This window comes from Flavobacterium paronense, assembly GCF_030409795.1.
Classification (GTDB): domain Bacteria; phylum Bacteroidota; class Bacteroidia; order Flavobacteriales; family Flavobacteriaceae; genus Flavobacterium; species Flavobacterium paronense.
In genome coordinates, this window is the sequence record NZ_JAUFQN010000019.1 from 1095757 (window position 1) to 1153427 (window position 57671).

The window sequence follows — 57671 nt, forward strand, 5'->3', positions numbered from 1 at the left end:
CTGTATTTTGTAAAACGACGTAATCCCATTAGCATCATGCGTTGTTCATCGCCTTCGGCAAAAGAAATAATGCTTTCTTTTCCTTTTTGAGTAACAACATCCACTGCTTTGTATAAGTACAATTTCGCCATTGCAATTTGTTCTTTCACATTGGCTTCTCCTTGTTTTTTAGCTAACTTCTCGGTACGTAACACGGTACTTTCTGCCATGTAGATTTCAATTAAAATATCGGCTGCAGCTGTTAATAATTGTTGGTGTGCATCTAAATCGGGTCCGTATTTTTGAACCGCCCCACCAGCGACCATCAGGAATGCTTTTTTCAATTTTCCGATTAGTTCTTTTTCTTCTGAGAATAATTCAGAATAATCAGGCGTATCAAATGATGGAATTCCCATTAATTCTTCTTGTACTTTAGATGCTGGACCAAGCAAATCGATATGACCTTTCATTGCTTTTTTGATTAGCATTCCCACCGATAACATTCGGTTGATTTCATTTGTTCCTTCATAAATACGAGCGATACGAGCATCGCGCCAAGCACTTTCCATTGGAGTATCTTCAGAAAATCCCATTCCGCCATAGATTTGGATTCCTTCATCGGCAGCATTTTGAACATCTTCCGAAACGGCTACTTTTAGAATCGAACATTCGATAGCGAATTCTTCTACGCCTTTTAGTTCTGCTTCCTGATGAGATGTTCCTTCCGCTTCACGCAATTTAATTCGGGTTTCGATATCTTTGGCAGCTCTATAAGTTGCACTTTCTCCGGCATAGGCAGAAGTTGCCATTTCGGCTAATTTATATCGGATAGCACCAAAACTAGAAATCGGTGTATTGAATTGAATTCTTTCATTAGCATAATTTACAGCATTGGAAGTCACACGGCGTTGTGCATCCAAACAAGCCGCAGCCAATTTGATACGACCAACATTCAAAGCATTCATAGCAATTTTAAAACCTTCACCACGACCAGCAAGCATATTTTCAACGGGAACTTTTGTATCCGCAAAGAAAACCTGACGGGTAGAGGAAGCGCGAATACCCAATTTATGCTCCTCTTCATTCATTGTAATTCCGTTACCAGGATCATTTTCTATAATGAAACCTGTAATGTTTTTATCATTTTCAATTCGGGCAAACACTATAAATAGCGAGCAGAAACCGGCATTCGAAATCCACATTTTTCCTCCGGTAATGCTGTAAGTTTTTCCATCGGCAGAAAGTACGGCTTTGGTCTTTCCGGAGTTGGCATCCGAACCTGCTCCTGGTTCCGTCAAGCAATAAGCGCCAAACCATTCGCCTGAAGCTAACTTAGGTACGTATTTTTGTTTTTGTTCTTCGGTTCCATATAATGTGATTGGCATGGTTCCGATTCCGGTATGCGCTCCAAAAGCTGTCGAAAACGAACCTGTAGCACCCGAAATATAATCGCAAACCAGACACGTATCTACGAATCCCATTCCCATGCCACCATAAGCTTCAGGAACGGCAACGCTTAGGAATCCCATGTCACCGGCTTTCTTCATCACTTCTTCGGTGAAAGCGTAATCTTTTGCTTCAAAGCGATTTTTGAAAGGCCATATTTCTTTGTCAACGAATTCTTTAACAGAATCGCGCATCATGATTTGTTCCTCGCTAAAGTCCTCAGGTGTAAAGACATTTTCGCATTTGGTTTCCTTTACCAAAAACTGTCCACCTCTTGTTATATATTCCATTTCTTTATTATTTTAAATTTATTTTTTTTGGTTTACCATTAAGAAGTTAAGATTTACATTAAGAAAAGTTAAGCTTAATGAAACCCTTAACTTTTCTTAACTTCTTAATGTTTAAAAATTATAATAACTCATAAACACCTGCAGCACCCTGCCCAGTTCCAACACACATACTCACAATTCCATATTTATCACCTCTTCGTTTCATTTCATCAAATAACTGAACCGATAATTTCGCTCCAGTGCAACCTAATGGATGACCTAATGCAATTGCACCACCGTTGACATTGATTATATCTGGATTGATACCTAATTCACGAGTTACGGCTAATGCTTGTGAAGCAAACGCTTCATTTAACTCGATTAAGTTGATATCGTTTAATGTTAATCCGGCTTGTTTTAGTGCTTTTGGAATAGCTTTTACCGGACCGATACCCATAATTCTTGGCTCAACACCTGCTGCTGCATAGCTTACCATTCGGGCAATAGGTGTGAGGTTTAATTCTTTAACCATTGCTTCGCTCATGATTAACACAAAGGCAGCTCCGTCACTCATTTGAGAGGAGTTACCAGCCGTTACACTTCCGCCAGCCGCAAAGACAGGTTTTAATCCGGATAAAGCTTCTGTTGAAGTTCCGGCTCTTGGACCTTCATCTTTAGTAACAGTATATGATTTGGTTTCCTTTTTACCATTTTCATTGATGAACGTTTGGTTGATAGTAATCGGAACAATTTGTTTGTCGAATTTACCTCCAGCTTGTGCTTCTAATGCTTTTCTATGTGAATTGAATGCAAAATTATCCTGATCTTCACGAGAGATGTTAAATTGTTTGGCGACAGCTTCTGCCGTTAATCCCATTCCCCAGTAATAATCTTCGTGACCTTCGGCTGCTACTGCATAATCCGGAGTTGGTTTGTAACCGCCCATCGGAATAAAACTCATGCTTTCGGCACCACCGGCAATGATGCAATCGGCCATGCCGCTTTGTATTTTAGCGGTTGCCATCGCAATAGTTTCCAATCCAGAAGCGCAATATCTATTAACCGTTACACCCGGAACATCAGTTACTTTTAATCCCATTAAAGAAATCAAACGCGCTACGTTTAATCCTTGTTCGGCTTCGGGCATGGCGTTTCCAACCATGACATCGTCGATTCTTGTTTTGTCGAAATCGGGCAATTCATTCATCATGAACTGTATGGTTTCTGCGGCTAATTCATCCGGTCGTTTGAAACGGAATACTCCTTTTGGAGCTTTTCCTACCGCGGTGCGATAGGCGGAAACAATGTATGCTGTTTTCATGTTTTGTATTTTATATCGTTCCTACGGAACTTTATTATCTTGATTAATTAGCTACCCAAATATCATCCCTACGGGATTTAGTTGCGTAATGGCTTTCCTTTGGTTAACATAAATTGGATTCTTTCCAATGTTTTTCTTTCGGTGCAAAGCGATAAAAACGCTTCTCTCTCGATATCCAATAAATATTGTTCAGATACTAATGTTGGTTCCGATAAATCGCCGCCAGCCATAACGTAAGCCAGTTTGTTGGCAATCTTTTGATCGTGTTCGGATATGTATTTTCCGGCTACCATTTGGTCGGTTCCGACTAAGAACATACCCAAAGCTTGTTTACCTAATACTTTTACATCGGTTCTGCGGATAGGTTGGGTGTAACCGGCTTCTGCCATTAGCAAAGCGTGCTTCTTGGCTTCTGCAATTTGACGTTCTTTATTTACTACAACAATATCTTTTCCTTTTTGGAGTATACCTAAATCATAAGCTTCATAAGCTGAGGTTGATACTTTTGCCATAGCGACAGTTAAGAAATATTCCTGAAGCACATTCAATTCGACATCATTCTTACGGAATAAATCAGAAGCACGTAATGCCATTTCTTTAGAACCACCACCACCTGGAATTACTCCGACTCCGAATTCTACTAAACCAATATAACTTTCGGCCGCAGCCACTACTTTATCAGCGTGTAAGGTCATTTCGCAACCGCCACCTAAGGTCATTCCGTGAGGTGCCACAATTACAGGAATAGAAGAATAACGCACGCGCATCATAGTGTCTTGAAACATTTTGATAGCCATGTTTAGTTCGTCATATTCTTGTTCAACTGCCATCATAAAGATCATTCCGATATTAGCTCCCACAGAGAAATTAGCTCCCTGATTTCCGATAACCAATCCGTTGTATTCTTTTTCGGCTAAGTCGATTGCTTTGTTGATTCCGACTAAAACATCACCACCAATCGTATTCATTTTAGATTGGAATTCTAAATTTAAAATTCCATCACCTAAGTCGTGAAGTACAGCACCACTATTACTCCAAACTTTTTTGCTCTCACGTATATTGTTTAATATGATGAAACTGTCTTGTCCCGGAACTTTGGTTTGTGATTTTGCAGTGATGTTATAGTAATATGTATTTCCTTCTTTTACAGTATAAAAGTTAGTATTACCTGAAGCTATCATTTCGTTTACCCAGGCTGCCGGTTTTAACCCTTCGGCTTCCATTAGCTCAATTCCTTTTTGAACTCCGATGGCATCCCAAATTTCAAATGGTCCGTTTTCCCAACCAAAACCTGCTTTCATGGCATCGTCAATTTTATAGAAATTATCTGTGATTTCAGGGACACGGTTGGAGCAATAAGCAAACATGGCAGTGAAATTTTTTCTATAGAAATCACCTGCTTTGTCTTTTCCTTTAACTAAAACGCTGAATCTATCAATAGGTTTATCTATGGTTTTGGTCAATTCTAATGTCGTAAATGAAGCTTTTTTAGTAGGGCGATATTCTAATGTATCTAAATCCAAAGACAAAATATCTTTGTCTACTTTTTTATAGAACCCTTGTCCGGTTTTGCTTCCTAACCATTTGTTTTCCATCATGGTATTGATGAAATCAGGAAGTTTAAATAACTCGTGTGCTTCATCATTTGGACAACCTTCATACAAACCGTTTGCTACATGAACCAATGTATCCAAACCAACTACATCAACTGTTCTGAAGGTAGCTGATTTTGGACGGCCAATAACCGGTCCGGTTAACTTATCCACTTCTTCAACAGTCAATCCCATTTCTTTTACCAAATGAAATAAACTCTGAATTCCGAAGATACCAATTCGGTTTCCTATAAAAGCGGGAGTATCTTTGGCTACGACCGAAGTCTTACCCAAATATCTGGAGCCGTAATCAAATAAGAAATCTAATACTTCTGATGAAGTTTGTGGTCCCGGAATGATTTCGAATAACTTTAAATAACGCGCCGGATTGAAAAAGTGCGTGCCACAGAAATGCTTCTGAAAATCTTCGCTGCGACCTTCACTCATAAACTTAATTGGAATACCGGAGGTGTTTGAAGTCACCAATGTTCCCTGTTTTCTGAATTTGTCTATTTGTTCAAAGACCAATTTCTTGATATCTAAACGTTCCACCACCACTTCGATAATCCAATCGTAGTTGGCTATTTTTGCCATGTCATCAGTAGTATTACCAGTGGTAATTCTGCTTGCAAATTTCTGACTGTAAATAGGTGATGGGTTTGATTTTAAAGCATTGGCTAAATGGTCGTTTACCATTCGGTTACGAACGACTTTACTCTCGAGCGTTAATCCTTTTTTTTCTTCGGCTTCAGTTAAAGCATTTGGAATGATATCCAAAAGCAATACTTCCAAACCGATGTTAGCAAAATGGCAAGCAATTCCTGAACCCATGATTCCGGAGCCTACTACCGCCACTTTTTTGATTGTACGTTTCATTTATTTTTTATTAGATGAAAGAAGCAAGAAGCAAGAAAAAAGACTAATCCAATTTACTGATAAAACCAGTAGTCATTTTTTGGAATTCAATTATCTTATTTTCTATTTCTGCTTTTCTTTCTTCGGTTATATAACTATTTTGACCTGCTATTAATAATTGTGTTTGTAGTTCAAAAGAGGAACCCAAACTTATATTTAAAAAATGTTTAAAATGAATATCACTTCTGTTAGATCCTTCAGCAATATTTGATGGCATTGAAACTGCCGCCCTGTTCATTTGACTTATTAATCCATAAACTCATTCTTAGGAAAATTAAGAGTAATTTTATGTATGTCCGATGCAATTTCCATTGACAGTATCCAGATTTTAAGATTTTTAAAATTATGTTTCATAAGTCTTTCTTCTTGTCTCTTGCTTCTTTCTTCTATTTAAAAAATCTTCTTCTCCGCTATCAACTCATTAATACTATCAGCAACTTCTATAAAGTGCTGTAATTTTTCTTCTGAGATGTTTTGTTTTACTACTTCATTAAATTTTAGCACAGTAATTTTAGACTGTTCTCTCATTTGTTTGCCTAAATCGGTTAGGGATATTAAAACGCCCCGCCCATCATCCGGATTTTTCCTTCTGATGATTAAGCCCTTTTCTTCAAGTGTTTTTAAGGTTCTTGTGAGGCTGGTAGCTTCCATTCCCATTCGGTTACTTATGTAAGTTGATGGTGTACCGTCTTCTTTATCAATACTTAAAAGTGCAAAACCAATGGCCATGGACCCTTCAAACTTCGATGCTTCCTCATTATACATTCTGGCAACCGCTTGCCAAGTTGCACGAAGGATATAGTCTATGGTTTTGTCTTTCATTTTTACTACAACGATTTCTTTAGTAGCACAAAGATATTAAAAATTTATTATGCACGCATAGTATATATGTTAAATTTTTTTATGTGAAGAAGAAAGAAGCAAATCATTAAATATAAAAGTTTATATTCTTTTCTCTTTACTCTTGGTTCTTTTTTCTATTTTCTTAAGATTAAATTAAAAATTAAAATCTACAGAAAACAAAAACCTAAAGGCACAGCTTTTGTTATTTGGTTTTCATGAACTTCAGGACTGCAGCCCCGGTAGTCTGATTAATGCTATATTTTATGCAACAGAAGTACTATTTCAAGATTATGGGGAAGTTAGAAGAGTTGGAAAACCGAATAGAATCCCTTATTAACCCAAGAAAAGAAGAAGTTTTATTAGACAGTCTCGAAATGCAGCAACTCCTCAAATGTACTGCCTCTAAGTTGCAACGCCTACGAGACAAAGGAATCATACCCTGCAACAAAGTAGGCAGAGGGTATTATTACCCAAAGGAGTATTTTACTCTGGAATTTTTAAACAGTATTATTAAAGTCGAGGATTCGTCTAAGCGGTTTGATGATTAGACCAACCCTTACGCAAACGGTTCATAAATAGACTTACTGGGTTGTGAAAACCACTTCGGACCGTCCTCAGTCATGTAGACACAATCTTCTAAGCGAACACCGAATTCTCCAATGATAGAAATATTGGGTTCAATACTAAAACACATACCTGGTTGCAGCAATTCCTTATTGCCTTTGACCATATTACCCCATTCATGTCCGTCCATGCCAATACCATGACCAGTGCGGTGTGGGAGTCCAGGTAGTTTATAACCTGGTCCAAAACCGGCAGCTGTAATTACTTTACGGGCAGCAGCATCTACCGCTTCACATGACGAACCTAATTTAGCGGCTGCAAAACCGGCTGCCTGTGCTTCTTTTTCGAGATTCCATATCGCTAGCTGTCTTTTGGTTGGTTCGTTTCCAAATACGATTGTGCGGGTTATGTCGGAATTGTAGCCCTCTATTGTGCAGCCACAATCCATTAATACAATATCGCCTTTTTTGAGTACTTGCGGTTGGCTGTAGCCATGCGGAAAAGCAGATGATGTCCCAAACAGACATAAAGCAAAATCGGCTGATCCTCCTAATTGTGTTTGTGCTTCCATTATTATAGAAGAAAGTGCTTCCTGCGACATGCCTTCTTTTAACTGACCGGCACCATGCTTTATCGCTGCCAGCGTTATATCGTTTGCCTTTTGCATTAGCTTGAGTTCGGTGGGTGATTTAATAATACGGCACGGAATAGTAACCACATCACCACTAACAAACTTTAGTTGTGGTGCCTCTTTTTGAAGACCGTTGCAAATAAAGAAACGGGTTTTTTCTTCTATGGCAATGGTGCCAAAAGGGGTGCCAGACTCTTTAAGTGCGGTCGCAATCAGTTGGTACGGACTTTCATCTTCCTGCCAGGCATAAACCTCTTTGCCGATGCTTAGTTGTTCCCGTAATCGTGCTTCTTCAAAAGCGGGGCAGATGTAATTTACTACTCCATTGGCAAAAATTAGCGCTACCATCGTTCTTTCGCTTGGCCACCAACTGATGCCAGTAAAGTAATACAATGCAGTGCCGGCATCAAGGAGTAAGGCGTCTATTTTATTCTCAGTAAGTAAGCGTTGGGCTTTCGCAATGCGGGCTTCGCGTTCGGCTACCGTAATGGGCACAACATCAGCGGTAATTGGCTTTAAGCTATTGGTTGTAGTAGTATCTTTTTGATTGTTTGAATTACAGGAACTGAATCCCGCTACTAAACCTGTTGCCGCTGCCATGCTGCTTAGGCTTATAAAATCCCTTCTTTTCATATCAATTTATTTTATACCATACTCTTTTCGCAATACTTTGAGTAATTCCGTATTAACCTCTATATATTTTTGAATGTGTATGATACGGGTAGAACTAACAACATTTCCTCTGAAAAAGTTTAAGATATTAACAATATGCTGTCGGTCTAATTTATCCATACTGTTTAAATGGAAGGGGATTACCTGATTGCTTTTTTCATAATTTTGAACCCCTTCAAAAACGTTGGGCCCAAGTTGTTTAACAGCAGTATCGAAATCATAATCATAGTGATTGAAAATTATTGGGTTTATATGTTCCATTCTCACTCTTCCTTCAAGGTCTTGTCTGTCAGCAATATTTCTGATGGCAACGGTTAAATCGCCTGTCAACTTTTGAAAGTCATCGTTTTTGAAATACCGTAACGAACCTGAATTTCTTAATTGGTCCAGAATAATGGTTCTAGGTTCAAACTGTGAAGGAGAACGAAAGCTGATACCGTATTCAAAAGCAAGGGCAAACTTTTTCGGAACATTAGTCAGCGTACTGTCTTTAAAGTATAGTGCTGCATATTTTAATGCTTCTTCCTGTTTGCTTCTGTTTTTTATTTTTATTTGTGCGGTAATGGAGTCGTTTAGCAGCTCTTCATAAAAGTTTTTTGCCAGTTCGTTGGCTCTTTCTTTTTCAATTTTATGCTCTAACTGATACTCTGCCAAAAAGCCGCAGAATACCGCTAAGAATAACATTAAAAACTCCCAGAAATAGGCTTTCCAGTCTTTCTTATGATGAGGTGCTGCTGGGTCGTGGGCATGATGATGTACTTCCATTGTTTCTTTCTCTTGATTGAGATTATCTGTTTCATTAATAGGTTCTGAAGTGATTTCAGAGGTTGTATTGTCTGGTGTAGCCGATTGGGTTTTGCGGGTTAGATCTATTTCTTCTTCTTCTTCTTCTTCCATATCCTATTTTTATAGCTTTATTGCATGACAAGTATGTAGCCATTCATCACAAATAACTCAACCACCATTTGTCTTTATTGTTTTGTTTATAGGTATCAAATTTTTTACACAGTGGGTAGAGCGCTATAATTACTACTATCCAAACCAAATATACTGTAATCAGATTAAAACCATAGCCTTGCAAAGCTTCTACTCTTGTAATAAACCTCGGTAGAACCAATGCATTCCAACCAAATCCTGTAAAATAAGCTGCAAAAGCGGCTAATAAATGAATCAGATAAATGTGCAGCACATAATAGAAAAACGGAACGCGCCCAAACACCGTAAAGAAGTCGACCACTTTGCCTTTAAGCTTTTCGGAATGGGCCAAAAAGAGCAAGGCTCCACCCAGTGTAATCAATAAATACTGTAACGAAGGCGGGTATTTATTCACATTTAAAATAGCCATTACTGTTTTGATACTGTACCCATAATTTGTCCACGGAAACGGGTCACCGTATTTATTGATGGCGGCCAGTATAAAGAATAGTATGAAGCTTCCAACACCCAAACGGTTCAATAGTCGCTTTCTTCTTGCAGCGTCAAAAGTACTGTCGTAAAGCGAACCAAAACAATAGCCCAACGACATTACCGCAACCCAAGGCAGTAACGAATAGGCAAACACCACAGTATACCCTTCGGCAAATTCAAACTTTTGAGGTTCATGTAACATTGACCATACAAAGTTCCCGTCGAAATGGATGTTGTCTAATAAGTTATGTCCGAAGATAATCACGAGGCTAAAGGCCCAAATAAACTTTTTGGGTAAGTAGATTAATCCAGCCAACACCATCATACTCACGCCCAAAGACCAGATGGTCTGCAAACCGATATGCCGAAACTGAAAATCAAACTTCCAGGCCAGTGAAATGATAATGACTTCTACAAACACCAGCCAAATTCCTCGCTTAAAGAGAAATCGCGACAGTTCATTAAGTGGTTTTCGTTTGCCAATCATGTACGCAGAAAGTCCGGCCAAAAAACTAAAAGCCGGCGCACAAAAATGCGTCATAAACCTTGTAAAGAAAATAGGCACACTGGTTACCGTAGGGTCGGTGGGGTTAAAAAAGAAAGCCGAGTAATGAAAATAATCCCGCACATGATCGAGTGCCATAATCACCATAACTAAGCCTTTTAAAAAGTCGATAGATTCGATTCTATTTTTTGTTGTAGTTGTCATAGTTTGGTTTTTATGGTTCTATTAATGGCAAGGTTTAAATCCACGCTATCTGTATTTTCAAAAGTCACACTGACGCTGTTTTACTCTTACTTTTTGTCACAAAATAGATAAGCAGAATAGCAAAAACCTGCAATTCATTAAAAATATGTCTATACAAATGGTAACCAAGCCATTCCTCTCTTAAGCTCGACCAGTTGCTTGGTATCGTTGTTGGTGTCCAGGTAAGGAATAAATCGTTTAAAGGTCGGTTGCCTTTAAGCGCCACAAAAGTGTTGCCTAAGAGGAGAAGGATTCCAACTAAAATAAGCAAACTTTTGATTTTGCTCTTTTCCATATAAAATAGAATGGCCAGTAGTACGAATAGCGAAAGCATAATACTAAATATTATGGGTCCTATGCTTCTCATGGCTAAATCTACCGGGCGATGCATTTCAATAAAGGTTACTCCTGAAATTTTATACAAGGTGGGAAAAAATGTAAGATCATAAATACCTGACACATTCATTAGTGAAAGAAAGGTCAGGATAAAAAGTAGTGCGTTTTTTAAGCCATTTAAAAAAGGGTGTATTGGTTTTAGTGCAGTATTCTTATTTGCCGGCACAAAGAAGGTTATCAGAAATAATAGCAATCCTAAAATACCTAATAAAGCATAAAAACCGATATACTGTATCCAATCATCTTTTAAGCTGATCCAATTGGAAGGTAAAGTATCAGGTGTCCAATCGGCCATTTGAGCAGCAATGGGGTAAGCATATTGCACTAGTATAACTACGCCAATACCATTGGCCAACAAGGACAGCAAAGCAAACCATCCTTTCAGTTTCTGTTTATCTTTAAAAAATAAGACTGTCTGAACGATAAGAAAAACCGCCGGAATAAGGTCTAAAATAATAAGCCCTTTTAGGTGTACATAATGATCAGCATTTTTGAACCAATCTAAAAATCTTGTAATAGGGACATCCCCTTTAAACAAATCTTGTCCATTATATCCTGTGGATGCAGAGGTCGCTACGAGTAGGGTAGTTATGAAAAGGAAGGTTTTTTTGAACATACTATTTCATTTTAAAATTGAAAACTATTGAATTCTTGACGCCAAATCATTACTAGTCAAAATACTACAGCACTTTTTAGCTCTCTCAAATCTAATCAAACCGATTAACCCTTACAACTAAATGTTAATAACTTCCTACTAAAGTCAACTATTTTAATAGCTGTAAATAGCTTTAACGATTATACTTGTCGTTCGTCTAATTTATTTTTTTAACAATAGCAACTGCTATATATTTGACCTCACCATAGCATTAGTAGGTTAAGTTTATGGTAGATTTGGGGCAAAAAGGGTGAAAAGAAATTTTCACCTTTTTTATTTATATACGTAGTCGTGGGATAATGGCAGTTTGAATTTTCTTATTAAGTATTTACAGGTTTCCAATTCTAAGGTTGGATTAAAAAAATTACTTAAGCAAACCGGAAAGGATTGTCATTTTTGGTAAGGTCAAAAACAGCACATTTTACTTGGATAGTTACTTGCAGAAAAAAGCTTAAAAAATTTGTTTTTTTACACAGTTTATGTTGTGCGTTCGAGCTTTATCATTTCAGCTTTTTTGAAATATATTCTGTTGTTGTAAGTGCACCTTCTTGTGAAACATGGTCACCATCAGGAATAAATAAGTACTCTTTTGACAATAGATCACTAAGGTCTAAAATTTTAATTTTCATACCCTCGGATAGTTGTTTATACTTAACTTTAAATTTCTCAGGTATTTTGTTTTTATAAAGTTTATAAATAGGTGTATTAACTAGAATAAGATTCACATTTGATTTCTTACATAATTCTTCAATTTTATTAAGATATTCAATGTTTAATAAAGAATAATCACTTAAAGAACCTTCATTATAATATTGCGTCAACACCCTTTTTTTTATAGACCATTCAATTGCTTTTGTATTTGAAAATGAATTTGCAAAACCACCATGATATGTTTTTCTACCTCTCAAAATATTAAGAATGTCATTTTTAACAACAACTTTTAAATAAGAAAAAAAGTCATTTCTATTTGCATTCAGTATTCTTAGTTTCTCATTAAATGGTAATAATGAGAAGTATCTACTGGAAATTGCATTTGAGAACTCCCCCAAAATAAATTTGTCGTAGTAGGAAGTTACACTATGGTAGCCAAATCCTAAATAAACATCTTTAATAGAGGGGTTATTCTTCAATAAAATTTTCAATTTATAATATGAAAAATATAGTGACTCTGAAGTTTGTGCATCATTAACACAGTTTTCAAGCCTACTATCATTTATAGCTTGAGCAATATGTGAATCGCCTATGAATACTGTGGTGATTGAACTGTCAAGACGTTCAGAAGTTGCTATTTCATAATTTATGAATTCCAATATCACAATAAAAAGAGTAAAACATACTATTGGTATACTAACAAACAATACTGTTTTTTTAATAAAAATTCTCATACTTTAAAATTGAAAATAAATGAACTGTTGTTCTTTGCCACTAAACCAAAATATAGCAATTATCATTGCATAATACATTGCATATCTAATTGGTCTTTTCCATTTTAAACCCAGATTCGCAATAGCATATTTTTCTTCTCTGCCAAGCCATTCAATAATCATGAAGATAACAATAAGAAAAAGAAGATGATACGGTCTAATGGTTGGGATTGAAAAAAGAGATTTTGAAAAAATGCCTGATAGGTAAGTTAGTGCATGAGCTAAATTTTGAGCTCTAAAAAATATCCATGCAAAGACAGTCAAACCAAAGGTAATTGTAATGGAAAAAACATCTTTAAAACTTGGTAAGTATTTTCCTTTTGCAACAATATCCAGGTTCGTTCTATTAGTGTTAAATATTATTGAAGGCATGATATATAAAGCATTAAGGAATCCCCAAACAATAAAAGTCCAGTTTGCCCCATGCCAAAACCCACTAACAATAAAAATAATAAAAGTGTTTCTAATTTTTATCCAAATACCCCCTTTACTGCCACCAAGCGGAATATAAAGATAATCACGAAACCAACTTGAAAGTGATATATGCCATCGTCTCCAAAATTCAGCAATGTCTCTTGAAAAATACGGGAAAGAAAAGTTTCTTAAAAGGTCTATACCAAAAAGTCGGGCTGTCCCTAAAGCAATATCTGAATACCCTGAAAAATCACCATAAATTTGAAAAGCGAAAAATAGTGCACCCAAAACAAGGGTGCTTCCTGAATAGTCAGCCGAATTATTAAAAATTTGATTTGCATATTCAGCACATTGGTCAGCAATTACAATTTTTTTAAATAACCCCCATAATATTTGTCTCAATCCATCAACCGCATTCAAATAATCAAAAGTTCTCTTTTTTTGAATTTGAGGTAAAAGATGAGTTGCACGTTCTATTGGACCAGCAACTAATAATGGAAAGAAACTAACAAAGACGGAATAATCTATGAAATTCTTTTCTGCTTTAATTCGGTCTTTGTAAATGTCAATTACATACGATAATCCATGAAACGTATAAAATGAAATTCCAACAGGTAAAATAACTTTTAATGTCCATGGATTAACATGTAACCCCATTTTAGCTATTGCACCTGCAAAAGATTCAGCAAAAAAATTGTAATATTTAAAAACACCAAGAAAGCCAAGGTTAACCGATATGCTTAACCAAAACCAAAACTTTTTGGAGTTTTTATTTTTTGCGTCCGACATTTTTATTCCTGTAAAATAATCAAGCAAAGTAGAAAAGATTAAAAGGAAAAGAAACCGCCAGTCCCAGCAAGCATAAAAAAAGTAACTTGAAATAAGGAGTAAAATATTTTGAAGTTTTAAATTTCCTCTTGTTGCAAACCAATAAAGGAAAAATACAATAGGTAAAAAAATAGCAAAGTTTACTGAGTTAAAAAGCATATTATATGTCTATTTCTGTAATGTTTGTTTGAGGCATTGTCTTTTTTAGCATAACATACAACGTTTCGCGTCTTTTAGAAGTTGGGGATTTGGTTTGCCTTAACTTTCCATTTAATACCGAAAACCAAAAGTACAAAACTAACTTTAAATTAAGCTTTAAAACCCCAATTTCTTAAAACTACTCCTATGTTTGTAAAATTATTATCTTTAATAGTAAATCAAAGATAACCGAAAGAACAGAAAGACCAGAATAAGATCCTCAAACCGCTTAAGCCATAGAGCTTCTCTAACTTGATTATTCCTGCTCTTTTCTTGCTTCAAATCTTACCGTTTATTTGAACATAGGGTTAGTGTTAGGATCGTTGTTATAGTGCAAGACTTATTCTTTCCGGTCTTTAATAAATCAATAAAAAAGGGATAACAAAATCAATTATTGTGGAGTTGCTATAGCAGCAGAAGTAGTAGCTGCTTATTTTGAAACCCCAGCGGATTATGATTGCGCGGATTTATAATCCGTGTAAACCATATTACATAAATCCTTTTTTGGCTTCCTTCCAACCTATCAAATCCTCTTTTTGTATTCGGATAGCTTGAATCTTAGACGAAAATGATTGAGCTTGTTTCATCGCTTCAAGATGGGTACCGTTGCGATAAAATGCGTTAATGTCATTTTCCTCTTCCCATAAAGTCATAGTGTACCATACTTTCAAATTCCAACTGCCTCCAATTTTATATTTTATACACTTTGATTGTTTTAACTCCGCTATAATTTGGCTGTTAAACTTAAAAAAAGGAATAAGCTTTGTATAGGAGTTTAGTTCAATTTTAGTTATAGATAAAATCATTGATTGTAGTTGTTTTTAGTTGTGTGGTTTTGTGAGGTTATATTAGGGCACGGAATGCAATTCCGCCAACGCCTTGTCCTGAGCCTTGCTTAGAAAAACCAGCATACAAATAGCACCGATAGTAGCAAACAACATATCCGACTGGGTATCCCAAACATCCCCCTGAGTACCCAAAAAGGCATCGCCGCCACTTCCGCTGCTGATAGAAACGCCCCATTCAATCCATTCATAGGCGGCACTGATGGCGAGGCATAGCGCTACAATGATAAAATTAAAAAAGGCCTTGTTGGCAATGACGTGTTTTCGGATAAATACTTCTCGGATAATCATAGCCGGTACAAAACCCTGGGTAAAATGCCCCACTTTATCATAGTTGTTCCGCGATTGGTGGAATACCTCCTTGACCCAATCAAACAATGGCACTTCGGCATAGGTATAATGACCGCCCACAAACAAAATGATGCAGTGCAGCAGGATAAAGCCATAGGTAAGGTGGGTAAAGGCAAACCGTTTATAGGTTACCGCTAACACTAAAAAACCAAGCAGAGCCGGACTTACTTCCAAAAACCAGGTAAAGTAATCTTTAGGATACAGCCCTGATAGGAACAGACTGATAAAGAACAAAGCTATAAGAACAGGCAGTTTAAGCATAGCAATAGGGGTACGTTTCGAAAGTAAAGATATAAAAAAGCCGCTATTGGCAAAGCCGCTGATTTGGAAAGGAGGGGTAATACCTCAAAGTCTGGAGACTTTGCGGAGCGGGGGGGAAAGAACAAAGCAATAAGAACAGGCAGTTTAGGCATAGCAATAGGGGTACGTTTCGAAAGTAAAGATATAAAAAAGCCGCTATTGGCAAAGCCGCTGATTTGGAAAGGAGCGGTAATACCTCAAAGTCTGGAGACTTTTCGGAGCGGGTTTTTATCATAGAATGCGGAGCGGCGGTGTTAGCAGCTATAACTATAACTTGAGTTTAATTTGTGGTTCTGAAATTTCCACTAGTTCGTGTGCTATACGCTCTTTTCCAGAAATAAAATGAGTGTCTGATTTTTTAAGATGAATTGTACACTGCTTATTGAGAAAATTTAAATTGTAGTCAATAACGGTTTCTTCTGATAAATCTGGACTTATAAATCCTGATATTTTATATCCATTTTCATCGGTAATTTCAAACTTTCCGGAATCTAGTAAAATACCCCTCAACACACCATTAATAAAAACTTCAGAATCTTCATTTGATGCAGCATTAACTCTCTCAAATCCTTGGTGAATCTTTTCTTCACTAATTTCAATACTGGTTGATCCAGTTTCAATTTTTAGCATCGAATGCTCTTCATCAATCTCTTTAAGAAAAGCTTTTAAATTATTTAAATTTCTTACTGGAGTTTTTTCTATAATTTCCTCAAAGGCATCATTACTAATTGTCGCTGCATTTATTAACTCTACCACGTTTCCAATTGCCTCAGCTACATCTTGCTCTGCAAACATATCGCTAGTTTCAATTTGAGATAACTCAACACCAAAAGATCCAGTAGGTAAAGCTGTTAAATAAAGTTCAGAATTAACAGAATGCTTTGTTTTTCCTCTTTTACCGACATGTCCAAATCTCACAAGTGCAGTTTGAGTTTTGACTAATTCTTGAAAAGGGCGTAAAGCATTACTTAAAAATTTAGCTTTAATTCCTTTCGAACCTTTTACTGCTTGTCCACTAAATAAGAGTATAATTTTTGCTTCTGAATAATTATCGGGTATTTTCGATAATTCTTCTTTCAAACTATTTAATTTCTTTTTTAAACTGATTGACATAATAGCGTGGTCACTGACGAGGTTTAATAACCGTTCAGTGTCAAGTATTTGTGCTTTTATTTGATTTACCCTATTTATCATAACACTAAATTACTTAAAAAATTCCATGCATTTGCATCTATTTGGGGAGTATTTAACTCAATTCTAATTATACCTTTCCAAATGTTTAAACGATTATGGGAAAATAATTGCAACCAATATCTTGTTGATTCTACAGTAAATTCTGGACGATATCCATAATCAACAGGATAATGATCTAATTTAAAATTTTGTTTAGAAATGTTAAAATCAATGAAATCTGGAAATGACTGTTGAATTGTTATATTTTGTTGTTGACTTAAATTTTTATAAAATGTAACAGTATCTAAATCGCGAGGTGCACGACCTTCTGTAACTTCAATATTTTCTGTAAAACTTCCATCGAGCCATTGAAAACCTTCGACCACACCGAAATTTTGTAACTGCTCTCGAAATTTAATAAGACCTTTTAAAATTTCCACTCGTTCTTTTGATGTTGCAAAGTGCATACAAAATTCTAATGTATCAGAGATATAAGGGCTTAATTGCGTCAAGTCAGTCGGATTACCAATATGAGGTGGAGTGACATGATTATGATCAAAGTTTGGTATCATTTAGATTTTGTAAAGTAAGCAAATATATCGAAAATATCTTATTATAACTGAAACGTTTAAAATGCTTGCAACTATCGTTCCTCTACTTCATGCAGTTACTTCAGAACTGATTATCTTCAGTTAAAGTTAAAAATTCTTGCTGAACGAAAACATGAACTTACCATAAAACTCGAAATCTTGCCAAACGGATGTTTTGTGCTGTTATACTACTTTCGTTTCATCTATTGTTTTAACTACCTCGTCAATTTTTTCTATTGCAAGTTGACAATTGTAAATAAATGTTGCATGGCGTATAATGCTTTCTCCAACATTAACTAAGTCTTCTTTTAGGTAGTTATATGAGGTTATATTATTTGAAGGAAAAGGTGGGCACCAAACATCTATCCTCTTTGCGCATAATAACCACATATTAGTAGGATAAAGGCTCAATTTTGCTTCGTAACTTTCTAAATGTATAGGTATTTCTAGTTTGTCGGGCTCAGCAAAATAAAAACCAACATCTCCAGGACGATTAGAACCAGTACTACCAGTTTTTGCTTTTTGAGAAAATGTAACTTTTTCAACAAGTATTTCATTTATAAGCATTGGCAGATCTACTTCTGAAATAATTCCCCTGCTTATCAAAAACTCTAAACTGTCAATTTTCGTTTTATCAAGTAGTTTAACTAAGGAATAATCAAATTTTTGTATTTCACCCTTTATGTTCCAAAAATCAGTATAAATATCACCTATATATTCACGCTCTTGTTGTAAACTATTAAATTTGAACTGGATAGTATACAAAGGAGGGATTGACATCTTATTCGAATTTTGTTTTTCTTTTAATTTTGAAAGTATTTTAGATATTGACGTATCACTATCGTCATTAAGAATTTTAGTAAACCAAGGCTTATACTGTAACTCTAAAATAGATTTAATGATTGAAGGGTCTTCTCCTGCCAATGCAAGGCAACTCAAATGAACATTCATACAGCTAATAACAAATGAAGCGAAAGGATAAGTGTTATTTATTGATGAAAAATTTATAATATCATCAAGAAATTTATCTGATAATTTTTCAAACTTCTCTTTATATCTGTCAGCAGTGGTATGATAATCGTTGGTAGACAACATATCACAATAAGGTTTATAATAAATTTCAAATTGTTTTAAAGTAGTGTTAAGCGAAATAGTTGCGTCATAGGCAGCCACTTTTTCAGGAATTGCGTACACGTCTGCTACTAATTCATTAACTAACTTTGTTAGGTTTACGATCTCTTTTTGTATTTCATTAAGACGATAATAAACTTCTGATAAATCAGTTCCATTATATAAATTATTTAATATTTTGGCTATAGGATTAGTTGGCATAAAAGGAATATTTAATATTGATATAGGATTTTTTAATGTATTATTGATATAGGATTCAATTTCTTTTGCAATTTTTTGCAAATCTGAAGATAGTGCTTTTATAAAGCGTTGTGTAAAATCTTCGAGTAATGAAATATTTCCTTGAAAAAATATTTGAAAATAATCGGAACTTAAAAGTACTTTTAAAGTTTCAATTGGTATGCCAAGGGTTGAAGTTTGAAGTTGTCCAGAATATCTCCTTAATTCACATTCTACTACTTTAATTAGAGCTTCTCCTATTTGTGCCTGATCCCGAGAATATCCTTCATCATTTTTTCCAACCCAATATTGCATTATGTTTTCTCTGAAATTGTCATGAACATGCACATACAAGTCAAGACGACCGCATATAATCGCTTGGAGCAACAACTGATTTTTTTCTACTTTAATATCTCTATCAGTCACTTCTATTGCTATTTGCAAAGACAATTGGGCTATCGGGTCTTTGTACGCATCAAAATCACCTGAACAAATTCTTAAAAACATTACATCGTGAGGAGCTAAAACATCAGTTGCATAAAACTGTTTTGTTGAACCAGGACAGTTTTCTTCTGAATTTTGGCATAAAGGCATTCCAATTGCATTTGTTCTTTTGTTATGCTCGTCTAAAAGGCGTTTAACAATGTCATGTTTTCCAGATCTCCAACATCCAGCGGAATAAGCTAACAACTGGTCTCTTGTACAGTTTTTCCAATTATTAGCAGGTGGTATACTAGGATGCCTTACCATAAAACCAGGCATATCCGGTTTTTCATATAGTGGTAAATTTAATTTATCCTTTTCACTATTACAGAATGCTAATATTCCTGTTTTATGTGCTGAATCACCAAAATCAACGGTCATTGTTAATCCTTTTGTACATGGTAAGTCAGCCATTGGAATTTCAACATCAGACTGCCATAAGCCAATTAAGCCAGTATTTTTATCTCTGTGTTTTTTCAATCCTGAAAAATCATATTCTTCATAGAATAAAAAATTTCTGTCTGGAGGCATAATACACATACCATTTCCAACAAGTTCGGCAAATAAATTATAGGCTTGCTTTAATAAATCTTCCATTTTTATCTGTTTTAATTAGTTCGTTTAATAATAGAACACAAATCTTTTATATAGTCGCAATTAAATTGAACTATTATCTCTCTCAAATCTACTCAAACCTTTTTACCCTTACAATCAATTGTTAATAACTAACTTACATTTTAACCTAATTTCTTCTACCTTTCTTCGCAGCTTTTTCGCAAAAACCACCCTTTTTGCAAGCCGCTACTTGGTTACACCTGACAGGTTTTAAAAACCTGTCAGGTGTCTAAATGCTATTTCAAAACATCAACTAAGGTTATTTTCTTCACAAAAACCACCATTTTCCAAAACCACAGCAGCTTTCAAATCAAAGCTCCGCATCTTTCAAGTTAAAGCTCCGCATCTTTGAAGCGGAAGCTCCGCATGTTTTTGTTCGAGTTTGAAGTAATGCCAAAAAAAAGCTCCAGGCAGGAACCTGGAGCTTGAAATAAGGTGGCCTAGCCGAAAGAAATCTACGTTTACGATACTTTCTGGTACGTAACGGTTTTCAAGAAAGTGCGAAGACGTTTGCCCGGGCGAAAACGGATGCGGTTGTTGGTAATCGCATTGCTGGTTACTTCGTCCGCCGTTGCCTTGCCTTCAGAACTAAGCCCCACCTGAAAGTTTCCTAACCTGCCAAGCTTAACAATTCGGCCTTCTTCCAATTCAGTAATGATATTGGATTCGAGCGAAACCAAAACGGCATAACAGTCGGCTTCGGTCACTGTACACTGAATGGAAATCGCTTTTGCCAATTTGTCCAAATCAGTTTCTCCATCGCCAACCGCGTTGGCATAGAATTTTGCGGGTGCCAAAAGATCCTGAGGATTCTTTTTCGGCACTACTGTAAATTTTACAGGCATAATTAAAAATTTTAAATTAATAGTACCAGTCCACCAACAAGAAGCGTGCAAAGAAGCGTGCCAAAGGTTGAGATTGTAGTTTTTTGCAGGTTTTTGTCACTTTTTGCAGGTTTCTGCAGGTTTTTGTCACTTTTTGTTACTTTTTGTATGTTTTTGCAGGTTTCTGCAGGTTTTTGTCACTTTTTGTTACTTTTTGTATGTTTTTGCAGGTTTCTGCAGGTTTTTGCAGGAAAAGGGAAAATAGAGAACGGAAAATAGAAAATAGACAGTTGTCTTTAAAGTTTAGCTCCTAAATTCTATTCTCTTTATAAAAAAAAACGCTCTGGAATTTCTTCCAGAGCGTTTTACATTATGAAAATTCTAAAACTTATTTCATTTTTCCGTTAACAACTGCAACGGCAGCTCCTACAATAGATGCTACGAATATTGAAGCTACAATGCCAATTCCCATTAACTTAAAATCAATAGTTTCTTTATACATATTCATAAAGAAATTGTCGCTTAAGCTCATGAACAAAGCAATTCCGACAGCCATTTTAATTCCAGACATGCAAGTAGAAATGCCTTCTCCTTGTGAAAAGATATAAGAAATTAAAAACCCAAAAAATAAGCAACCTAAGAAAATGAACATCATATTCTCTGGTCCTGAACCTTCTGGTTTTGGAAAAGTGTCTTTAAGTAAGATGCCCCAAACGAGCCATCCCATTAAAAAGTCAACAATTCCTCCAACAATTCCTCCGATAAAAAAGTTTTTTACATTCATAATTAATAGTTTATTGGTTAATGAAATAAAAATACCACTTAATGAACAATTGTTAAATTTTAACATAAATAATTATTAACTATTTAAAAATCAAGAATGTTAATAACCTAATTGGTAAAATATTGTGATTTATTACTGTAAACCGGACATAAAAAAAGCTTCTTAAATTTAATAAGAAGCTTTACTATGAATAGGGTTTGTGATGGTTATGACTTTTTAAAATTCCCGCTGTCTACATCTTTCAAAAAGGAAATTACACCCGGAAAATAATGTTCCTGGTCATCATACTGTGAGCAATGACTTCCGTTTGGACAGTATAAAAATCGTCCGTTTTGGACTTCTTTGGATATCCATTCCATGTGTTTTGGGTCCATGGTATCATATTGTGCTCCAATAACTAAAGTTGGAATGGTTAGTGTTTTTAGTTTTGAGGTAACATCCCAGTCTTTTAAAGTAGCATCACCTGTAATTCCGAATTCACTCGGACCTTGCATAAACACATACACATTCGGATTTAAATGTTTGAATGCTCTGTTTATTGATTCGGGCCATTTGTCAATAGGCATTCTCAAAATGTGTTCGGTGTAGTAATATTTGAATAGCAATTCTGCGTATTTTGGATTTTTATAGTCTTTGTTTTTTTCAAACGCTTTGATTTGAGTAAAGACTTCTTTGGGTAATTTTGGACCAAGAACATCCTCAGCATATTTATTATAAGCTGGTGCACTTGCCATCATATTAGCAATAATTAACCCTTTTAGATTCTTCTGGTATTTCAAAGCGTATTCCATAGCAAGGATTCCGCCCCAGGATTGTCCCATTAAATAAAAGTTAGAATTGTCTAATTTCAGGGCTTTACGCACTTGTTCTACTTCGTCTACAAAGCGGTCAATTGTCCATAAGCTATTGTCATTTGGTTGGTCGCTGTAGTAGGAACCCAATTGGTCGTAGTAGATATACTCAATACTTTCATTAGGGAAATAGCCATCAAAGCTTTCAAAAAATTCATGAGTGCCACCCGGACCGCCATGTAATAAAAGGACTTTTATCTTAGGATTGTTCCCAACACGCTTTGTCCATACATTGAATTTACCTATTGGAGTAGTAATCGGAATCATTTTAATTCCGCCGGTTGACTGGTCATCACTTTTAGAGTAATCTAAATAGTTGGCTTTTGTAGTGTCTTCCGGTTTACTTTCTTTACAACCCGAAAATGAAATTACCGTTACCAGTGCGATTAAAAGTTGTTTTATCTTCATAAGTTGAAAAGATTAAGGTGTTAGTTATATATTTTTTGGTACAAATCTTTGTATTTCTCCATTACAATTTTACGTCTGAGTTTCATGGTAGGCGTAAGGTGTCCGGCATCAATAGACCAAACATCGGGAGTGAGTTCAAAACGTTTTATTTGTTCCCAGCTTCCAAATTTTTTGTTTAATTCATTTACCTCTTCTTGAATACGTTCAATTAGTTTAGGGTTTGAAATGATTTCTTCGTTTGTATTTCCAACAGCAATTCCGTGTATTCTTTCCCATTCTTTAACAAAGGTAAAGTTAGGTTGAATAAAAGCAGCAGGCATTTTTTGGCCATCACCAATCACCATAATTTGTTCAATAAAACGAGATTGTTTCATGGCATTTTCTAATAATTGTGGTGAAACATATTTGCCGCCTGACGTTTTAAACATTTCCTTCTTGCGGTCCGTAATTTTCAGGAAACCTTCGCTATCTATTTCGCCAATATCACCTGTGTGAAAATAACCATCCGTCATTACTTCTTTGGTTTGGGCTTCATCTTTATAATAACCCAACATTATGTTTGGTCCTTTGCATAAAATCTCACCGTCTTCGGCTATTTTTACTTCTACTTTATCAATAACTTTCCCAACAGTTCCTATTTTAAATCCTTTGTTACGCATATCGTTTATAGCAACTAATGGGGAAGTTTCTGTTAATCCGTAGCCTTCCATTATTGTGATTTCGGCAGCAGCAAAAATCCTGGCTAATCGGGGTTGTAATGCGGCACTTCCGCAGGCAATAAGTTGTAAATTTCCGCCAACAGCTTCTTTCCATTTGCTAAAGATGAGTTTTCTGGCTATTTTTAATTGAAATTCATACCACCAACCATTGGCCTCATAAGGTTCAAATTGCATCCCTAATTTAATGGCCCAAAAGAAAAGGACTCTTTTTATTCCCTTAAGTTCTAATCCCCTGGAGTAGATTTTATCATATATTTTTTCAAGCACTCGCGGAACTCCCGTTATCAAATCAGGTTTTACTTCTTTTAGGTTTTCACCAATTTTATCTAATGATTCACCAAAATAAATAGCGATGCTATAATATTGACATAAATACAGATAAAAACGCTCTAAAATATGGCAAACGGGTAAATAACTCATTGTTTTGTATTTGCCTTCTGTGTATGGAATTCTCAATGCGCCAGCAAACACATTAGAAACAATATTATCATGCGATAGCATTACACCTTTAGGTTTTCCGGTAGTTCCCGAAGTGTAAATTATTGTTGCTAAATCAGTAGGCTTGACATTATTTTTCCTGTCTTCAACTACATCTTGATTGCTTTCGTCTTTTCCAAGTTCTAATAATGAGGTCCAATTTTTACATCCTTTGATTTCGTTGAAAGCGTATATTTCTTTTAAGGAAGCAACGGAGTCTTTTACAGCCATGATTTTTTCATAAACTACTAAATCAGAAACAAAACAATATTTTGATTCGGAGTGATTTAAAATATATTCATAATCTTCTGCAGCAATGGTTGGATAGATAGGCACATTTTGAGCACCAACCTGAAGTATTCCAATATCCATTATGTTCCATTCGGTTCTGTTTGAAGATGAAATTATGGCTATTTTGTCATTTTCTAATACGCCTAATCGAAGTAAGGCTCTCGAAATAGCATTGGCTTTATTTATGTATTCTTGTGTTGAGGTCTTTATCCATTGCCCATCATATTTAGTAACAAGACAATCAGAGAGATTATTTTTTGAAAGTTGATAATAAGGGAAGTCAAAAAGTCTTGAGATTTGAGTCATTATGCTACTAATTTTATTGCAAATTAAATAATATTAGCGTGATGCACAATATTAATTTAAAATATAAAGAATTTGCCACTGAAATATGTAGTTTTGTAGCGCTTACTTTTTATACTTTCTATGAAAAAATTTCCAAGAATTGGAGAATATAAAGTTTTAGCTTTCAGAATAGTGTTAGCTTATCTTTTTTATTTTGTTGCCAGAGTTTTATTTTTTATTTACAACAGAAATTTAATTACTGTCGATAGTTTTTTTGATTTTATAAAATTGTGTTATCATGGTTTAGTATTTGACACGACATCGATTTTATATGTTAATGCTTTATTCATTATTATCTCCATTTTTCCGGCACTAATAAATTCAAAAAAAAGTTATCAGAAAGTACTATTCTACATTTATTTCTGCACTAATTTAGTTGCGTATGCTACAAACTTTATAGATTTTATTTACTACAGGTATACGTTTAGCAGAAGTACAAGAGCCTCATTGGATACCCTTGAAAACGAGAGTAATAAGACCGCTTTGTTTTTTAATTTCCTGCTTAATTATTGGCATGTATTTTTATTATTTTTCACTTTGTCTTTTGTATGGATTTTGCTTTATAAAAAGATAAAAATTCACCATAAAGTTGAAAAAGCAAGTATAAAATACTTTTTTGTTTCAATTGTAAGTTTCCTAGCCATTACAACACTTTGCATAGGTGGTATTCGAGGTGATTTTAAGAAAAGCACCCGACCCATAAATATTTTAGATGGGAGCCGTTATGTTCAAAATTCGGGTCAGGCCGATGTGGTTTTGAACACACCATTTGCTATTATCAGAACGTGGACTACTAATACGTTTAAGAAAGTAAATTTAGTTTCAAAAGCGGAAGTAGCTAGTTTGTTGGTTCCGATTAAACACTATCAAAACAATCCTCCAACCAAGCCTAATATTGTTATTTTTATTTTAGAAAGCTTTGCCAGGGAATATAATGGAGCTTTCAATAAAGGCACAAAAATTAAGGGTTATGAAGGCTATACTCCGTTTGTAGATTCGTTAGCACAGCACAGTTTGATATTTACGAATGCTTATGCCAATGGTTGGAAATCCATTCATGGTATGTCATCTGTTATTGCCGGAATTCCTTCGTTTCAAAATGCTTTTACTTCCTCTCCATATCCGAAACAGAAAATAGAATCACTAGTTTCTACTCTGGAAAGTCAAGGCTATGACACTTCTTTTTTTCATGGAGCTCCTAATGGTTCGATGGGATTTTTAGGTTTCGGAAATATCTTGGGTTATGATCATTATTATGGAAAAACGGAGTTTAATAATGATGCAGAGTTTGATGGTGTTTGGGGAATTTGGGACGAACCTTTCTTTCAATTTTTTAATAACAAATTAACGCAGAAAAAGCAACCTTTTATGGCAACCTTGTTTTCGGTTTCGTCACATGAACCTTATAAAGTTCCTGAAAAATATGAAGGTAAATTTCCAAAAGGAAAAGTAAATATCAACGAATGTATAGGTTATACGGATTACTCATTGAAACAATTCTTTGCTTCCGCCAAAAAGCAATCGTGGTATAAAAACACCATTTTTGTTCTAGTTGCCGATCACGGAAATACCATTGCCTACGACGAATACAAGAAAGAATTCAATAAAAATACGGTTCCAATTTTGTTCTTTTCACCAAATGAAAAGTACGTGGGTGTGAATACCGATTGGGCACAGCAAATTGATATTTACCCTACACTTTTGGATATGATTGGCTATCAAAAACCTTTTAGAAGTTGGGGTAGAAGCTTAATTAACGAAAAGCAAGTAGCACCTTTTGTCATAAAATACGGTTCCAATATGTACCAGTTTATGAGTGGCGATTATATCTGTACTTTTGATGGCAAAAAAGCCATAGGATTTTACGATAAAAACGACAAAGCTATGGAGCATAACTTAATCTCAAAACGAAATGCAGCTATGGATTTACTGGAATTAAGATGTAAAGCTTTTGTCCAGGATTACATGGAAAGAGTTGTTGATAAGCGATTGACTACTGTTAAATAGATGAAAGAAGCAAGAAGCAAGAGAAAAGAATTCCTGTTTCTTGACTTATTTGATTAATACTTTATTAAAAAAAGCCACTTTTCAGCAGCTTTTGTCTATTCTCTATATTCTTGTTTCTTTCTTCTTGCTTCTTTACTCTTAAAGCTTATGCATATTCTCCGCCAAAGTCTCAATAAACTTTGAAATTGGTCCTTTAATCATCATTGCCATCATAGGATTAAAATCGCCTTCAAAGTGCAATTGCACCGCACTTGATGCATCAGAAACAGAATCAATATTAGCAGTTAATGTAAAGGGTAACTTATCACTAGCAGCAGCTAAAACTACTTTTGAAGTTGGCGTTTTATCCTTCATCTTCAATTTAATTTCAGGCATACCTTTTAAGCCAAAGTTGAAAATGTCATCACCTAATACTTCAAACTTGGCAATATTCTCAGGCATTAATTTTTCAAAGTTTTTTACATCTGATAACGAATCAAAGATGTGTTGAGCTGATTTTGCTACGGTAACTTTTGGGCTTTCTAGGTTCATAGTTGCATGTTGTATGTTTTCGGTTGTCTGTTTTCGGTTGTCTGTTATCTGGTAAATCCTAAATCCTAATTCGTAATTCTCCACGTCGACGGACTCTCACGCCATTCCTGCAATGTTTCGAGTTCTTTTTCGGTGATATAATTTTTGGCAACAGCCAATGTTAATAAATGATTGTAATCGGCAAGCGTGTGCAAATCGACATTGGCCTTTTTAAAATTTTCGGTTGCTACATCAAAACCATAGGTAAAAATGGCTACCATGCCTTTAACGTTCGCGCCGGCTTCTTTCAATGCTTCTACGGCTAATAAACTACTGTTTCCGGTGCTGATTAAATCTTCAACAACCACTACGTTTTGACCTTTTTGCAAAAAGCCTTCCACCTGATTTTGTCGTCCGTGCTTTTTTGGCTCTGGGCGAACATACACAAATGGCAATCCCATATATTCAGCAACCAGAATTCCGATGCCAATTGCGCCAGTTGCTACACCTGCAATTACGTCTGGTTTGCCAAATTCATTCTCAATATGCTTAGAAAATTCTTCTCGCACAAAATTTCTTATCGCTGGGAAGGACAGTATTAATCGGTTGTCACAGTAAATTGGAGAATTCCAACCCGATGCCCATGTAAAAGGATTTTTTGGATTCAATTTAATTGCATTTATTTGTAAAAGCAACTCGGCTGTTTTTTCGGCTGTGTCTTTATTAAAAATCATAGTACAAATGTATAAAGTTTTTGTCAACGATAAACCACTTTTTTTAACCAACGAAATCACCAAAGAAACCGATTTCCAGTTGTTTTTGTTGGAAAGTATTGATATTGAGCAACTCATCATCAAAATATTTCAGAACAAAATTCAGAAAGCTTCCTTGTACTATCCGGATGAAAAAGCCATTTTGAAAAAACTAAAGGAAAAAATTCCGGTTTGCAAAGCCGGAGGCGGTTTGGTTTATAATAAAAATGGTGACGTTTTATTCATTTTCAGAAACGGAAAATGGGATTTGCCCAAAGGCGGCATCGAAAAATACGAAGAGATTGAAGACACAGCAACCCGCGAAATAGAGGAGGAGACAGGAGTCAGTAAACTTACGATTACCAGAAAACTTCAAAAAACCTATCACGTATTTAAACGCAATGGAAAATATAAATTAAAGATTACCCATTGGTTCGAAATGCAAACCACTTTTGAAGGAACACCATTTCCACAAGCCAATGAAGGCATTGAAAAAGCGGTATGGCTCAACCCAGAGCAAGTGAAAGAAGCCTTGAAAAACTCGTATGAGAATATTAAATTATTGTTTGAGGAAGAGCAGCTTTTGAAATAAAACTCATAATTTATAATTTATAAGTTATAATTCACAATTGGCTTTATCTTTGCCAAATGTATAAGAATCCACATTCCAACAATTTATTACTGAATTTAGGCATTGCTAGTCTAAACGAAATGCAGGAAACCGCTTCGGCTGCTATCCTGAATGATAACAATGTTTTATTGCTTTCGCCAACAGGATCAGGGAAAACATTGGCATTTTTACTTCCGATATTTGAAATGCTTAACGAGGATATCAATACCAGAGTGCAATGTTTAATTTTGGTTCCGTCACGCGAATTAGGATTACAGATTGAGCAGGTTTGGAAAAAGATGGGGACCAATTACAAAGTAAATGTATGCTATGGTGGCCATTCTATTGAAACTGAAATTAAGAATTTGTCAAATCCACCAGCAGTTTTAATTGGAACGCCAGGCAGAATTGCGGATCATATCGAAAGAGGCACTTTCAAAACAGATTATATCGTAACCTTGGTTTTGGATGAATTTGACAAATCTTTACAGCTTGGTTTTCACGAACAAATGTCATTTATCATATCGAAATTAACCAAGCTGAACAAACGTATTTTGGTTTCGGCAACGGCTGGAATTGAAATTCCGAGATACACACGGGTTGTGAATCCAACGGTTTTAGATTTTATTCCGAATAATGAAGAGAACACCAATCTTGATAGGATGATGGTGGTATCGAAAGACAAAGACAAAATCAATTCGCTTTTCAATCTGATTTGTTCCTTAAAATCGGAATCGGCTATTGTCTTTTGCAATCACCGTGATGCTGCCGAACGCATTAGTGATGCTTTAAACGAAAAAGGAATTTATGCAACGTATTATCATGGAGGCATGGATCAGGACGAAAGAGAGCGCGCTTTAATTCAGTTTAGAAATGGAAGCATGCCTTATTTGATTACAACCGATTTGGCTGCACGTGGTTTGGATATTCCCGAAATGAAACACGTGATTCATTATCATTTACCATCCAAAGAAGACGAATTTACACACCGAAACGGAAGAACCGCCAGAATGTTAGCTTCGGGAACGGCTTATATCATTGCGCACGAAAGCGAAAAGAAAATGGAGTATATCGATTATGGAATGAAAGTCCTGAATGTCGAAAAATCGGTAACGCTACCAAAACCACCCGAGTTTCAAACCATCTACATCAGTGGCGGTAAAAAAAATAAACTGAATAAGATTGATATCGTTGGTTTCTTTTCTCAGAAAGGAAAACTGGAGAAAGGCGATTTGGGACTGATAGAAGTAAAGGATTTCATTTCGTTTGCCGCCGTAAAATCTAAAAAAGTAAAAGACTTACTGAACGCCATTCGAGATGAAAAAATGAAAGGGAAGAAGTTTAAAATTGAAGTGGCTCGAAAGGTTGTTAAGAAAGAGGAAGACCCTAAATCGGAGAAGTACTAAGGCTATAGGAATTATTTTTTATATTTGAGAAAGTATAAAGGCGAAATGAATTTTTGTATGTGCAGCTGTTTTGGTTGTTTAGAAAATGTTTGTTTAGCATATATACAAGTTAGCAGCAAGCATTCGAAAAATCAGAAACATTAACAACAACCTAAATGGAAAAATTAACGACAAGACAAACTTTACACGAACAAAAGTCATTGTGGATAATGGCTATTTATTTTATTCTAACTTTTTATTTTTTAGGTGTGTTTTCTTCAATGCACACAATGATTTATGCAGAGGTCGCTGCTGTTCATAAAAATTTCAACAATTTTATGATTACCTTAAATGCAGTTACCAGAATGCTCTATTCCTTTATTCCTGTAATTATGGTATTAGCTGTACTTGGTTTATTTTGGTCACGTCCTAAAACATTTCCCTTGTGGTCTATTATTGTTTCTGCACTACTGTGTTTAATTTCAGTATCAAGTACTTTTTATATAATCCTTCCGCTGCAATCAAAACTTTCACTTTATGGGTTTAATACGCAGGTATATCAAAATTTATTGAGTTCAAGTCTTTACTTTCAAATATTTCCTGCTGTGATGCAAGTAGTAATAGCCATCTTTTTATTAAATAGATTTTTAAGCGATAGTAAGTTTTTAGGACGTTGGTTTTTTATCATCATATTTACTTGTTCTTACTTTACACTAGGATCATCGCAAGTGGAGGGATTTATAAATTATCCTATTTGGCTTTCGGTTGATTTATCTGACTGGGTAGGTTTTAGAGATGTGATAAAGAATTTAGATGCACCATACTTATTTTTCATTGCTGTTTTACCTTTATTTCTTTTCATTCCGATGTTTTGGTATAGACCAAAGGGAATTCCAAAATACTATGTTGCCGTTTACGGAGCTAGTTTATTTTGGATAATTGCTATAACAATTATTTATTTTCTACCGCACATTCAAATTCCACTGACTGACAATAAAGAAAACACAAAATCATTAATTGAGGAATTGATGAAAAATGATTTTCTATTAAGAATGCTATATGCAATAGGCTATTTCATTATTCCAGTAGCTATGTTTTTTAAAATTGGAGACAAAAAAATAACTGAAAATATAGTTGAATAACCAATTGCACACGTGCCAGCTGCTAACACTTGCTAAAACTTATGGCTAGTTTTTCGGTATATTGTTCGTTTACTTTTCATAACTTCGCTTGGTCGGTTATGGAAAAAAAGATTTCCATAAGCCGCCACAAGCTCTAGCAAGGAAAAGTTATGCGTCAGGTTTCAGGACCAAATCTCCTTGGCTAGAAAGTAAAAACTATGGAAAAAGTTTAAAAGAGAATGGAAAACTTTGAAACGAAACGGGAAAAGTTTGAAAGAGAATGGGAAAGTTCTGAAATGACATAGGAAAACTTTGAAACGAAACGGGAAAAGTTTGAAAGAGAATGGGAAAGTTCTGAAATGACATGGGAAAACTTTGAAACGAAATGGGAAAAGTTTGAAAGAGAATGGGAAAGTTCTGAAATGACATGGAAAAACTTTGAAACGTGATGGAGAAAGTTTGAAAATTAGAAGATGATAAAAAATATAAACCCGAACGCATAACAGCCATTTCTCACAATTGCGAATTTTGTGGTAAGTTCACGTTTCGCAATAATTTTTATCTTTAACAGAAAATAAAAAGTTCCGAAGCTCGCAATTGCTTGAGGCTGATGAACGTTACCATAAATTATTTACGAGCACTAAAACAATACCATATTCATTTAAAAAATGATAAAAAAAATTTTATTGGGAATATTGGCAATTCTAATTTTCTCTTGCGAGGCAAAGAAAAAAGGACATTCTGATGCGTTTATTAAAACACAAAATGAGTTAACTAAAAAATTGACAGCGCTTTCTAAAAAAACTTGTCTTAATGGATTTGGAGTTGCCTTGGTTAATGATAAAGAAATTCTATATCAGAATGGTTTTGGAATTGCAAATGTGGAAAAAGGTGAAGAATATACTGAAAATACTATTCAGAACATTGCGTCTGTTTCCAAAACATTTATTGGAATCTCCATTTTAAAAGCACAAGAATTAGGCAAACTAAAATTGGACGACCCAATAAATAAATATTTGCCGTTTAAAATTGAAAACCCAAAATATAAAAACAGCCAGATTACCATAAGACAACTTGTTACGCACACTTCTTCTATTATAGATAATGAAGAATATATGCACCGAGCATGGGTATTAAATGACACCATAGATTTAGAAAAAAATTTAAAAATTGATATTGGTGTATGCAAATTTAGTGCACCAGCAACTGCTGTTTCAATGGAAGATTTTCTTAAAAATGTTTTAACCCAAAATGGTAAATGGTTCAAACCAAATACATTTTCCGACCATAAACCAGGTGACATTTATGAATATTCAAATATGGGTGCTACTTTAGCTGCATTAGTTTTGGAAAAAGCTACCGGAGAAAAATTTGATGCATTTACAGTGAAATATATTTTGAAACCTTTAAAAATGGAAAGTACAGGTTGGGGTTTAGGTTCAATAGATATAAAAAAGCATTCAAGATTATACAGTGACAAAAAAACCGCCTATCCCTTTTATAAGTGTGTTACCTATCCTGATGGAAGTATTATAACATCAAGTAGCGATATGAGTAACTATATTTTTGAACTCATGAAAGGTTATGTTGGTAAAGGAACATTATTAAGTAAAAGTAGTTACAAAGAGTATTTTAAGCCTCAACTCAAAGCTGAAAATTTTATTAACAGAAATACTGATATATATAGTGATGAGTATAACACAGGCATAAATATGGGATTTAGTTCAGCTGGGAACTTTGGCCATTATGGCGGTGATCCGGGCATCAGTTCAGGTATTTGGTTTACTCCAAAAAGTAAAACAGGTCGCTACTTTATAACAAATACAGATTGGGATGAAAAAGTGAGGGTCAAAAATCAAATCGCTATTTATGGATTACTTGATGAGTATTTAGCAAAATTAAATAAATTGAGTAAAGCTGAAAAATAGTACTACCATTTACAGCGGTTTAGTTTCGCTCTATTCCCTTTCGGTCATGTGTAGCAACTGCAACTAAAAACTACTTCTTCACCACCACACTATCCGGTACCAAAACCGTATAATCGCCACCATTTCTAATCACATCACGAACAATGCTTGAAGAAATATAAGAAGTTTTAGAAGCGGTTAAAAGGAAAACTGTTTCAATTTTTGACAATCTTCTGTTAGTGTGCGCAATGGCTTTTTCAAATTCAAAATCGGCAGGATTTCGCAAACCACGCAGAATAAAATCGGCATCTAATTTTCGGCACAAGTCAATAGTCAGCCCTTCATAAGTAATCACCGTTACTTTGGGTTCGTCTTTGAAAGCATCTTCAACAAACTTTTTTCGGTCTTCGAGTGAAAACATGTATTTTTTATCAGAGTTGATTCCAATGGCAACAATTACTTCATCAAAAAGCGAAATGCCTCTTTTGATAATATCATAATGACCATTAGTGATTGGGTCAAACGAACCTGGGAAAACGGCTTTTCTTTTCATTTTGTTATCTGTTATCTGTTATCTGTTATCTGTTAAAAGTTGTACAACAGACAACTCAGAACCGACAACAGACAACGTTTTACTTTTTTAAATCGATTTTCTTTCTAAAGCTAATTCAATTGAGTTAGTAAATAAATCTTCCAGCGAAATTCCGGCTGCTTTCGCTTGTTGCGGAATCAAACTTTCGGTTGTTAGTCCCGGAATGGTATTCATTTCTAACATAAAAGGTTCTCCGTCTACCAGTATAAATTCACTTCTTGAAAAGCCACTCATTTTTAAAATTGTGTAAGCTTTTTTTGCTACAGTTCTAATTTTTGCTGCAATGTCTTCTGATATTCTGGCTGGCGTTATTTCCTGAGATTTTCCAAGATATTTGGCTTCGTAATCAAAGAAATCATTTTCGGAAACAATTTCTGTTATAGGTAAAACTACGATTTCTCCTTTGTAATTTATCACACCAACAGAAACTTCGGTTCCGTCTAGAAAGCTTTCGATGATTATTTCATTGTCTTCTCTATAGGCATTGGCAATGGCAAACAAAAGTTCGTCTTTGGTTTTTACTTTAGTGATTCCAAAACTAGAACCCGATTTGTTTGGTTTGACAAAACAAGGTAAACCCACTTTTTCCAGAATTTCATCCTGCTTGATTTCGTCACCAAGATTTAAGTAATAGGAGGTAGCCGATTTTATTCCGTAAGGCTTCAAAACCGATAATAAATCACGCTTATTAAAGGTCAATGCCGCTTGGTAATAATCGCAGGAGTTTTGTGGAATTCCAAGCAATTCAAAATAGGCCTGCATCAGTCCATCTTCGCCCGGCGTTCCGTGAATAGCATTAAACACACAATCAAAAGTTATTTTTTCATTGTTTACGGTAACTGAAAAATCATTTTTATCAATTGGAAATTCGGTATCATTGTCATCAACATAAACCCATTTATCTTTGAAAATGTGAATGCGGTATCCGGTAAATTTTGTTTTGTCTAAATTTTGATATACTACGTTTCCACTTGTTAACGATATTTTGTATTCGCTGGAATAACCGCCCATGATGATGGCAATTTTTTTCATATGTACTTTGCTATTAGGTAAAGCAAAATTATCATTTTTTTTGTTAGATAAGGCTACGCCTCTTAGATTTTTAGATTGTTAGATACGGCTTTGCCTTTAGATTGTTAGATTATTGATTATTAGATATTTCTAACTGTCTAAGAGCGAAGCGTATCTATAGTTCTAATAATCTAACAGCGAAGCGTTTCTAAAAGCCCCAAGCGCACATCTAAAAATCTAAGAGCGAAGCGTATCTTTTTTATATCTTTGTGCAAATTAAATTTCTTTATGAGTTTACGAGCGTATTTGACAAGTCGAGTTTTTTTTGCCCAGATTCTTGCCGCTATGGCTATTGTTGCCGCTATCGCGTATTTATTTTTTCATTGGATAACCTTTACCACACATCACGGACAGGAAATTACAGTTCCAGATTTGGCCCGACTTTCTGCTGAACAGGCGGAAGAAAAATTAGCGGCTATCGATTTAGATTATATAATTCTGGATACGGTTGATTTCAAACCTGATTTTCCAAAGTTGACTATTGTAGAGCAAGAACCAAAAGCGGGTGCTAAAGTAAAAGAAGGCAGAAAGATTTACATCAAAATAAATGCTTCAAAATTTACGATGGTTACCTTGCCCGATTTGATTGAGAAGACCTATCGTCAGGCGGTTCCAACATTAGAAGCTGTTGGCTTGTTAGAAGGAACCATTACCTATAAACCTTACTTAGGAAAAGATATGGTTCTGGAATTGCGTTTGAATGGAAAAAAATTAAAAGCGGGTGATAAGGTTTTGAAATCATCCAGAATTGATTTGGTTTTGGGAGACGGGAAAATTACTTATGAGGAAACGGTTGATACTACAGCTGTTGATACTACTCAAATGCAACCATTAGATGGACAATAATAGCGATAATACTCCCGAATTAGAAGAAGAAGAATTATTTGAACACCACCGACATGTTGCTGACAAAGGGCAATCGTTGTTGCGCGTAGATAAATTCCTGATGCAATTAGTTGCGAATGCTACTCGGAATAAAATTCAGAAAGCTGCTGATGACGGAAATATCTGGGTGAATGATGTTCCGGTAAAATCGAGTTACCGGGTCAAACCTTTTGATGTGGTCCGGGTTATGCTGTCTCATCCGCCATTTGAAAATTTGGTACTTCCTGAAAATATTCCACTTGATATTGTTTATGAAGACGATTCGTTATTACTTATAAATAAACCTCCAGGACTTGTGGTTCATCCCGGACACGGAAATTATACAGGAACATTGGTTAATGCTTTGGCTTTTCATTTTGAAAATCTACCAAAGAACTCGAGTGACCGGCCTGGTTTGGTTCATCGAATAGACAAAAACACTTCCGGCCTTTTGGTCATTGCCAAAACCGAGCAAGCCATGACACATTTGGCAAAGCAATTTGAAGATAAAACTTCGGAGCGTGAATATATTGCGTTGGTTTGGGGAAATGTAAAAGAAGACGAAGGAACCATTGAAGGTAATATTGCAAGACACGTGAAAGACAGAATGCAAATGGCCGTTTTTCCTGAAGGAGATACAGGTAAACATGCGGTTACTCATTATAAAGTTTTGGAACGTTTTAGTTATGTTACTTTGGTTTCCTGCAAATTAGAAACGGGAAGAACACATCAAATTAGGGTGCATATGAAATATATTGGGCACACTTTATTTAATGATGAGCGTTATGGAGGCGATTTGATATTGAAAGGAACCACTTTTACCAAATACAAGCAGTTTATAGACAATTGTTTTAAGACGTTACCAAGACAAGCATTACACGCAAAAACGTTAGGTTTTACGCATCCGGTAACAAAAGAATTTATGTCCTTTGATACTGAACTGCCTCAAGACATGAAAGATTGTATTGAGAAATGGCGGAACTATGCCAAGTCTGGTTTGACAGAGAATGAAGAATAAAAAAGCCCCTTAAAGGAGCTTTTAAAAAATATCATTTTTAAGGTTTATTCTTCGATTGGTTTTTCGGCAACGAATAAATAATAAATACCAACTAATATAAAAGGAATGCTCAACCATTGACCGGTTGAAAGCAATCCGAAAGTTTCTTCAATTCCGCCCTGACTTTCTTTTACATATTCGACTACAAATCGAACAGACCAAAGTAGGATTAGGAAATAACCAAACAGTAAGCCATGTTTTTCAGCAGTTTTTGTTTTCCAATACAAGAAAAACAGAATTAAAAATACAAATACATAAGCAAAGGCTTCATATAATTGGGCAGGATGTTTTGCCGGAACTTTTTCTAAAAGTGCTGCATATTTTGGATCGGTTACAAGCGCATGATAGGCATCGTTTACATTTGTAATCTTTGTAGCATTTATAACATCTTTAGGGGAATAATAATCTCTCACAAATCGAACTCCAAAGGGTGAATCAGTTATTTTACCAACAATTTCGGAGTTGAAAAAATTTCCAATTCTAACAAATACGGCACCACTGGCTACAGGAATTACTACTCGGTCTAATACCCAAAGCATTGGTCTTTTAATTACTCTTGAACTGTAGAAGTACATTGAAATAATTATGGCAACAGCTGCACCATGACTTGCTAAACCTTGAAAACCTGTAAATTCAAATTTTGGACTGAATCTAAAAGGCAATAGTATCTCTAATAAATTATTGCGGTAGTATTCCCAATCGTAGAAAAAAACATGCCCCAAACGTGCCCCAAGTAAAGTGGCAACAACGGTCCAAATAAATAGGGTGTCTAATTTTTCAATCGGTTCTTTTTCTTTTTCGAAGATGTGCTTCATAATATACCATCCAAGTCCGAAAGCAATCACGAACATCAAGCTGTAAAAGCGGATAGTAAAAAAACCTATATTTATTCCTTCTGATGGATTCCAAATCATGATTAGTTGGGTATTTTAGATTGTAAAAATAAGAATTTGTACCAAAAATCTACACAAATTAAGGAAACTTTAATGGGAACATTTTTTTTCAGGTACCGGATCGTAGCCGTTTTTTCCCCAAGGATGACATTTCCCAATTCTTTTCAAACCCAAATAAGTTCCCCTAATTGGGCCATGGATTTTTAAAGCTTCGATGAAATAACTTGAACAGGTTGGTTGAAATCGGCAGCTTGATGGCATTAATGGCGACAGCACAATTTTGTATAAATAGATAAGTACAAGTAATGGTGCTATGGCAATTTTCTTCAGCATAGTAGTTCAGTTAAGCTGTAAAAGTGGTACCGTCTTTTCCGTCTTTTAATTGAATGCCGAGTGCTAACAACTGATCCCGAATTTGGTCAGACAAAGCAAAGTTTTTATTGGCTCTGGCTTCATTTCTCATTCCAATTAGCATTTCAACAACTCCATCTAATTTTTCTGAATTATCAGCAGCACATTTTTCATCTCTTATGCCAATAACATCAAAAGTAAAGGTGTTTAAGGTTTCGGATAGCGTTTTTAAATCGGAAGCAGTAAGCGTTTCTTTTCCGTCATTTATCAAATTGACAAACTTTATTCCTTCAAATAAATTGGCAATTAAGATTGGCGTATTGAAATCGTCATTCATCGCATCATAGCAGCTTTGTTTCCAAGTCGAAATATCAAGAGTAGCAGTAGCACTTGGTTGTAATTCTTTCAATAAATCAATGCCTTCCATTAATCGATTAAATCCTTTTTCGGCCGCTAAAATTCCTTCGTTTGTAAAGTCAAGAATGCTTCTGTAATGAGCCTGCATCATAAAGAAACGGGCAACATTAGGAGAAAAAGCTTTGCTTAAAAACGGACTTCCACCCGAGTAGATTTCACCAGGTAGTAAATTATTTCCGGTTGATTTTGACATTTTCTTGCCATTGAGATTCAGCATATTAGCATGCATCCAATAATTCACCGGACTTTTGCCTGTGCAGGCTTCGTTTTGTGCAATTTCACATTCGTGATGCGGGAATTTTAAATCCATTCCACCACCGTGAATATCAAAAGTTTCGCCAAGGTATTTGGTGCTCATAGCAGTACATTCTAAATGCCAACCCGGAAAACCAATTCCCCAAGGCGAAGGCCAACGCATAATATGTTCTGGTTCTGCTTTTTTCCAAAGTGCAAAATCCTGTGGGTTTTTCTTATCGCTTTGTCCGTCAGTATCACGTGTGTTAGCAAGCATTTCATCAATGTTTCTTCCGCTTAATTTTCCGTAATGATTGTTTTCGTTAAACTTCACTACATCAAAATAAACAGAGCCATTTCTTTCGTAAGCAAAACCTTTTTCAATAATTTGATTTACGATTTCAATTTGTTCAATGATATGTCCGGTTGCCGTGGGTTCAATACTCGGCGGAAGGCAATTAAACTGATTCAAAACATCATGAAAATCGACGGTATAACGCTGTACAATTTCCATTGGTTCGAGTTGTTCCACACGTGCTTTTTTTGCAATTTTATCTTCGCCATCATCTACATCATCTACAATATGACCAACATCAGTAATGTTTCTCACATAACGAACCTTGTATCCTAAATGCAAAAAATACCTAAAAATCATATCAAACGACATGAACGTGCGAACGTTCCCAAGGTGCACATTGCTATATACCGTTGGCCCGCAAACATACATACCAACGTTACCAGTGTGAATAGGTTTAAACACTTCTTTTTCTCCCGAAAGCGAGTTGTATATTTTTTGTTGTTGGTTTTTATATAGTTGCATTTTGTTAGGATTTATTCTGCATTTATTTTAGGAGCTATTTCCGGCTTTTCGTTTCAATCTTTTTTAAATTGCCACGAGTTTTAACTCGTGGCAATTTAAAAAAGGATTTACACTTCAATCCGGGCTATTAAAATTTTGTTTCTAATTTGATATAATCTAGAAATTCCCTACGGGTTTGTTCCTCATTGAATTTTCCGCCATATTCCGAAGTTACCGTGCTACTTTCAATATCACGAATGCCACGAGAATTTACACAAAGGTGTTTGGCATCAATAACACAAGCTACATCTTCGGTCCCTAAAACCTGTTGTAATTCCTGAACAATTTGCATGGTTAAACGCTCCTGAACCTGAGGTCTTTTGGCATAATAATCTACAATTCTGTTCATTTTTGAAAGTCCAACTACGGTTCCTTTTGAAATATAGGCAACGTGTGCTTTACCAATTATTGGTAACAAATGATGTTCACAAGTAGAGTAGAGGGTAATATTTTTTTCGACCAACATTTCACCATATTTATAATTATTGGCAAATGTTGAAGCTTTAGGTCTTTTATTTGGATTTAGACCACCAAAAATTTCTCTGACAAACATTTTTGCCACGCGACTTGGGGTTCCTTTTATGCTATCATCTGTTAAATCCATTCCAAGCGTATGGAGAATATTTTCAACATCTTTTTTTATAAGTTCAATTTTTTGTTCATCAGTTAAACTAAACGCATCATTTCTTACAGGATTTTGAGCACTGGTTGCAATATGATTTTCGCCTAATTCATCATTAATTTGGTCGCTATTTATCATTAAATTCTTTATTAATCTCGGTTTTTAAAATAAAAAAACAAAGATAAATAATTAAAATTAATCTGTTGGGAATAGTTTTACTAATTAAAATTTTAAATTTTTAGAAGAATTATTTCCTAAAAAGGCTTAAATTTCGCATCTAAAAATTGTTACCAAAAAATGAAAAATAAATTAAACCTACTTTTTTTAATTTTCTTATTTACAAATTCTCTTTTCTCTCAGAATTTAATTGTCAATGGTGGCTTTGAAAGTGGTGGTTCAGGTCTTGGTTTTGTAACTAATGGTGCAGGATATACTCTTTTGAACACACCTTATTCAGGAACAACAACAACAGGAAATTTTGCTTTCACCACCAATCCAAATTTAATAAATACTGCCAATTTTTTACCAAGTTCTGATCATACAACAGGTTCAGGTAGGATGTTGATTATTGATGGAAACACCAATGCAACTTCTCCACGATTTTGGAAAGCTGGTAACACAGGTGCCGGAATAACAACTTTGGTTATAGGAACGACTTACAGATTTAGTTATTGGATTAAATCAGTTTCCAGTTTGGTTACAGGTCCGGCATCACAAGCTAATATTGTGGTACAAGTTACAGGAGGAAGCGGATTAACACTAGTAGCTGGGTCAACTTTAGCACCATTACCTGCTTTAGGTTGGAGACATGTTGTATACTCTTTTACGGCTACTGCTACCACTGCCACTATAGAGTTGTGGAATACTAATACAAGTTCAGTTGGAAATGACTTTGCTGTAGATGATTTTATGTTGACTAGCACACTTATGGTTACCTATAATGTTACTGATGCATTATGTGCTTCAGCTAATGACGGTTCGATAACTGTTGGTGGTATTGGAGGAACATTACCCTATTCAAATTATACAATTTCAGGTCCGGTATCTCAAAATAATGCAACAGGAATTTTTACTGGATTACCTCCCGGAATTTATACTGTTTCTGTTACAGATAGTGCTTTGCCATTGCCATCGATAGCAACGATGGCGAATGCGGTTGTTGGACCTAGTTTAGCTACAAGTAGTAATGTTGCAATTTGTTTAGGAAATTCTACAACTTTATCGGTTAGCGGAAGTCCAAATGGATATACCTGGACTTCAGCTCCTGTAGATGCAACACTTACCAATCCTAATAGTTCTAATCCAACAGTAACACCGGCAGTTACCACTGTTTATACAGTATCATCTACAAACGGAGCATGTAATTTATCTAAGTCAGTTACAGTTACAGTAAATCCATTACCAGTAGCAAATATTACCGGAAATGCAACGATATGTCCAGGTAATACAGCTGTTATTACTATCACAGGTACGCCAAGTTCCACTGTAACATTTGTAAATAATTTAGGGAATTCATATAGTCCTTTTATTCCTGCTTCAGGGACACTTGCTTGGACGACACCTATTTTAAATGCAACCACTATTTATACGCTTGTAAGTGTTAAGAATTTCGCATCATTCTGTCAAAGAAATTATACCGGAGTTGCGGTCACAATTACTGTTGTTCCTAATGGTTGTGCTACTGTGGGAACGCTACCTGGTTCAGGAAGTTTGCCGTTAGATTTGACATTGTGCACAAGTGGAGAATGTAGAGTAATACAAGCTAATATATCCAACGTTCCTTCAACCAGCACTTATGCTGCAAGTTCGATACCTTATTGTCCATATCCTTTTACCGATCCTAGCTATAATGTTGTTCCTATTACAGGTGGAGATGATTTTTGGTCGGATGTAATTAATTTACCATTTGATTTTTGTTTTTATGGAGAAAATTACACCTCTTGTAACGCTGGTACGAATGGTTTGATAACATTTGATCCAAAGACACCAGGAGCTTTTTGCCCATGGCCAGATACAAGTGTGCCGATAACTGGACAAAATCAAACCAAGTCAATTTTTGGCGTATATCAAGATACTGACATGGCAATACCGCCGTCTGCGGCTAACCGGCAGGTAAATTGGGTTCTTCAGGGAACTTATCCATGCAGAAAACTCATAGTTAACTTTTATAATTTAGGGCAATGGAATTCGGTTGGCTCTAATCCGGGACTTCAAACTTCTCAAATTGTTTTGTATGAAGTATCAAATATTATTGAAGTCTTTGTACAAAGAAGGGTAGCCGGATCACCATGGGCTGGTTCAGGAGCAATAGGATTGATTGGAGGTACACCGGCACAATGGGTAGCAGCTCCGGGAAGAAATACCGGAAACTGGTCAGTGACTACAAGTGAAGCTTGGCGTTTTACACCAACAGGGCCAAACGTTCCTGTGGTTATAAATTGGTTTGCTGGTGCAACACCTATCGGCACTGGACCAAGTATAACTGTTTGTCCAACAGCAGACACTACATACACTGCCAATGCAATTTATAATGTATGTGGTGTATCTCAAACAGCTACTACATCAGTAAATTTACGTGTGAATCCCGATTTAACAAATGCACCTGTTAACATAACCCAATGTTCAAATACTTTTAATTTAACTACTAATGCAAGTGTTATTTTAGGAGCTTTAAATCCATCAGATTACGATATATCATACCACTTAAGTGCTACTGATGCTGCTGCAGTTTCTAATCCAATTGCAAATCCCAGTGCTTTTGTGAGTTCAGGACAAACTATATATGTTGCAATTTATCTGAATACTTTTGGTTGTACCGTAGTCAAGCCTTTTAACTTGATAATTTCATGCGGAACAATATCACCGGTTCCAGATTTAACTTTATGTGAAAGTTCTTTAGGAAGTGGAACTGCGGTTTTTAATTTAACGCCTCAAACGGCCATTGCATTAGGTGGTGAAAATCCAGCTGATTATACAATAACTTATTATTTATCGCAAGCAGCAGCAAATGCGGGAATTGCAGGTACAGAAATAAATCCAATCAATAGTTTTATTGGTACTAATCAAACCCTTTATATTCGGATGCAGAATAATGCTAATCCTGTTACCTTCTATACAACCGATTTTGATCTTATTGTTAATTCCATTGCCAATGCCGGTACTGATGGAAGCATCACTATTTGTAATGGTAATACTACCTCTGTTAATTTGTTCAATTTAATAACTGGAGAACAAACAGGAGGTATATGGACACAAACTTCGGGAACGGGAGGAACTTTTAATGCTGCTGCCGGCACATTTACACCAACAGCAGGAACAACTTCTTCAACATTTACTTATACAATAGACGGAATAGCGCCTTGTGCAGATGATACCAGTATTGCAACAATAAATATAATTCCACAACCAAGTGCTGGTACTGATGGAGGAACTGTTATTTGCGCAAGTAGTAACACACCAATAGATTTATTCAGTTTAATAACAGGTGAGCAAACTGGTGGAACTTGGACACAAACAACTGGAACTGGTGGGATTTTCAATGCCGGAGCCGGAACATTTGCCCCTACTGCTGGGGCTACATCCTCAACATTTACTTACACTGTGAATGGCATTGCACCTTGCGTTAACGACAGTAGTATTGCTACTGTGACTATTGGTTCTCAACCAAATGCCGGAACTGATGGAGCGACTACTGTTTGTGAGACGAGTGTTACAGCAATTAATTTGTCAAGTTTAATCACTGGAGAGCAAGCTGGTGGAGTTTGGACGCAGACATCAGGAACAGGAGGAACTTTCAATGCTGCTGCGGGTACATTTACACCTTCAGTTGGTGCTACTACTTCGAGTTTTACCTATACCTTATCAGGAGTTGCACCATGTATAACAGATACTAGTCTTGCTACTGTAAACATTATTTCACAACCTTCTGCAGGCATCGATGGAGGAACTGTTGTATGCGAAACCAGTTCAATACCCCTAGATTTATTCAGTGTAATCACTGGAGAGCAATCAGGTGGAATATGGGTAAGAACTTCAGGGACAGGAGGAGTTTTTAATGCAGCTGCTGGTACCTATACCCCTGCAATTGGCGCAACAACTTCTACCTTTACTTATACTGTTGCTGGTGTAGCTCCGTGTGGTAATGATAGCAGTGTAGCTACAGTGACTATTAATTCTCAACCAAATGCCGGAACTGATGGAGCAACTACTGTTTGTGAGACGAGTGTTACAGCAATTAATTTATCAAGTTTAATCACAGGTGAGCAAGCTGGTGGAGTTTGGACACAGACAGCAGGAACTGGAGGGACTTTCAATGCTACTGGAGGTACATTTACACCGTCAGTTGGTGCAACAAGTTCAATATTTACATACACTTTGATAGGAGTTGCACCATGTAGTAATGACACAAGTCTAGTTGCCGTTACTATTAACCCACAGCCTACTGCAGGTACCGATGGAGGAACAGTTGTTTGCGAAACTAGTACAACAGCTGTCGATTTATTCAGTTTAATCACTGGTGAGCAAACTGGCGGAAATTGGGTAAGAACATCAGGAACAGGCGGAGTTTTTAATTCAGCTGCGGGTACATACACACCAGCTATTGGAGCCACTACATCAACTTTTACTTATACTTTAACAGGTACAGCACCGTGCATTAATGACAGTAGTTTGGCTACCATTACAATTAATTCGCAGCCTACAGCAGGGAATGATGGAGGAACCACCATTTGTGAAAATGATTCGACTCCAATTAATTTGTATACTTTAATTACAGGCGAGCAAGCTGGGGGAACATGGACAAGAACAACAGGAACAGGAGGTGCTTTTAATGCCACTACAGGGATTTTTACACCTGCTCTTGGAGTTACAACCTCTACTTTTACTTATACTGTAATCGGAACAGCACCATGTGTCAATGATTCAAGTATTGTTACTATAGCTATTAATCCATTACCAACAGCTACTATTTCAGGAACAACCGCTGTATGTTTAAATTCAACATCTCCTCAAATAATATTGACTGGTGCAAACGGAACAGCTCCTTATACTTTTACATACTCTATTAATACCGTTGTACAGCCAACAATACAAACAACGGCAGGAAATAGCGTTGCAGTCAATGTTCCAACTGCATCGCAGGGTGTTTATACTTATGCTATAGTAAGTATTCAAGATGGCAATATTCCCTCTTGCTCTCAATCTCAAAGTGATTCTGCAGTAGTAACTGTAAATACAGCTCCAACTATAAACACTCCAACATCATATGTAGTTTGTGATGATAGTTTAAATAACGATGGCCTTTATTGTTTTGATTTGACAACTAAGATAATTGAAATTACAGGAGGAGATCCAACAGTTGTTGTAGATTTTTATGAAACAACGACTAGCGGTGTTTCGCAATCAAGTCCCTATTGCAGTATTACTCCAGGAGTTCAGACACTTGATGTTCGAGCTCATTTCATTGGATCTTCAGCGTGTTATTCGACTACTTCATTAAATTTAGTTGTTAACCCAATTCCCCTTCCCAATCCAATAATCACTGATTATGAACTGTGTGATTACAACAATCCTGGTGATGGAGTAGAAGTATTTAATTTAGGAACAAAAACTACTGAAATCGCCAATGGACAAACAGGCGTGACGGTACGTTATTATGCTACTTTAGCGAATGCCCAAAGCCAAACGAATCCGTTACCTAATTTGTATTCAAATACTAGTAATCCTCAGCAGATTTGGATAAATATTAGGGACAATGCTACGGGATGTAATACTACAGGTTCTTTTAATTTAGTTGTCAATCCATTACCATCAGTTACAGTAGCTCCTACATTATTCGAATGCAGCAACGGTTCTTCACCTACAGCTGAGTTTGATTTAACTATCAATGAAGGCACCGTTACCAATGGAGTTACAGGGTTAATCGTTACCTATTACAACACCTTGTCTTCGGCACAAGCAGGTTCGCCTTCAATTGGTTCCCCATCTACTTATATTGGGACAGATAACGAAGTAGTGTACATTCGAGTAGAGAATAGCCTCACAAGCTGTTATTCTACTACAACACAACTATTGCGCGTAACCCAAGGACCAGTGGCAATAACTCCATTACCTTTGCACTATTGTGACCCAAACAATGATGGCTATGGCGTATTTGATTTAGACAGTACTAGTAATGAAATAACAGGAACACCATCAGGGGCACCGCTACCGCTTGGCGTTTCAGTCACCTTCCACGAAACCCCAACAGATGCGCTACTGGGCGCCAATCCAAAGCCAAGTCCTTATCCTAATATTTTCAAAGACACGCAAACCATTTATGTAAGGGTGTTTTATACCTTGACAGGATGTGCTAATTATGTCCAGCTTCAATTAATCGTTGATCCCACTCCAGTAGCCACCGAGCCGGATGCTTATGAGTTGTGTGATTACACTGGAGCTGTAGGCTATGAGACTTTTGATTTGACTACAAGAATTCAGGAGGTATTAGGTTCATTGAATCCGTTGACCCATTCAGTAACATTTTACACTTCTCAGGCTTCCGCCGAATTGGGAACAGGTAATATTACCAACACTACGAGTTACACCAATGGTATTATTGACACCGAAACGATTTATGTTCGTGTAGAAATTATCGCTACGGGTTGTTATGATATAGTACCGTTGCAATTAATTGTTAACCCATTACCACAAGCTACCCAGCCAAACTACCCACAATACTCATTGTGTGATACGACAGGTTTAACAGGATTTGAAACTTTTGATTTAGCTTCGCAAATAGCTCCGATATTATTAGGACAAACAGGCATGGATGTTACGTTTTATCCAAGTTTATTGGATGCGCAGAATGATACGAATGTGATTATTAATTTGCAGTATACCAATGTTCCGGTTTATGTTCAGACTTTAGGGATTCGGGTTACAAACCGACTGACAGGTTGTTATGTTATCTCTACAATGGACATCCGGGTAGAGCCATTGCCAACACTAATTCCGCCAACACAGCCTTATACTGTTTGTGATGGCGATCAGGATGGTTATGCCAATTTTGATTTGGCGAGTTTATTACCGGGATTGTTAAACGGCATCGCCACGTATACCCTGACTATCCATGAGACGTTACCCGATGCTAATTCAGGAGCCAACCCTATTAATACAACAGTACCTTACTTTAGTATTGACCCGTTTGTACAAATTTTATTCGTACGGGCACAGGATAACGCTACAGGTTGCTATAGCATTCTTCCAATAGAGTTGAATGCCGACCCAAGTCCGATTGCACCAATAAATCTGAATACTATCACCGTATGTGATCAGGACAGCAATCCTCAGGATGCGCGTACGGCAATAGATTTAACCCAACAAACAGCCGCTGTTTTAGCACAGCAAACGTTAGCTGCAACCAACTATACCGTTACCTATTACACCACACAATTATTAGCACAAGGCGGAGCATTCCCAATTATTCCTGCCGCTAACTATATTGGTACTAATTTAGATGTAATATGGGTTAGGGTAGAAAACAATACGACCCATTGTTACAATATCGGTTCATTCCAATTAGCCATTAATACGCCATTGTTACTCACTACACCGGCACCGCTTAGTTTGTGTGATGATGATGCTAATCCAAATGACCAGCACCATGCGTTTAATTTAACAGTTAGAGACACCCAAATCAACCAGGGAACAGGCTATGCGGTAACGTATTATCCAAGTTTATTGGATGCACAAAATAATACCAATGCTATCTCCGCTGCAAACGCTTTGGCGTATATTAATGTTCCTCCAGCAGTACAAACTTTAGGCGTAGTAGTTACCACAACGGTAGGCTGTAAAAGCATTACCACTTTGGATATTAGAGTATTGCCAATCCCAACACCTAATACTAATCCAAGACCTTTGGCACCTAAATGTGATGATACCAATCCGGGGGATATGTTAGAGCTATTTGATTTGACCACCAACGCAGCATATATTGCCAATGGAGACCCGAATGTAACATTACATTATTTCCTTACACAAGCGGATGCGGCAGTACCACAGAATGAAATACTCACCCCTACAGCAGCATTAGTGGGTACTAACGTTTGGATTAGAGTAGAGAACAATAGAGTAGACTACCTGGGTAATAACTGTTACGTACTGGTAGAACAACCATTAACAGTAAATCCATTGCCAATCGTAGTGCAACCACTGGCTCCTTACAGAGCCTGTGATGACAATGCTGATGGTATCTCCGTATTTGATTTGACAAATCCATTACTGGCACAGGCTGTACTTGGCCCTACCCAAGCACCAGCAAATTATACGATAAGCTATTACTTAACGGCAGCAGGTGCTAATCCATTAACCAATACGGGAGAGACTCCACTACCAAGTAGCTACACCAATGTAACGCCAAACGCACAAAACATCTACATAAGAGTGGTTAACAATGCCACAGGTTGTGTGAATACAGGAACCTTACCATTGGCAGTAGAGGCGTATGCGACAGCTATAGGACCACAACTATTTAATCAGTGTGATAGTTATGCTGACCCTTACGACGGCGTTGAACTTATTGATTTAACTACATACGCTACCGCGATACTAAACGGACAAAATCCGGCTGTATTTATACTGAGTTATTATACTACTCAGGCCGATGCCATAGCAGGAACCAATGCCTTAACACTGGCAGAAGCCCAAGGGTATGAAACTGATGCGGACACCGATACGATTTGGGTGAAAGTGGAGAACAGCAGTAATTTGATTACTCCTTTATGTTATGCTATAACCACGATAGACATCAAAGTAGAGCGTTACCCTAATCCGATAATCAATACGGATAATGGAGTGAATACTATTTGTGTAGACTTTAATACGAATATAGTGGAAAGGTCACTGCTATTAGATAGCGGAATGGCGATACCTGGTAATTATACCTTTGAATGGTTTGAGGCAGGCGCTCCAACTACTGTTATTGGAACAGGGGCAACGTATACAGTAGACACTGCAGCGGCAGCAGGAGCCACAAGAGATTACACAGTTCATGTGGCGAGTAACAGTCTATTAGCTTGTGATACAACCTCGGCTAGCTTTCAGGTGATACAATCAGGGCAGGCTGTTATACCGGTTGGTACTATAGGATATACGGTGACTAATGCTTTTAGTGCTTCTCAAATTATTACCGTGTTAATTGACGGTTATGGCACGTATGAGTACAGTTTGGATGATGGACCAAGACAGGCGAGCAATGTGTTTGAGAATGTTAGTTTAGGCACACACATTATCCATGTTTGGGATACCGAAGGCGGTGTGGCTTATAGTTGTGAAGAGCTTATCATAAATGATGTTCAAATTATAGATTACCCCCATTATTTCACTCCAAATGGCGATGGTATACACGATACATGGAATATTGTTGGATTGGGTGGACAACCTAACGCTAGGATTTACATCTTTGACCGTTATGGCAAACTGTTGAAACAAATCAGTTCAACCGGACTAGGTTGGGATGGAACATTTAATGGTCATTTAATGCCATCGGATGACTATTGGTTTACGGTTGATTATATTGAGAATCTGTCGGCTAAACAGTTTAAGGCGCACTTTACTTTGAAGCGGTAAACTTCAGTTTTAAATATAAAGCCCCGATTATAAGTCGGGGTTTTTTTATGTCCTGAATACCTCTTTGAAGCTGCATAAACAGTAATCAATTAATTCATACGTATGAGTCAATCAATTCATACGTACAAACCAATCAATTCATGCTTACCAATTAATCAATTCATACGTACAAACTGTTTGGCTTGTACGTATGAATTTTGTTAGAGTTCAAAAGGAAGACATAAGTCCCAATAGCCCCGATAGGAGCTAGCTACCCTGCCTGCCGGCAGGCAGGCATGTAGCGCGGATAGCGGGAGCAGTGGTGTAAAGAAATACAAAGGTTACGCTCCTAAAATATAATATCTCATTGCGAATTTTACCAGTTCAAAAAAACCATTCCAATACCACAAATTACTATGATAACAGCGCTAATTGACTCTATGTATTTTTCGTAATTTTTGAACTCAAATAAGTGGGCGCTAAAGTAGCCTATTACCACCATTGCCAGCATGGTGAGTACTGTTGAGAATGTATATAAGGAAATTAGAATTCCAACTTTATTCAGAGAATAATTGATTGACGGATAAATGATTAGAGGAATCATTGGTTCACTAGGTCCTGAAGCAAATATAAAAAACAGTACCCATGGGGTTACTTTATAACGTTTATTGGTTCCGATGTTTTTTCCGTGCTGGTGTTCGAAGACAAAGATTTCCCCATCTTGAGAGGCGTCAAAATGTTTGTGGACTTTGTTTTTATTGAGATTGTACAATGCATAAATCAGGTATATAATTCCAAAACAAAGTAACAGCCAAGCTGCAAAACCGCCTCGAATGGCTTCGATATGGAATGTTTTTTTTATGGACCAGCCTAAAAATATTCCTATAACCCCTAAAATAACCGAACTTAGTACATGTGCAATTCCGCATAAAGCGGTCCAAAATAAGGTTTTATTGAGGCTCCATTTTTTGGAACGAGAAAGGACAATAAATGGCAAGTAATGGTCGGGTCCGCTAAAGGTATGCACTGCGCTTATGGATAAAACGGTAATAATTAGTAGTGCGAATTCAGACATTGTAAGATTAGAAATTAGCAGTTACAGGTTGCACTTCATTACTAAATATTTGAGTTAACTCTTTTAACAACAAAAATAATTTTTCGGAATTGTGGTGTAGGATTTTAATAATTAAGCCATAACCATTTGTTTCGGATGTTCCGAAAAGCAAGTTTTCTTCAGCTGAGAGAAAAGCATCTATTTGTTGTTTGACTAATTTCAATTCTATCTTTTCATTAAAATAAATCAAACTGGCTTGATGTGTAAATCCTTCTAATTGGCCTAATTCAAGTGGATTAATTTCTGATGGGTTCATATATAAGTTTTCAAAAAGCACTAGTTTACCTTTTTTATAGATAGCTGTTTTATTTTGAAACTCGGTAAATTCAAAATGTTCTGCCTTTAATTTTCTTCCGCAAGTTAGTATTTCGCCCCAAATTAAAGTGGCATTTTCTTCTAAGTTAATGGTGTTGGTTGCCTTGTAATTGGAGTTTTTATGAGGAACCGTAGGATGTGGAAGATATTTGAAAAAGCCGTTTTTACCGACTTCAACCTTCATATTTTGAGAAGCAGATCCTTCCATAGTAAAAATGCGTTGGTACGATTGCGTTGAAAATTCCAATTGACAATTCTCCTGAACGGTAATCTCAAAATCGTAACAATCGCCATCTAAAATTCCGGGTGAAGCACTCATAAGTACCAGTTCTAAAACAGCTTGGTTTTTATCTTCCCGAATTTCAGCCACTTTAAAAGGCGCAGTATGATAGGCCGATTTTAAGTGTGTAATTTCGTTTCGCAAATAAGTATCTATTTTAACTGTTGCAATCATCTCCAAAGTTTAGGTTCGGGAACATCTTCCATTAAGGCGTATTTTTTTATCCAGCCAATGACATCAAATAAACCTTCGCTTTTCATTAGATTGGTGAAGACAAATGGTTTTCCGTTTCGCATTTTTCTGGCATCACGTTCCATGACTCCGAGGTCAGCATTGACATAAGGCGCTAGGTCGATTTTATTTATCATTAGCAAATCGCTTCGCGTAATTCCGGGACCTCCTTTTCTTGGTATTTTATCCCCTTCGGCAACATCAATTACAAAGATAGTGACATCCGCCAAGTCAGGACTAAAAGTAGCCGAAAGGTTATCGCCGCCGCTTTCTATAAATACCAGTTCCATTTCAGGAAAACGTTCTGACAATTCTTCGACCGCTTCCAGATTCATGCTGGCATCTTCGCGAATGGCAGTGTGCGGGCAGCCTCCGGTTTCTACACCTATGATTCGTTCTGCTGGTAGCAAACTGTTTTTTGTTAGAAATTCGGCATCTTCCTGAGTGTAAATATCATTTGTGATTACCCCGATAGAATAGGTACTGGCTAATTCCCGGGTTAGTTTTTCAATTAAGGCAGTTTTACCGGAACCTACTGGTCCTGCAATTCCTATTTTTATGTAGCTTCTGTTCATTTTATTTTTCTATAACCTTTTAAGACATGTATAATCGGGAATATAAATTTTCGTGTTGCATCGATCGAATATCAAATCCTACGGAACTTTTTCCTAATAATACTTCATTTGGAACTAATGCTTTTTCTGTTAACTGCTCTAATAAAGGCAGTATTTCAAACAATAATTTTTGTCCTGAATCCTGGCTTAAGGGAATTAATTTCACAGCATTTGTAATGTAACTTATTGCAGTATTATAAAAAAATCCTTCTAAGGCTTCCTTCTTTGGAATCTTTAGTTCATGCGCATAGATGCCGAATAAAATGCAATAATGTCCAAATAGTTCTTTGTTTTTAATAGCTTCTTCAATCTGAAAAGTTAGTGTAGATTGTATCCTTGGATTGAATATTTTCATTAGACGCGTACCTAGTTTCTGGCTTGCATTTCGAATTTCTTTAGGTAGTTTTGAAGCATTGCAAATCGAATCCAATTCCATTATTCTGTCCCAATTTTGATTAGCACAAGCCTCATATACCAGACTGACAAAAGCCGCTTCGTTGTGTAAGATAGTATTTGAAAGGATTTGCGTCAAATAGACCTTCATCGTTTCAGGCGAATTGACGATTTCTTTCTGCGTGTAGGTTTCCAGTCCGGAGGAATGCGAAAATCCCCCAATAGGTAAGGTTGGGTCGCACAAATGCAGCAGCTGTAATTGGGAACTCATACTTCTTTTTGTGTTAAGTTCATGATTTTGGAAAATAAGGTTCCGCTTTCTCCGTGAGGGGCAACACTTGTTTTTAACGGATATAATAGTGCTCTATTTTCTTGAGACACTTCAAAACCCATAGCAGTAAGCTGTCTGAAAAGTGGTTTTTCAAAAGGCACTAGTAACTCTTCTGCTTCATAAAATAACGGTAAGTGTTTGTTGCCAATTTCGTAACAGATTGAGGCTGTTTCAAAATTATTTTTGGGTTTGATTACGATACATTCGCAAGGAAGAATTCGTATTACATAGTCTTTTCCAGTTTCTTGATGTATAATTTCTCCTTGCTGTAAATTGGGGTTTTCGTGTAAAAATTTGAATCGAAAATCTTTTCCATCAGCAGCAGTTTTGTGTTGAATGCGTTTGTTGGTTTCAAACCATTCCAAGTCAATCCAAATAGTTTCGGAATTGGTATTTAAAATGACTTGTGGTTTTTGTGTAATCAGCATTAAAATAAAAAATAGCGTTGTGTTAATGGTAATTCTTTTGCCGGTTCGCAAGTAATTTTCTCTCCGTCTACTTTTACTTCATAGGTTTCAGGATTGACTTCAATATTTGGAGTTTTATCGTTGTGAATTAAATCCTTTTTACCAATATTCCGACAGTTTTCAACAGGCAAAATAACTTTGTTTAATTCGTATTTGGCAATGGTTTTATTTTCGATAGAGATTTTGGAAACAAAGGTAATGCAGGTTTTAAATAATGCTTTTCCATAGGCTCCAAACATGGGTCTGTAAATAACAGGTTGCGGCGTTGGAATAGAGGCATTTGGGTCGCCCATTCTTCCGGCAATAATCATTCCGCCTTTGATAATTAATTCGGGTTTTACTCCAAATAGTGCTGGCTTCCAGAGGATGATATCGGCAAATTTACCTTCCTCTAATGAACCAACGTGTTTAGATATTCCGTGAGAAATGGCTGGGTTGATAGTGTACTTGGCAATGTATCTTTTTACTCTAAAATTATCATTATTGTTGGATTCGTCTTCTGTTAAAAACCCACGTTGTACTTTCATTTTATGGGCTGTTTGCCACGTTCGTGTAATTACTTCTGAAACTCTTCCCATAGCTTGAGAATCGCTGCTCATCATACTGAAAACACCCATGTCATGCAAAATATCTTCTGCAGCAATGGTTTCAGGACGGATTCTGGAATCGGCAAAAGAAACATCTTCAGGAACCGATTTATCCAAGTGGTGACAAACCATTAGCATGTCTAAATGTTCATCAATAGTATTGATTGTATACGGTCTTGTTGGGTTTGTACTTGAAGGTAAAACATTAGGATACATGGCTGATTTTATGATATCCGGTGCGTGACCGCCTCCAGCTCCTTCAGTATGGAAGGTGTGAATTACTCTGCCGTTAATGGCTTTGATGGTATCTTCTAAAAAGCCACTTTCGTTTAAGGTGTCCGTATGAATTGCTACTTGGATGTCTAATTTGTCTGCGACAGTTAAAGAAGCGTCTATTGTTGCTGGAGTAGAACCCCAATCTTCGTGTATTTTTAATCCTAAAGCTCCGGCTTCTATTTGTTCTATGAGTGGTTCAACAGATGAACAATTTCCTTTACCAAAAAATCCTAAATTCATTGGAAACGCTTCTGCCGATTCTAACATTTTTTGAATATTCCAGGCACCAGGCGTTACAGTAGTTGCATTGGTTCCATCTGCAGGTCCAGTTCCTCCACCTATCATTGTTGTCACGCCACTGTATAAAGCATGATCTATTTGTTGTGGACAAATAAAATGGATATGAGTATCAATTCCACCTGCAGTGGCGATTAATCCGGCTCCACCGTGAACTTCGGTAGAAGCTCCTATAATCATATTAGGAGAAACACCATCCATAGTATCGGGATTACCGGCTTTTCCAATTCCGACAATTTTGCCGTCTTTAATTCCGATATCACCTTTTACAATTCCCCAATGATCGATGACCATTACATTTGTAATTACAAAATCAAGAACACCTTCATTTCTGGTAGCTCTTGCTGATTGTGCCATTCCATCTCGAATGGTTTTTCCACCACCAAATTTGGCTTCTTCTCCATAAACGTTATAATCTTTTTCAATTTCGATGAATAGTTCTGTGTCGCCCAAACGTACTTTATCACCAACGGTTGGCCCGAACATGTTGGCGTACTTAATCCTATTTATGTGTGTACTCATAATTTACTCTTTCAAAAACACATTCATTTTATTTTCAATAGCATCCAAATTGGCAGTATCAATAGTTCCGTCTACCAAATTATTAAATCCTATAATCGTTTTTGTTCCGCCGATTTCGACTAACTCAACCTTTTTTTCTTCGCCAGGTTCAAAACGAACGGCTGTTCCAGCCGCTATATTTAAACGCAGACCGAGTGTTTTCATTCGGTCAAACTTTATTTTCTTATTGACTTCAAAAAAATGAAAGTGGGAACCAATTTGAACTGGCCGATCTCCCATATTAGTAACTTCGATAAAAATTTTTCTTTTACCGGAATTGATTTCAATTGGGTCACTTTTTAAAATGTATTCGCCTGGTATCATTTGATTGGATTATGAACAGTTACTAATTTAGTTCCGTCGGGGAAAGTGCCTTCTATTTGAATGTCGTGAATCATTTCGGGAATTCCTTCCATTACTTCATCTCGAGTAAGAATGGTTGTGCCGTAGTGCATTAATTCGGCTACGGTTTTTCCATCCCGAATGGCTTCTAATAATTCGGAACTGATTAAGGCAATAGCTTCTGGATAGTTGAGTTTTAAACCTCTTTTTCTTCTTTTTTGAGCCAATTCTCCAGCTGTATGAAGGAGTAGTTTTTCTATTTCTTTTGGATTCAGGTGCATTACTATGGAATTTAATATTTAAAACAACAGGTGCTTTTTTTTTGGAGCATTAAAAGATAAAAGTATAAATATTTTAAAATACACCTATTAAATAGCGGCGTGTGTTTTAAAAAATTATCATATTCTTTAAATTACATTTACTTTTAAGGGGTAATGATTATTATTGACTTTTTATTTGTGAAAAGTATAATTGAAATGGTATTTAAAATAAAAAATCCTGTCTTGTTTTTTTGGAACAAGGCAGGATTTAAATAGTAGTAGATTATTTTTTATTGTACCACTTTTTTAGATACAATTATACCATCAGCGGTACTAATTTTTACTATGATAACTTGATTTGAAACCCCAGAGTTCATATGAACTTCTGAAGAATTGATTCCGTCTTTAGAAATTAATAACCTACCACTCATATCGTAGATTTCTACTTTGGACATGATGGCAATGCCAGTATTAATAAAGATCTGCTTATTTTGTTTATAAACTACTACGTTATCTTGTGAGAAAGTGGGTAGCGTTAAAGTTGATGCGTTTTGATAGACGATTTCAAAACGGGAATTGAATACTCCGGCTTCTGTGCTAAAAGTATAACTTCCGGTTTTTAAATCATGGATAGTATTGGTTAGATTATCTTTTAAGAAAATAGGTTGATTTTGGTTTTCAAACAAACCATCTACGCTATTGATTGCTATCGAATAACTACCTGCAATAGCTGATTTAAATCCTAATGGAACACTATCTGTATTTTCAAACGGCAATGCTTTTGCTTGTACAGAAAAAGATTGATTATTGATTAGTGAAGTTAATGAAGTTTGCCCATCACTTAGTACTTTTCCATCTAATGTAGCATCAACACCAGCAGTTGCGCCAGTCATATAGGCAATTAAAGTTTGTGAAAAGATACCAGAAGAATTAGTTAAATCTAACCAAATTCGGCTTCTATTTGAATCTGTAGTCTTAAAAAATTGATTGCTAGGATTTGATACTCTCATAGCATTGGTAAAATTTAAAGCTGTAGATGTTGCTTTGGCAATAAAACCTTGACCGATTTGAATAATACCATTTGGCACTAAGGCAAGAGGATCACCTGGACTAGCACCTGTTCCTGCACCACCAGCTAAGGTATAAGTTGCATAAGAAGCCGTGGTAGCATTGTTTGTTTTTCTCCAAAAATACAATGCTTCTGTTAATCCATTTGCTGTAATAAAATCGTCTGCATTAATTTTAGATGGATAAGGATTTCCTACTGCATTATAGGTTGCATTGTCAACAGTTAAAGCAATATCACCATTATTTGGGACTCCGGTAAATGTACCTGTCCAAATGGTTGGAGTTACTGGATGTGTGTTTGGAGTCCGAATTAAATAACCTGTTGCAGTATCAAAATTGGTTGTGGACGGTGAAGCAACGACAGTATATAAATCGGTTATTGGACTGTAAGTATAAAAACGAGTAGCTAGTGTAGCTGGAGAGAAAGCCTGTAATTGTTGTCCCGCAACTGGAGACGACCATAGTGTATAATCTAGACGCATTAAAGGATTAGTATCTCTTTCCACATTTATTGCTCCCGTATTGGTAGCGGTTGTGTTTTGAAGCAAAGTGGCATTGTTTTTTAAAGTAAGTGTACTTCCAGAATCTACCGCTACAATTCCGTTTAGAGTTATGGTATCTCCACTTTGAAGAATTACTATTGCACTGTTTGTTACGGTTAAATTACAAGCAGTTAAACTTCCTGAGCTTGTATAATTTCCTGTAAAAAAAGCAGATGTATTGCTATTTGGCAAACCGGCACTCCATGAAGTTCCATCCCATGTTGTAGAGAGAATACTTACACTTACAGTGGCAGAAGGTATTGAGGTACAAACTCCGCTGGAAATAATGGCTCTATAATAAGTAGTTACGGTTAAATTCCCTGTAGAAATTCCGGTTAATGGGGAAGAAGTCGCTCCAGAAATATCTGTAAAAGAGATTCCATCCAAAGACGATTGCCATTGAATAGTTCCAACGCTACCTGTAATACTAATATCTGACGGACTA

46 protein-coding genes (2 of these 46 only partly in view) are annotated in these 57671 nt (G+C 36.2%); 9 read left to right on the plus strand and 37 right to left on the minus strand.

The genetic code is table 11. The features are described 5' to 3' along the window. From QWY90_RS06135 to QWY90_RS06155, 5 genes are all read right to left on the minus strand, one after another. On the minus strand, positions 1-1715 hold the 5' portion of the coding sequence (locus QWY90_RS06135) for an acyl-CoA dehydrogenase FadE (protein ID WP_290284976.1). It extends 76 nt beyond the left edge of the window; the window shows 1715 of its 1791 coding nt (coding positions 1-1715); its start codon is at positions 1713-1715; the stop codon falls past the left edge of the window. A gap of 118 nt (positions 1716-1833) precedes the next feature. Beyond that, positions 1834-3015: an acetyl-CoA C-acyltransferase gene (locus tag QWY90_RS06140; RefSeq protein ID WP_290284977.1), complete on the minus strand. Its 1182-nt coding sequence runs from the start codon at positions 3013-3015 to the stop codon at positions 1834-1836. A 77-nt stretch (positions 3016-3092) separates the two neighbouring features. Next, on the minus strand, positions 3093-5483 hold the full coding sequence (locus tag QWY90_RS06145; protein WP_290284978.1) for a 3-hydroxyacyl-CoA dehydrogenase/enoyl-CoA hydratase family protein: 2391 nt from the start codon (positions 5481-5483) through the stop codon (positions 3093-3095). A gap of 43 nt (positions 5484-5526) precedes the next feature. Then, positions 5527-5760 carry a four helix bundle protein gene (locus QWY90_RS06150; protein WP_336622153.1) on the minus strand — a complete coding sequence of 78 codons (234 nt, stop codon included), beginning with the start codon at positions 5758-5760 and terminating at the stop codon, positions 5527-5529. Between the two features lie 152 nt (positions 5761-5912). Next, complete coding sequence (locus QWY90_RS06155) at positions 5913-6344, minus strand: MarR family winged helix-turn-helix transcriptional regulator (protein ID WP_290284979.1); 432 nt, start codon at positions 6342-6344, stop codon at positions 5913-5915. Positions 6345-6628: 284 nt separating this feature from the next. On the opposite strand from QWY90_RS06155, the gene QWY90_RS06160 reads away from it, so the two are divergent. Further along, entirely contained in the window at positions 6629-6913 is a 285-nt protein-coding gene (locus QWY90_RS06160; RefSeq protein ID WP_290284980.1) for a helix-turn-helix domain-containing protein, read from the plus strand. An 8-nt stretch (positions 6914-6921) separates the two neighbouring features. On the opposite strand, the gene QWY90_RS06165 is transcribed toward QWY90_RS06160, so the two are convergent. The 15 genes from QWY90_RS06165 to QWY90_RS06235 form a co-directional block, all read right to left on the minus strand. Then, on the minus strand, positions 6922-8193 hold the full coding sequence (locus tag QWY90_RS06165; protein ID WP_290284981.1) for a M24 family metallopeptidase: 1272 nt from the start codon (positions 8191-8193) through the stop codon (positions 6922-6924). Positions 8194-8199: 6 nt separating this feature from the next. Then, positions 8200-9129: a hypothetical protein gene (locus QWY90_RS06170; protein WP_290284982.1), complete on the minus strand. Its 930-nt coding sequence runs from the start codon at positions 9127-9129 to the stop codon at positions 8200-8202. A gap of 46 nt (positions 9130-9175) precedes the next feature. Further along, positions 9176-10348: an acetyltransferase domain-containing protein gene (locus QWY90_RS06175; protein ID WP_290284983.1), complete on the minus strand. Its 1173-nt coding sequence runs from the start codon at positions 10346-10348 to the stop codon at positions 9176-9178. A 64-nt stretch (positions 10349-10412) separates the two neighbouring features. Then, positions 10413-11399: a hypothetical protein gene (locus QWY90_RS06180; protein ID WP_290284984.1), complete on the minus strand. Its 987-nt coding sequence runs from the start codon at positions 11397-11399 to the stop codon at positions 10413-10415. A gap of 539 nt (positions 11400-11938) precedes the next feature. Continuing rightward, a complete protein-coding gene (locus QWY90_RS06185) occupies positions 11939-12823 on the minus strand; it encodes a hypothetical protein (RefSeq protein WP_290284985.1) in 885 nt (294 codons plus the stop codon). Between the two features lie 3 nt (positions 12824-12826). Continuing rightward, positions 12827-14263, minus strand: coding sequence for an MBOAT family O-acyltransferase (locus QWY90_RS06190; protein WP_290284986.1), 1437 nt, complete (start codon positions 14261-14263; stop codon positions 12827-12829). Positions 14264-14790: 527 nt separating this feature from the next. After that, the gene (locus QWY90_RS06195; protein WP_290284987.1) at positions 14791-15108 is read right to left on the minus strand and encodes a hypothetical protein; all 318 of its coding nucleotides are present in this window, start codon (positions 15106-15108) and stop codon (positions 14791-14793) included. Between the two features lie 42 nt (positions 15109-15150). Continuing rightward, entirely contained in the window at positions 15151-15759 is a 609-nt protein-coding gene (locus tag QWY90_RS06200) for a DUF2238 domain-containing protein (protein WP_290284988.1), read from the minus strand. Positions 15760-16065: 306 nt separating this feature from the next. Beyond that, on the minus strand, positions 16066-16878 hold the full coding sequence (locus tag QWY90_RS06205) for a hypothetical protein (protein WP_290284990.1): 813 nt from the start codon (positions 16876-16878) through the stop codon (positions 16066-16068). A 110-nt stretch (positions 16879-16988) separates the two neighbouring features. Continuing rightward, the gene (locus QWY90_RS06210) at positions 16989-17543 is read right to left on the minus strand and encodes a DUF6932 family protein (protein ID WP_290284991.1); all 555 of its coding nucleotides are present in this window, start codon (positions 17541-17543) and stop codon (positions 16989-16991) included. A gap of 201 nt (positions 17544-17744) precedes the next feature. Continuing rightward, positions 17745-19991: a hypothetical protein gene (locus QWY90_RS06215; protein WP_290284992.1), complete on the minus strand. Its 2247-nt coding sequence runs from the start codon at positions 19989-19991 to the stop codon at positions 17745-17747. A 479-nt stretch (positions 19992-20470) separates the two neighbouring features. Beyond that, complete coding sequence (locus tag QWY90_RS06220; RefSeq protein ID WP_290284993.1) at positions 20471-20854, minus strand: HU family DNA-binding protein; 384 nt, start codon at positions 20852-20854, stop codon at positions 20471-20473. Positions 20855-21221: 367 nt separating this feature from the next. Further along, positions 21222-21683: a hypothetical protein gene (locus QWY90_RS06225; RefSeq protein ID WP_290284994.1), complete on the minus strand. Its 462-nt coding sequence runs from the start codon at positions 21681-21683 to the stop codon at positions 21222-21224. A 140-nt stretch (positions 21684-21823) separates the two neighbouring features. Further along, positions 21824-22876 carry a proline iminopeptidase-family hydrolase gene (locus QWY90_RS06230; protein ID WP_290284995.1) on the minus strand — a complete coding sequence of 351 codons (1053 nt, stop codon included), beginning with the start codon at positions 22874-22876 and terminating at the stop codon, positions 21824-21826. 20 nt (positions 22877-22896) lie between these two features. Beyond that, entirely contained in the window at positions 22897-24669 is a 1773-nt protein-coding gene (locus QWY90_RS06235; protein ID WP_290284996.1) for an AMP-dependent synthetase/ligase, read from the minus strand. Between the two features lie 120 nt (positions 24670-24789). Between QWY90_RS06235 and QWY90_RS06240 the strand changes: the two genes are divergently transcribed. Further along, complete coding sequence (locus tag QWY90_RS06240; RefSeq protein WP_290284997.1) at positions 24790-26715, plus strand: LTA synthase family protein; 1926 nt, start codon at positions 24790-24792, stop codon at positions 26713-26715. A 138-nt stretch (positions 26716-26853) separates the two neighbouring features. On the opposite strand, the gene QWY90_RS06245 is transcribed toward QWY90_RS06240, so the two are convergent. Beyond that, on the minus strand, positions 26854-27246 hold the full coding sequence (locus QWY90_RS06245) for an SRPBCC family protein (protein ID WP_290284998.1): 393 nt from the start codon (positions 27244-27246) through the stop codon (positions 26854-26856). A gap of 65 nt (positions 27247-27311) precedes the next feature. Further along, complete coding sequence (pyrE, locus tag QWY90_RS06250) at positions 27312-27959, minus strand: orotate phosphoribosyltransferase (protein ID WP_290285000.1); 648 nt, start codon at positions 27957-27959, stop codon at positions 27312-27314. A 7-nt stretch (positions 27960-27966) separates the two neighbouring features. On the opposite strand from pyrE, the gene QWY90_RS06255 reads away from it, so the two are divergent. The 4 genes from QWY90_RS06255 to QWY90_RS06270 all read left to right on the plus strand — a co-directional run bounded on the left by QWY90_RS06255 (position 27967) and on the right by QWY90_RS06270 (position 33021). After that, entirely contained in the window at positions 27967-28569 is a 603-nt protein-coding gene (locus QWY90_RS06255) for an NUDIX hydrolase (protein WP_290285001.1), read from the plus strand. Between the two features lie 56 nt (positions 28570-28625). Then, the gene (locus QWY90_RS06260) at positions 28626-29993 is read left to right on the plus strand and encodes a DEAD/DEAH box helicase (protein ID WP_290285002.1); all 1368 of its coding nucleotides are present in this window, start codon (positions 28626-28628) and stop codon (positions 29991-29993) included. A 155-nt stretch (positions 29994-30148) separates the two neighbouring features. Beyond that, positions 30149-31114, plus strand: a complete 966-nt coding sequence (locus QWY90_RS06265) for a hypothetical protein (protein ID WP_290285003.1) — start codon at positions 30149-30151, stop codon at positions 31112-31114. 647 nt (positions 31115-31761) lie between these two features. Further along, complete coding sequence (locus tag QWY90_RS06270) at positions 31762-33021, plus strand: serine hydrolase domain-containing protein (protein WP_290285004.1); 1260 nt, start codon at positions 31762-31764, stop codon at positions 33019-33021. Between the two features lie 70 nt (positions 33022-33091). Here QWY90_RS06270 and coaD read toward each other — a convergent pair whose 3' ends face one another. Together coaD and QWY90_RS06280 are read right to left on the minus strand one after the other, a co-directional pair. Continuing rightward, positions 33092-33553, minus strand: a complete 462-nt coding sequence (gene coaD, locus QWY90_RS06275; protein ID WP_290285006.1) for a pantetheine-phosphate adenylyltransferase — start codon at positions 33551-33553, stop codon at positions 33092-33094. Between the two features lie 87 nt (positions 33554-33640). After that, a complete protein-coding gene (locus QWY90_RS06280; RefSeq protein ID WP_290285007.1) occupies positions 33641-34624 on the minus strand; it encodes a D-alanine--D-alanine ligase in 984 nt (327 codons plus the stop codon). A gap of 267 nt (positions 34625-34891) precedes the next feature. Between QWY90_RS06280 and QWY90_RS06285 the strand changes: the two genes are divergently transcribed. Both QWY90_RS06285 and QWY90_RS06290 read left to right on the plus strand, forming a co-directional pair. Continuing rightward, positions 34892-35509 (plus strand): PASTA domain-containing protein, encoded by a 618-nt coding sequence (locus tag QWY90_RS06285; RefSeq protein ID WP_290285008.1) that lies wholly within the window; start codon positions 34892-34894, stop codon positions 35507-35509. Then, entirely contained in the window at positions 35499-36545 is a 1047-nt protein-coding gene (locus tag QWY90_RS06290; protein WP_290285009.1) for an RluA family pseudouridine synthase, read from the plus strand. Before QWY90_RS06285 ends, QWY90_RS06290 begins: the two co-directional genes overlap by 11 nt. Before the next feature lie 44 nt (positions 36546-36589). Here the strand turns inward: QWY90_RS06290 and lgt are convergent, their stop codons facing one another. From lgt to folE, 4 genes are all read right to left on the minus strand, one after another. Then, a complete protein-coding gene (lgt, locus tag QWY90_RS06295; RefSeq protein WP_290285011.1) occupies positions 36590-37498 on the minus strand; it encodes a prolipoprotein diacylglyceryl transferase in 909 nt (302 codons plus the stop codon). A 69-nt stretch (positions 37499-37567) separates the two neighbouring features. Further along, positions 37568-37810, minus strand: a complete 243-nt coding sequence (yidD, locus tag QWY90_RS06300; protein WP_290285013.1) for a membrane protein insertion efficiency factor YidD — start codon at positions 37808-37810, stop codon at positions 37568-37570. A gap of 10 nt (positions 37811-37820) precedes the next feature. After that, complete coding sequence (cysS, locus tag QWY90_RS06305; protein WP_290285015.1) at positions 37821-39299, minus strand: cysteine--tRNA ligase; 1479 nt, start codon at positions 39297-39299, stop codon at positions 37821-37823. A gap of 127 nt (positions 39300-39426) precedes the next feature. Then, positions 39427-40098, minus strand: coding sequence for a GTP cyclohydrolase I FolE (gene folE / locus QWY90_RS06310; RefSeq protein WP_290285018.1), 672 nt, complete (start codon positions 40096-40098; stop codon positions 39427-39429). A 159-nt stretch (positions 40099-40257) separates the two neighbouring features. Here folE and QWY90_RS06315 point away from each other — a divergent pair, with 159 nt between their 5' ends. Further along, positions 40258-49569, plus strand: a complete 9312-nt coding sequence (locus QWY90_RS06315; RefSeq protein WP_290285019.1) for an FIDD domain-containing protein — start codon at positions 40258-40260, stop codon at positions 49567-49569. A gap of 355 nt (positions 49570-49924) precedes the next feature. On the opposite strand, the gene QWY90_RS06320 is transcribed toward QWY90_RS06315, so the two are convergent. The 9 genes from QWY90_RS06320 to QWY90_RS06360 all read right to left on the minus strand — a co-directional run. Next, entirely contained in the window at positions 49925-50623 is a 699-nt protein-coding gene (locus QWY90_RS06320) for a hypothetical protein (protein ID WP_290285021.1), read from the minus strand. Between the two features lie 7 nt (positions 50624-50630). Beyond that, the gene (locus tag QWY90_RS06325) at positions 50631-51431 is read right to left on the minus strand and encodes an urease accessory protein UreD (RefSeq protein ID WP_290285024.1); all 801 of its coding nucleotides are present in this window, start codon (positions 51429-51431) and stop codon (positions 50631-50633) included. After that, positions 51428-52063 carry an urease accessory protein UreG gene (ureG, locus tag QWY90_RS06330; RefSeq protein ID WP_290285026.1) on the minus strand — a complete coding sequence of 212 codons (636 nt, stop codon included), beginning with the start codon at positions 52061-52063 and terminating at the stop codon, positions 51428-51430. The genes QWY90_RS06325 and ureG overlap by 4 nt, the downstream gene beginning before the upstream one ends. Positions 52064-52082: 19 nt before the next feature. Then, positions 52083-52766, minus strand: a complete 684-nt coding sequence (locus QWY90_RS06335; protein WP_290285028.1) for an urease accessory protein UreF — start codon at positions 52764-52766, stop codon at positions 52083-52085. Continuing rightward, on the minus strand, positions 52763-53254 hold the full coding sequence (locus QWY90_RS06340; protein WP_290285031.1) for an urease accessory protein UreE: 492 nt from the start codon (positions 53252-53254) through the stop codon (positions 52763-52765). The genes QWY90_RS06335 and QWY90_RS06340 overlap by 4 nt, the downstream gene beginning before the upstream one ends. After that, a complete protein-coding gene (ureC, locus tag QWY90_RS06345; protein ID WP_290285033.1) occupies positions 53254-54975 on the minus strand; it encodes an urease subunit alpha in 1722 nt (573 codons plus the stop codon). The genes QWY90_RS06340 and ureC overlap by 1 nt, the downstream gene beginning before the upstream one ends. Positions 54976-54978: 3 nt before the next feature. Then, positions 54979-55338 carry an urease subunit beta gene (gene ureB / locus QWY90_RS06350; protein WP_290285035.1) on the minus strand — a complete coding sequence of 120 codons (360 nt, stop codon included), beginning with the start codon at positions 55336-55338 and terminating at the stop codon, positions 54979-54981. Beyond that, the gene (ureA, locus tag QWY90_RS06355; protein ID WP_290285036.1) at positions 55335-55637 is read right to left on the minus strand and encodes an urease subunit gamma; all 303 of its coding nucleotides are present in this window, start codon (positions 55635-55637) and stop codon (positions 55335-55337) included. Before ureA ends, ureB begins: the two co-directional genes overlap by 4 nt. Before the next feature lie 269 nt (positions 55638-55906). Continuing rightward, a protein-coding gene (locus tag QWY90_RS06360) for a RemA C-terminal-like gliding motility protein (protein ID WP_290285037.1) crosses the window boundary here: on the minus strand, positions 55907-57671 show its final stretch. Its footprint extends 5837 nt past the window's final position; 1765 of the gene's 7602 nt are visible here — the last part of the coding sequence; its start codon lies off the right edge, out of view — the gene reads right to left on this strand; its stop codon occupies positions 55907-55909.

What these genes read in the sequence shown, in the direction of transcription:
- QWY90_RS06260 (WP_290285002.1), top strand. Translation starts at nt 28,626, where the DNA reads ATGTATAAGAATCCACATTCCAACAATTTATTACTGAATTTAGGCATT.
- coaD (WP_290285006.1), bottom strand. Translation starts at nt 33,553, where the DNA reads ATGAAAAGAAAAGCCGTTTTCCCAGGTTCGTTTGACCCAATCACTAAT.
- QWY90_RS06230 (WP_290284995.1), bottom strand. Translation starts at nt 22,876, where the DNA reads ATGAAGATAAAACAACTTTTAATCGCACTGGTAACGGTAATTTCATTT.
- QWY90_RS06290 (WP_290285009.1), top strand. Translation starts at nt 35,499, where the DNA reads ATGGACAATAATAGCGATAATACTCCCGAATTAGAAGAAGAAGAATTA.
- QWY90_RS06155 (WP_290284979.1), bottom strand. Translation starts at nt 6,344, where the DNA reads ATGAAAGACAAAACCATAGACTATATCCTTCGTGCAACTTGGCAAGCG.
- QWY90_RS06255 (WP_290285001.1), top strand. Translation starts at nt 27,967, where the DNA reads ATGTATAAAGTTTTTGTCAACGATAAACCACTTTTTTTAACCAACGAA.
- QWY90_RS06210 (WP_290284991.1), bottom strand. Translation starts at nt 17,543, where the DNA reads ATGATACCAAACTTTGATCATAATCATGTCACTCCACCTCATATTGGT.
- QWY90_RS06165 (WP_290284981.1), bottom strand. Translation starts at nt 8,193, where the DNA reads ATGAAAAGAAGGGATTTTATAAGCCTAAGCAGCATGGCAGCGGCAACA.
- QWY90_RS06195 (WP_290284987.1), bottom strand. Translation starts at nt 15,108, where the DNA reads ATGATTTTATCTATAACTAAAATTGAACTAAACTCCTATACAAAGCTT.
- QWY90_RS06320 (WP_290285021.1), bottom strand. Translation starts at nt 50,623, where the DNA reads ATGTCTGAATTCGCACTACTAATTATTACCGTTTTATCCATAAGCGCA.
- QWY90_RS06175 (WP_290284983.1), bottom strand. Translation starts at nt 10,348, where the DNA reads ATGACAACTACAACAAAAAATAGAATCGAATCTATCGACTTTTTAAAA.
- ureB (WP_290285035.1), bottom strand. Translation starts at nt 55,338, where the DNA reads ATGATACCAGGCGAATACATTTTAAAAAGTGACCCAATTGAAATCAAT.
- QWY90_RS06190 (WP_290284986.1), bottom strand. Translation starts at nt 14,263, where the DNA reads ATGCTTTTTAACTCAGTAAACTTTGCTATTTTTTTACCTATTGTATTT.
- QWY90_RS06220 (WP_290284993.1), bottom strand. Translation starts at nt 20,854, where the DNA reads ATGCCTGTAAAATTTACAGTAGTGCCGAAAAAGAATCCTCAGGATCTT.
- QWY90_RS06180 (WP_290284984.1), bottom strand. Translation starts at nt 11,399, where the DNA reads ATGTTCAAAAAAACCTTCCTTTTCATAACTACCCTACTCGTAGCGACC.
- QWY90_RS06325 (WP_290285024.1), bottom strand. Translation starts at nt 51,431, where the DNA reads ATGATTGCAACAGTTAAAATAGATACTTATTTGCGAAACGAAATTACA.
- QWY90_RS06315 (WP_290285019.1), top strand. Translation starts at nt 40,258, where the DNA reads ATGAAAAATAAATTAAACCTACTTTTTTTAATTTTCTTATTTACAAAT.
- QWY90_RS06265 (WP_290285003.1), top strand. Translation starts at nt 30,149, where the DNA reads ATGGAAAAATTAACGACAAGACAAACTTTACACGAACAAAAGTCATTG.
- QWY90_RS06215 (WP_290284992.1), bottom strand. Translation starts at nt 19,991, where the DNA reads ATGGAAGATTTATTAAAGCAAGCCTATAATTTATTTGCCGAACTTGTT.
- QWY90_RS06145 (WP_290284978.1), bottom strand. Translation starts at nt 5,483, where the DNA reads ATGAAACGTACAATCAAAAAAGTGGCGGTAGTAGGCTCCGGAATCATG.
- QWY90_RS06160 (WP_290284980.1), top strand. Translation starts at nt 6,629, where the DNA reads ATGCAACAGAAGTACTATTTCAAGATTATGGGGAAGTTAGAAGAGTTG.
- QWY90_RS06280 (WP_290285007.1), bottom strand. Translation starts at nt 34,624, where the DNA reads ATGAAAAAAATTGCCATCATCATGGGCGGTTATTCCAGCGAATACAAA.
- ureA (WP_290285036.1), bottom strand. Translation starts at nt 55,637, where the DNA reads ATGCACCTGAATCCAAAAGAAATAGAAAAACTACTCCTTCATACAGCT.
- QWY90_RS06140 (WP_290284977.1), bottom strand. Translation starts at nt 3,015, where the DNA reads ATGAAAACAGCATACATTGTTTCCGCCTATCGCACCGCGGTAGGAAAA.
- lgt (WP_290285011.1), bottom strand. Translation starts at nt 37,498, where the DNA reads ATGATTTGGAATCCATCAGAAGGAATAAATATAGGTTTTTTTACTATC.
- QWY90_RS06235 (WP_290284996.1), bottom strand. Translation starts at nt 24,669, where the DNA reads ATGACTCAAATCTCAAGACTTTTTGACTTCCCTTATTATCAACTTTCA.
- QWY90_RS06185 (WP_290284985.1), bottom strand. Translation starts at nt 12,823, where the DNA reads ATGAGAATTTTTATTAAAAAAACAGTATTGTTTGTTAGTATACCAATA.
- QWY90_RS06340 (WP_290285031.1), bottom strand. Translation starts at nt 53,254, where the DNA reads ATGCTGATTACACAAAAACCACAAGTCATTTTAAATACCAATTCCGAA.
- QWY90_RS06335 (WP_290285028.1), bottom strand. Translation starts at nt 52,766, where the DNA reads ATGAGTTCCCAATTACAGCTGCTGCATTTGTGCGACCCAACCTTACCT.
- pyrE (WP_290285000.1), bottom strand. Translation starts at nt 27,959, where the DNA reads ATGATTTTTAATAAAGACACAGCCGAAAAAACAGCCGAGTTGCTTTTA.
- folE (WP_290285018.1), bottom strand. Translation starts at nt 40,098, where the DNA reads ATGATAAATAGCGACCAAATTAATGATGAATTAGGCGAAAATCATATT.
- QWY90_RS06240 (WP_290284997.1), top strand. Translation starts at nt 24,790, where the DNA reads ATGAAAAAATTTCCAAGAATTGGAGAATATAAAGTTTTAGCTTTCAGA.
- QWY90_RS06285 (WP_290285008.1), top strand. Translation starts at nt 34,892, where the DNA reads ATGAGTTTACGAGCGTATTTGACAAGTCGAGTTTTTTTTGCCCAGATT.
- QWY90_RS06225 (WP_290284994.1), bottom strand. Translation starts at nt 21,683, where the DNA reads ATGTTAAAATTTAACAATTGTTCATTAAGTGGTATTTTTATTTCATTA.
- ureC (WP_290285033.1), bottom strand. Translation starts at nt 54,975, where the DNA reads ATGAGTACACACATAAATAGGATTAAGTACGCCAACATGTTCGGGCCA.
- QWY90_RS06245 (WP_290284998.1), bottom strand. Translation starts at nt 27,246, where the DNA reads ATGAACCTAGAAAGCCCAAAAGTTACCGTAGCAAAATCAGCTCAACAC.
- QWY90_RS06150 (WP_336622153.1), bottom strand. Translation starts at nt 5,760, where the DNA reads ATGAACAGGGCGGCAGTTTCAATGCCATCAAATATTGCTGAAGGATCT.
- cysS (WP_290285015.1), bottom strand. Translation starts at nt 39,299, where the DNA reads ATGCAACTATATAAAAACCAACAACAAAAAATATACAACTCGCTTTCG.
- ureG (WP_290285026.1), bottom strand. Translation starts at nt 52,063, where the DNA reads ATGAACAGAAGCTACATAAAAATAGGAATTGCAGGACCAGTAGGTTCC.
- QWY90_RS06270 (WP_290285004.1), top strand. Translation starts at nt 31,762, where the DNA reads ATGATAAAAAAAATTTTATTGGGAATATTGGCAATTCTAATTTTCTCT.
- QWY90_RS06170 (WP_290284982.1), bottom strand. Translation starts at nt 9,129, where the DNA reads ATGGAAGAAGAAGAAGAAGAAGAAATAGATCTAACCCGCAAAACCCAA.
- QWY90_RS06200 (WP_290284988.1), bottom strand. Translation starts at nt 15,759, where the DNA reads ATGCTTAAACTGCCTGTTCTTATAGCTTTGTTCTTTATCAGTCTGTTC.
- yidD (WP_290285013.1), bottom strand. Translation starts at nt 37,810, where the DNA reads ATGCTGAAGAAAATTGCCATAGCACCATTACTTGTACTTATCTATTTA.